Genomic DNA, 48,842 nt, shown 5'->3' with positions numbered 1-48,842 from the left:
GACGCCCTCGGCCTCGGTGCTGCAAAGGTTGACACTGCCTACACCGCCATGGACAGCGCTATCGACGTCGTCGGCGAAATCAAGGCCAAGATCGTTGCCGCTACCGAAAACGGCGTCGACAAGAAGAAGGTTCAGGAAGAAATCGACCAGCTGCAGGACCAGCTGGTAAGCATCGCTCAGTCGGCTTCCTTCTCCGGTGAAAACTGGGTTGCTGGCGCCAGCGGCACGAAGAGCGTTGTTTCTTCCTTCGTTCGCGATGGCTCGAACGGCGTATCCGTCAAGATGACCGATTACGTCCTGGACAACAGCTCGGTCGGCAACGTCATGTTCGGCATGACCAACGGTCAGGTCGAAACCTCCACGGGTATCCTCGGCACCTCCTACGGCCCGACCGGCTCGGTCTACGGCCTCGACATCACCAGCATGACCCTCGGCGACCTCGGCACGGCTCTGACGACCGTTGAAAACGCTCTGAAGGCCATGACCTCTGCCGGTGCAAAGCTCGGTTCGATCTCCACCCGCATCACCATGCAGGACGATTTCGTCAACTCGCTCTCCGACTCGATCGACTCCGGTGTTGGCCGCCTCGTCGACGCCAACATGGAAGAAGAGTCCTCCAAGCTCTCTGCTCTCCAGACGCAGCAGCAGCTCGCGATCCAGTCTCTCTCGATCGCCAACTCTTCTTCGCAGAACATCCTGTCGCTCTTCCGCGGCTAATAGGATCGCGAAATATAACCCGCCGGGTAACCGGCGGGTCCTATCGAAATCGAGCCGCGCTTCGATGGAGCGCGGCTTTTTTTAATTTCCGTTAACGATTGATTAACCATATTGCTATTTTCTGCGTCTCAACGAGACGACGAGTTAACCAAATTTAAGAACGGGTTAACAGGCATGAAGGCTGATCGTCGTTCCCGGGCGCTATTCCCGAATGTCCCTTTTATTAATGTCTGCCAACAAGGGGCAATCATTTCATGACCAGCATTTTGACCAACGTCGCGGCCATGGCCGCTCTCCAGACACTCCGCGGCATCAGCAATAATCTTCAGGATACTCAAAATCGCGTATCTTCCGGCTATCGCGTTGAAAAGGCAGCAGACAACGCAGCTTATTGGTCCATCGCAACGACCATGCGTTCGGACAACAAGGCTCTTTCCGCAGTCTCCGACGCTCTCGGTCTCGGCGCTGCAAAGGTCGACACGGCCTACACGGCAATGGACAACGCCATCGACGTCGTCAGCGAAATCAAGTCCAAGATCGTCGCGGCAACTGAAAAAGGCGTCGACAAGACCAAGATCCAGGAAGAAATCAGCCAGCTCCAGGCTCAGCTCATGAGCATCTCCCAGTCGGCTTCCTTCTCCGGTGAAAACTGGGTTGCCGGCAACACGACCAAGAGCGTCGTTTCCACCTTCGTCCGCGACGGCAACGGCAATGTCTCGGTCAAGACGACCGATTATGTCCTGGACTCGTCTTCCAACGGTAACGTCCTGTTCGGCATGACCACGACGGGCACAATCGACTCGAGCACCGGCATTATCGGTACCTCCAACGGTACGATCGGCTCGATCTACACCATGAACATCACCTCCTTCGGTCAGCCGGAAATCGCCATGGCGCTGACGGCAATCGAAGCAGGCCTGGAGGCAATGACGAAGGCAGCCTCTCAGCTTGGCTCCATCTCCAACCGTATCGAGCTGCAGGAGAACTTCGTCGCGGCCCTCGGCGACTCGATCGACTCGGGTGTCGGTCGCCTCGTCGACGCCGACATGGAAGAGGAATCGAGCAGGCTGACGGCGCTGCAGACGCAACAACAGCTGGCGATCCAGTCACTTTCGATCGCAAATTCCAGCGCTCAGAACGTCCTCACGCTCTTCCGCAGCTAAGGCGGCGGCTGAAGCTGGACCAAACCTTGTGCCGTCATTTCGAGGCAGCCTGGAAACCGCGCCAAAACGGCGCGGTTTTCGTTCTATTTCAATGGTTTGTGGGATCTTTGGCGACGCTGCTTTATTCCCGTTTCCGCTCTTGCGGAAGTGGTTGATATCAGGTTAACGTTGCCGGGAGTTGATTTGTTTTGCGACACACCGGCGTGGGGGACCCGCCGGCGGCATGATGCCATTTCAGTCGCTGCCGGCAAACCGGCCTGATCCCTTCACCTTTCCGAGACCATGTCGATGACCGTCAAGATTACCAACGCGGCCGCGGTGAGTGCGCTTGCAGTGCTGCGCAGCATCAACAAAGAATCAAGCGACGTACAGCAGCAGATTTCCACGGCAAAACGGGTCGCGACCGCGTCCGACGATGCGACCTATTGGTCGATCGCGAGCGTCATGCGCGGCGACAGCACCAATCTCGGCACCATCGGCGATGCGCTCGGCCTCGGCGCGGCGAAGGTCGATTCGACCTATACGGCGATGAACTCCGCCATCGATCTTCTCGGCGATCTCAGAGCCAAGCTGGTTGCCGCGCGTGAGCCAGGCGCCGACAAGGACAAGATCAATGCGGAAATCACGGAATACAAGAACCAGCTTCAGACGATGGTGGAGGGAACGGCCTTCGCCGGCGAAAACTGGCTGTTGAACGGCGAGCCTGCGGCGCCCCCGCAATGGAAGATCATCGGCAGCTTCGTACGCGCCCCGACCGGCGAGTATCAGGCCCAGACCGTCGACTTTCCGTCATCCCAGACCATCCTGATCGACAAGACTAATGCCAGTGGCGGCCTGTTTACCAAGGATGTCAACGGCAATGTCGATGGCACGCCGGTGCGCAACTACTATCTCCTGAATGCGAACTCCGGGACGCCGGCGACGGGCACGGCAATCTCGATCAGCAAGTCGACCACCGACTCGCAGCTCATGGATATGCTGACGGCTACGGACTCCATGCTCAAGCAGCTCACGAATTCGGCGGCAGGGATTGGTATCATGAAGGCCCGCATCGACGACCAGATCGACTACACCGCCGACCTGTCCGACGCTATCGACAAGAGTGTCGGTGCCCTCGTCGACACCGATATGGACGAGGCTTCGACCCGCCAGAAGGCGATTGAAACTCAGAAGCAGATGGCAGTTGAAGCGATCTCCATCCTCAATACGTCCGCCAGCAAAATTCTGATCCTGCTCGAATAACGATCGGCGCGAGGGCGGTACCATTCATCCTCGCGCAAGTTTGGGTTTCTAGTTTCCGGCATGAAGGCAGCGTCCGAATCCATGCCGGCAACAGGCCCCAGGCCTCTTCCGAACCGGAACGGCATGCCGGCAAGGACATGGTCATTTTTCAAGCGGGGGCATGCCGCGTGCATCCCGAATACTGGACGGTTTTTTATGAGCATTATGCTTTCCCGGTATTTGAAGGATTTCGGTGAGCCGAGTCCCTCGGCACCGATCATCGATGTAGATGATTTCGCGACCGAAACCGCCTCCGCGTTTGCGGAATTGCCGCAGGAGCCCGAGGTCGACGTCGAGGCAGAGCGGCGCGAGGCCTTTTCCGAGGGCTTCGCGGCAGCCACTGCGGACCTGACCGAAAAATACGAAAGCGAGGCCCGGGCCGCCGCCGAGGCGCATGCCGGTGAGATCGAGGAACTGAGGCTTCGCTACGAAATCGAAGCGGCTGCGGTGATCGCTTCCCGCATCCGCGACATGGCCGAAGAGATTGCGACGCTCGTCAGCGAAGTGACCGCGGCGGCAATCGCACCTGTGATGACCGAGGCGCTCGCGAAGAAGGCTGCCGAAAATCTTGCCGCTCTGCTGCGCGAGGCGATCCTCGACGGTGCGGCGGTGCCGGTCGTCGTGCGCGGTCCGGCCAAGCTTTTCGATATCCTCAAGGGTGAACTCGGAGAACATGCCGCCTTGGTCCGCCATCATGAGGCTGATGACATCGACCTTGCTGCCGAGATCGGCGAGACCGTACTCGTGACCCGTATTTCCGCCTGGGCGGCTAGCTTGAAGAAAGTTTCCGAATGAGCGACGGCGAAAACCATCACCACGGAAAGAACGAGATCATCATCGTCAAGAAACATGGCGGTGGAGATCATGACGGCGCTCACGGCGGTGCGTGGAAAATCGCCTATGCCGACTTCATGACCGCAATGATGGCCTTCTTCCTGGTGATGTGGCTCGTCAACGCCGCCAACGAGGAAACTAAGGCCTCGATCGCGACCTATTTCAATCCGATCAAACTGTCGGATGAAAAGCCGACGGAAAAGGGTCTGAAGAAGCCGGTCGACCAGGCTGAAGGCGAGCAGAACCAGGAAAAGTCGAAGGAAAAGGAAGAGAATCCGAACCAGGGCAAGTCTGCCGCCGACGGCGACGATCAGACCTCGACCTCCGGCGACAAGACCAATTACTCGGAAGCCGATTTCTTCGAGAACCCCTATTCGGTTCTTGCCGAGATTGCCCAGGAAGTTGGCCAGCAGGCAAACGTCAGCGCCAAGGGCGATGGCGGTGCGGCGGATTCGGGTCCGGCGACCGGCGCCGATGGCGGCGAGGCCTACCGCGACCCCTTCGATCCGGATTTCTGGACCAAGCAGGTCGAAGTTACGACCGCCGGCAAGCCACAGCAGCCTTCGCCGCTCAATTCTAAGGCCGAACCGAATGAGCTCGCCAAGGCCGAAAATGCCCAGCCTTCCACCCTGCTGAGCAAAGATCCCAACAGCGCTGCCGTCGCCGCTTCGACAGAGAAGCAGGCCGACAAGAAGGCGGATAAGACCAAGGACAAGCAGGCGGACAAGACCAAGGACGCCGACAAGAAGGAAGAGGCTAAGCAAGCCGAAGAAAAGCAGCAGGCCGAGGAACTGCAGCAGGAGATTGCCCAGCAGATCTCCGGTGTCGCCGGCAAGCTCGCCGAGGGCCTGACGGTGACGGCGTCCGAGGGCGGCCTGCTGGTGAGCATTTCCGACCAGAACGACGATTCCATGTTTAACATCGGCTCTGCTGTGCCGCGCCAGGAGATGGTCCTCGCCATGCAGAAGATCGGTGCGATCCTGAAGCAGAGGGGCGGAGCGGTTGCCATCCGCGGCCATACGGACGGGCGGCCGTTCAAGGGCGATCTCAACGAGAACTGGCGCCTTTCGATGGACCGTGCCCAGAGCGCTTATTACATGCTCGTTCGCGGCGGCCTCGACGAGAAGCGTATTTCCCAGGTTTCCGGCTTCGCCGACCGCCGCCTGAAGCTGCCTGATGACCCCTACAACGCGTCAAACCGCCGGATCGAGATTCTCGTGCAGGCAGATCAAGGATAGTCGCATGACGCGCAGGCAGCATCGCTATTTCAGATATGCGGTCTTCGGCCTGGCGATGATGTCGCCAGCCATCGGTCATGCCGCAGATGCGGACGATCTCGCGCCGTACAAGATGCTGCGCTCGCTGCAGTTCGTTCAGGACTCGGTTGTAACGGGCGATCATTCCGCCGGCGAAATGCAGCGCTTCATGCTTGGCAAGATCGATCAGCGCCTGCGCAATGTCGATCCGTCCGTCTATGATGACGATCGCAACGTCGATGCCGCGCTGATCTATGTAATGAGCGGCGGCAATCCTCAGACGCTGGAATATCTCGTTGCCCATGACGTCAACGGTTACTTCGACAATCGCGTTACCGATGTGTTGCGGAAATATCTGAGCGGCAAGGGCCTTCTTGTCTCCAAGACGCTGGAAGAAACAGCCAAGGAATATGAAGGCAAGAAGATTGGCCCCTATCTGGCGTTGATCGGCGGCAATGTGATGATCGCCACGAAGCCGACGGATGCCCTTGCATTATATGACAAGGCGCGCCTCAACGCACCCGGCACGATCGTGGAAGAGGCGGCGCTGCGCCGCTCGGTCGCCATCTGCGTCGAAACCGGGCAGGTCGACAGGGGGCTTGCCTATTCGCAGCGCTATATCCGCCGCTTCCTCCATTCGCCCTATGCCAGCCAGTTCGCCGATCTCTTCGTGAAGCTGATTGTCAGCCACGATCACGATGTGAAGCCACAGACGGTTGTCGATATCCTCTCCTTCATGGATGCCCCACGCCAGCGCGAGGTCTATCTGCGCGTCGCGCGCGCTGCCGCGATTGCTGGAAAGCCTGATCTCGCCCGTATGGCCGCTCAGCGCGTTCAGTCGCTGGGTGAGGGGACCGACAATCCATTCGGACCGCTCGCCGATTTCTACAACGGCATGGCAAACGTCCCGACCGACGATATTGACCAGGCGGCCAAATATATCGCCAATATCTCTGGCGCATCTCTCTCGCCGCAGGATCAGGCACTGCAAGCAGCTGCTCGCTCCGTTGCCGAGCAGATATTGAGGGCTCCGGATCCGGCAAGCCTGACGCAAGGCTCCACCCCTAATAATACTAATCAAGAAATTACTTCTGAACAGGCTGCAGCCGCCACGGCTGCGCAACCGGAAGGAGCGCATAGCGTCTCCCCGGAACCTGTTGTCGAAGGCGAGGCTTCTGCTGGCACGGGGGGCCAGGATGTCGACCCTTCATTTACCTCTTTCGTGACGACCAATCGATCCAAGCTCGACGAAATCGACGGTCTCCTGGCCCAAGAAGGCAAGTAAGATGATGATGGATATCAGCGTCTCGGGCGGAGCGCCCGGCACGGATGCGTCTGCGTCCGTAAGATCCGGTCGGGGGGCCGGCAGAGGCGACGCCGCGGATCAGAACGGCGGCTTCTCCGATGTCCTCTCCAAGGCCGGCAACAGCGATCAGGATGCGGATGGCGTCGATAAGTCCGGCCAGCAGGACGCCAGCGATAGCGCCGAGGCCGCGGCGCGGAACTTGCGCGGACGCAATCCGAAGCCGCTGATCGATCTGAATGACGCCTCGCTCCAGGGACAGGTGGACGTGCAGTCCGAAACCATCGCAAACGCCGGCAAGATGCCTGCGAAGTCTGTAAGGGAGAAGGACGCAGCTGTCTTTGGACTGGGCAAGCCGGGCGCCAAGGATGAGGCAGCCGAGATCGTTGCTCAGGCGGGGGGCAAGCCTGCCAAGCAGGTCAAGATCGGTGCGCTCGGCGGCGACACCGCTGTCGATACAGGCGCGGACGTAGAGCCCGGCGATGGCGATATCACCGACGTTCTCGGCCTGCTGAAGAAGGAGCCCGGGGACGCCGCGGCTGTCCTGCAGGCTTCGGCTCATCATGCGGCCGCGAAGGCGGACGACGCAATGGCCGGCAAGAAGGACGCCAACGCCGAAGGCGTAAACGGTGCGAAGGCTGGTGCGCACGTGTCGGATGCATTGGCAGCCGTCGCCCCGCATGGCAATGACGCGCGTGTGCCGGGAACGGAGAATGCCGAAGGCACCGAAGGCAAGACGTTCAGGATCAGCCGTGCCGATGGCCGTGGCCAGTCGATGGACATGCATATCGGTACCGAGCAACCCGGCGAGAAGTCGGGAAAGTCGAGCGTCGAAAATGTTTCCGTCCTGGAATCGCGCCGTTATCTCGGCCTGGTTCAGAACCCGAATTCCGCAAACGTGACAGCGGCACTTTCAGGTGACAAGGAATGGGCACAGGCTATGCAGCCGAGCTCTGCTCTGTCGAACGCCGCTGAATGGACAAGCACCGGCAAGGTGGTGAACACCCTCAAGATCCAGATGAGCCCGATCGATCTTGGCCTCGTCACGGCGACGATGCGKCTGTCAGGCGATACGCTGAATGTCGACCTCAAGGTCGAGACCGGCGCGGCCTATCGCCAGCTCAAGGAAGACCACGGCAAGATTCTCGAGGCGCTGCGCAGCCAGGGCTATGCGGTCGATAACGTGACCATCAGCATGGCGCCAGTGGATCGGTCCGATGCCGGCAACCAGGCAAACAGCCAGGGACAGACTTCCCAGCAGCAGCAACAGTCGCTCGCCCAGCAAGGCCAGGGCGGCGAGGCGCGCGAGCGCCAGAACCAGACAGCGCGGCAGACGGATGGAGGCTTCAATGGTGCGGGCGGCAACGGTGTTGAGAACGCTTCTGCTATCGACGCTGGCGGCAGCCGCCCTGGTAGCGTTTACCTCTAGCGCATCCGCCTCCACAGGCGCCTGCGAGCGCGAGATCCAGTCTGCGGCAGCCAAATACGGGATCCCCGAGGGGATTCTCTATTCGGTCGGCTTGACGGAAACCGGGCGCAAGGGTTCGCTCTATCCCTATGCGATGAACGTCGAAGGCAAGGCGCTGTTTCCTGCCTCCGAGCAAGCCGCGTTGCGTCAATTCGACACTGCCAGCAGGGACGGCGCGAAGCTCATCGATATCGGATGTATGCAAATCAATCACTATTTCCACGGTGAAAACTTCAGCTCCGTGGAGGATATGTTCGATCCCCACCGCAACGTGGAGTATGCGGCGAAGTTCCTGCGCAATCTTCACGATCGTCATGAGACCTGGACGATGGCGGTAGCCAGATACCACGCGGGGCCGAACAATAATCCGGCGCAGAAGCAATATGTCTGCCGCGTCATCGCAAATCTGGTTGCCACCGGCTATGGCAAGTGGACTCCCAATGCGAGCAATTTCTGCGGAAATTAATTCAATTAATAATTGAATTCACCAATTATGACCGAACTGTGTCACAGTGTGGCAAGAATTCGGCACAAAACCCGCTTGCAAGGCGTAATTAAGCGGACGTTAACTTTTCCACGAAATTTTTGTGTGCATAACCTCGTCGACCTACTATATGTAGATCAAATCGGTACCCAAATCTTAATCAATTATTAATTTCCGCCATTAACTTTCACGAGTTGCTGCAGATTCGCGCGATTCGTACCCATAGATCATCGATGTGCCACACTGATTCGGAGGCGGACGAATGATCGTAGTGGTTGATGAGCGTGAGCTCGTGAAGGATGGATACACTTCTCTCTTTGGTCGTGAGGGCATTCCCTCAACCGGCTTTGATCCCGGTGAATTCGGCGAATGGGTGCAAACGGCGGCTGATTCTGACATCGCCGCGGTCGAGGCATTTCTGATCGGCCAGGGGCAGCGGGCCATGGAATTGCCGCGTGCGATCAGGGATCGCTCGATGGCGCCGGTGATTGCGGTCAGCGATCAACCGTCACTCGAAAACACGCTGGCCCTTTTTGACTGCGGCGTGGACGACGTTGTACGCAAGCCGGTACATCCGCGTGAGATTCTCGCGCGCGCCGCTGCAATCCGTCGTCGCCTGAAGGCGATCGCAAACCACACCGACATCGGCGCCATCCGCGTCTTCTCCGACGGGCGCGATCCGGAAATCAACGGCGAAACCTTCGCCTTGCCGCGCCGCGAGCGCCGCATCCTCGAATACTTGATTGCCAATCGCGGCCGTCGCGTCACCAAGACCCAGATCTTCAATGCGATTTACGGCATTTTCGATGAGGAAGTCGAAGAAAACGTCGTCGAAAGCCACATCTCCAAGCTGCGCAAGAAGCTGCGCAAGAAGCTCGGCGTCGACCCGGTCGATTCCAAGCGCTTCCTTGGCTACTGCATTGATTGGAATTGATTTTTCGGCGCGGGTCGTGCCGCGCGGGAAAGCCGGAATATTTCGGTCGGCGACCCGGCACAACAGACAGCTTCACGCAAGGCCCGCCAAATACTGTTGCACTTAACAGGTAAAACGAGGTTTTCAGATGAGCATTTTCGGCAGCATGAAGACGGCAGTATCGGGGATGAACGCTCAGGCAAACCGCCTCAGCACCGTCTCCGATAACATCGCGAACGTGAACACCAGCGGCTACAAGGCAGTTTCGACCGCGTTTTCGTCGCTGGTCCTGCCGTCGGGCTCCGGTAACTACAACTCCGGTGGCGTGACGACGACGGTTCGCCAGGCTGTCTCCGACCAGGGCGACATTTCCTACACGACCTCCGGTTACGACCTCGCAATTTCCGGCGACGGCTTCTTCATCGTCCAGGGTGGCGATGGTGTTCCCGTCCTGACACGTGCTGGCGACTTTACGAAGGACGACAGCGGCAACCTCGTCAACTCGGCCGGCTTCACGCTCATGGGCTATCCGTGGGGTTCCTCTGCTCCGGCAGTCGTCGTCAACGGCTTTGACGGTCTCGTTCCGATCAACGTCCTCGGCGACCAGAAGTTGGCGGCCGTTCCGACTTCGACGGGTACCTGGACAGGGAACTTGAAGCCCGGCGCGACCGTAGTCACCGACCCCAATGCGCTGCCAAGCGCTAACGGCAGCCTCCCGGCAGCGACTCCCACGGCCGCAACTAGCAACACCCAGAAATACTCGATGGTCACCTATGACAAGCTGGGTAGCAAGGTGATGTATGACATCTACTACACCAAGGTTCCGGTAGCGACGACTCCGACGCCGCCGACCGGCACGCAGTACCAGTGGGAAATGGCCGTATTCCGCAATGCTGACAAAGCCCCGACCGGCACGAGCTCTTTCCCTTACAGCTCGGCGGCAGTCTCGGTAAAGACGATCTCGTTTGATGATAAGGGTCAGATGCTGTCGCCGCCTGGCGCGACGATCACTGATCCGGTTACCGGCCTCACCATCAATATGAACCTCGACCTCTCCCAGGTCGGCGACAATTTCTCGGGCACAGGTAACGTCGACGGTCAGGGCGCGAATTCGCCGGTCGATATCACCATCGACGCCGACGGCATCGTCTACTCGAAGTACGATGACGGCAGTACCAAGCCGGTCTTCCAGATCCCGCTCGCCAACGTGCCGAGCCCGGACCTGCTGACTCTGATGTCCGGCAACGTCTATTCGGCCAACGGCAAGTCGGGCGTGACCGTCACCGGTTTCCCGCAGACCAGCGGCTTCGGCAAGATCCAGTCGGGCGCCCTCGAAGGCTCGAACGTCGACCTCGCCGGCGAACTGACCGAAATGATCGAATCCCAGCGCAGCTACACCGCCAACTCAAAGGTGTTCCAGACGGGTTCCGATCTCATGGACGTCCTCGTCAACCTCAAGCGTTAATTCAGGGTAACGGGTAAGCCATGTCGCTCACTTCAGCACTTAACACCGCGCAGAGCATATTCAACAATACGGGCGCGCAGAGCAGCATCGTATCGAACAATATCTCGAACGCCGGCAACAAGGACTATGTGCGCCGGCAGGCGATGCTCACCACCTCGCTGAACGGCGCCCAAGTGGTCAAGATCAGCCGCGCACAGGAAGATGCGCTGCTGAAACAATATCTCAAGGCGTCCTCGCAGGACAGCGCTCAACAGACCCTGTTGAGCGGCCTTGAAGATCTGAAATCGATCATGGGCGGCAACGATAACGAAACGTCGCCCGAAACGGCCCTGCGCACCTTCCGTGACAAGCTCGGCACGTTCCGCGCCACCCCCGGTGACCTTATTGCTGCCCAGGGTGCGATTACGGCGGCGCAGGACGTCGTAACCTCGCTGAACAATGCCTCCAAGGCAGTGCAGCAGCAGCGTTCCGATGCCGACAAGCAGATCAAGAACCAGGTCGACTCGCTGAACAGCCTGCTGAAGCAGTTCGAAACGGCCAACAATGCCGTCAAGAAGGCGACATCATCCAACGAAGATCCGTCGAGCGCTCTCGATGAGCGCGAAAAGGTCCTCAAGCAGATCAACCAGATCGTTGGCGTGTCTACGGCGACACGCGCCAACAACGACATGGTGCTCTACACAGCCGACGGCACGACGCTGTTCGAGACGATCCCGCGCGCAGTCAGCTTCGAGCCGACGCAGTCCTATGCGGCCGACACAGTCGGCAACAAGGTCTATGTCGATGGCGTGGCCGTCAATATGGGCTCGGGCTCGACGACGAATGCCAAGGGTAGCCTCGCCTCGCTTCTGCAGATCCGCGACGATATCGCACCGACGTTCCAGAGCCAGCTCGACGAAGTCGCTCGCGGCCTCGTGAACCTTTACCAGGAAGACGGCAATCCTGGCCTCTTCGTCTGGACAAACCCGACGACCGGCACCGCAGGCGGGGTTCCGCCGGCTGGCACCGTCATCAAGGGCATCGCCGGGACGATCGCGATCAATGACCGTGTCGTCACCTCCAAGGGCGGCGATCCGATGCGGTTGCGTGACGGCAACATCAATGCAAGCAGCACGGCTGCGAACCCGACGGGTTCGAGCGGTTATACCGCAGAACTCGACCGTCTCTATACGTCGATGGATTCAGGGATTGCATTCGATCCGAGTACCGGTCTGGACACCAATGTCAGCATCCTGACCTTTGCCACCAATTCGATCGGCTGGCTCGAGCAGAACCGCAGCAACGCGACGACGGCGGCGGAAAATACTCAAGCTGCCGCAGCACGAACCGATGAAGCTTATTCCAATGAAACCGGCGTCAACCTCGACGAGGAACTGACGCTCCTTCTCGACATAGAGCAGTCCTACAAGGCGGCGACCAAGATTTTGAACGCCGTTGATGAAATGTTGAAAGCATTGCTGGATATTGCGAGTTAAGCCATGAAGAGCTCATTTATTTCAAGTTCGGCCATTCAGAACGCCATGCGGTTGACGATCCGCCAGGCGCAGAACCAGATGACGAAGGCGACGATGGAGGCGACCACCGGCACCTACGCCGATATTGGTGTGTCGCTCGGCGGTTACGCAGCCAAGAGCATCGACTTCACCCGCGAAGTCGATCGTATCAAGTCGATCAAGCTGAGCAACGCTCTCGTCGATGCCCGTATGGAATCGGCGCAGGAAGGGCTCACCAAGATGAAGGGCGCCGGCGACGGCTTCCTGTCCAAGCTGACCGCGCTGCAGAGCAGCCACGATCCGGGCAGCGTCACGGTCGCTATCCAGTCGGCCACGAGCGCGCTTTCGACGATGATGGACACGTCCAACTCGATGGTGAACGGCGAATACCTCTTCGCCGGCATCAATACCGACATTCAGCCGCTGACGGACAAGACGGCGGCGACTTCGGCGGCGATCGTTACAGCCTTGAATGCTTACGCGGCAGGCCTGCCGACGCCGAAGCCGGTTAACGAGCTCACCGGCGACGAGATGAAGACATTCATCGAGACCCAGGTCGAGCCAATGTTCAGCGAAGCCGCCTGGACGGATCCGACAACCGGCTGGTCCAAGGCGTCCAGTCAGAACATGACGAGCCGCATCAGCAATTCGGAAGTCGTTGAATCCTCGACCAGCGCCAATTCCGAGGGCATGCGCTACTTCGCTCTGGCAACTGTGACGACGGCCGCGCTATTCGGCCAGAATCTCAGCACCGATGCGATGAGCGCAGTCTCCTCCAAGGCGATCACATACACGACGAGGGCGACCACGGGTCTCGTTACCCAGGCCAGTCAGCTCGGCCTCTCGCAGGAGCGCGTCGAAAAGGCGAATGACGCCCTCGATGCCCAGGCAAACATCATGCAGACCAAGCTCGTCGATATCCAGGGTGTTGATCCCTACGAGGCCTCGACCCTTGTCAAGACTTTGGAAACACAGCTCGAAACCGCTTACACGATCGTATCGAAGATTCAGCAGTTGAGTCTCGTGAACTACCTTTGATGATCAAAGGCGCGCAATATAAAGAAGGATGCATGAATGTATCAGTTCTCTTATGCCGAGGTCATGCAAGACTCGGTTGCCGACGCGAAGGAGCGGGAATGGCAGGTTCTCGAACGTTCGATCGAACTGCTTTCGGCGGCGCGCGATAAAGAGAAGTACAGCCGGGAGGCTATTGAAGCTCTCTTCTATACCCGCAGGGTCTGGATCAGCTTCGTTGAGGATTTGAAGCATCCAGACAACCAGCTGGAGATCGAGCTCAGGGCGAACCTTATTTCGATTGCGATCTGGATATTGAAGGAATGCGACAGAATTAGAAAACGTCAGTCGAATAACTACCAGGGCATCATCGACGTTACCACCATCATCAGGGATGGACTTAAATGAAAAGTACACTTCGCATTTCTCTGAAAGCCGGAGAAAGAATCTTCATCAACGGCGCTGTCCTGCGTGTCGACCGTAAGGTGGCACTGGAATTCCTGAACGATGTGACGTTCCTTCTCGAAAACCACGTGCTACAGCCGGAAGGCGCGACCACGCCGCTTCGCCAGCTCTACTTCATTGCCCAGATGATCCTCATCAATCCCGAGGGCAAGGAACATTCGACGGCGATGTTCCGCAAATCGATCACGATGCTTCTCACATGCTTCAAGAACGAGGAAATCCTCGCCGAACTGAAGCGGATCGACGCACTCGTTTCGACCGGCCGCGCCTTTGACGCGCTGAAGGCGATCCGCGGTCTCTACGCGATCGAAGACGGCATTCTCAACAATCACGAGCTGCCCCCGACAATGGTCGAGCAGATTCGCAGGGAGATCGCACCATGGCGGTAGACGGAACCCAGAGCGTAGGCGGCGGCAGCAGCACATATGGCTCGTCCAATGCCGCGCAGCAGAAGGCCACGCTGAACTACGATAACTTCCTTCAGCTTCTGGTCGCGCAGATGAAGAACCAGGATCCGACCGATCCGATGGATGCCAGCGAGCAGATGTCTCAGCTTGCAAGCTTCTCGCAGGTCGAGCAGACGATCCAGACGAACACGAAGCTCGATACGCTTCTGACGAGCTCCAGCCTGACCCAGGCAAGCAGCTATGTCGGCAAGTACATGGAAAGCGCCGACGGCAAAACCAAGGGTACGGTTGAATCCGTCAAGGTTTATTCCGACGGCCTCATTGCAACGCTGGACAATGGCGGTAAAATCCTCATTCAGGCTGGCATCTCCATTTCTGATTCGGCGCCGACCAATCCTTCGGGCGACGATAGCGGTTCGGATAATACCTGAAGTGACGACGGCGGCGCCGAAAGGGCCTGACGCTCGTTCGTTTGGATGACGCCAAAAATACCAGTCCGGTTAAAGCCGGGCTGGCTGCTTTCAAGGCGATATGAGGTTGCCTGACGATGAATGAAGCTGATGCACTCGACCTGTTCCAGGCTGCTATCTGGACCGTCCTCATTGCCGCTGGTCCTGCGGTCATTGCGGCAATGGTCGTCGGTCTCGTCATCGCGCTGATCCAGGCGCTCACGCAGGTGCAGGAAGCGACACTCACCTTCGTTCCGAAGATCGTAGCCGTTCTGGTCACGGTCGGCATTTCGGCCCCCTTCGTGGGCTCCCAGATTTCCATTTTCACCAATCTGGTCTTCTCGCGCATCCAGTCAGGCTTCTGAGCCAACTTCGCGCAAGCTTCGCCATTTAACTGTCGATCCGAATTGGGCGGACTCTGAGGTTCGCCTCCTCTCATGAAGAGACGGAATCGCCATGGCGCAACCACCTGCACTACCCCTTCCGAAAGCCGCCCCAAGTCTGCGTGATATCGGTTTTGCCTTGGGCATCATCGGTATTATCTGCATCCTCTTCCTGCCGATCCCGCCGTTTTTGATCGACATGGGCCTGGCCTTCTCGATCGCCTTCTCGGTGCTGATCCTCATGGTCGCGCTGTGGATCCAGAAACCTCTCGAATTCTCGTCCTTCCCGACCATCCTTCTGATCGCGACAATGACGCGACTGGCGTTGAACATTGCCACGACGCGCGTCATCCTTTCGCACGGCAACGAGGGACATGACGCGGCGGGCGGCGTCATCGCCGGCTTTGCAAGCCTGGTCATGTCCGGCGACTTCGTCATCGGTCTGATCGTCTTCCTGATCCTCATCACCATCAACTTCATCGTCATCACCAAGGGTGCGACGCGTATCGCAGAAGTCGGCGCGCGTTTCACCCTGGACGCCATCCCCGGCAAGCAGATGTCGATCGACGCCGACCTTTCGGCCGGCATCATCGACGAGAAGGAAGCCCAGCGCCGCCGCAAGGAACTGGAAGAGGAAAGCTCTTTCTTCGGTGCGATGGACGGTGCCTCGAAATTCGTTCGCGGTGACGCTGTCGCCGGCCTTCTGATTACCGCCATCAACGTCTTCGGCGGCATCATCATCGGCTATTTCCGCCATGGCATGCCGATCGGCGAAGCAGCTGACGTTTTCGTCAAGTTGTCGGTCGGTGACGGCCTCGTCTCGCAGATGCCGGCCCTCATCGTCTCGCTCGCCGCCGGCCTGCTCGTCTCGCGCGGCGGCACCACCGGCTCCACCGACCAGGCGGTAGTCAATCAGCTGAGTGGCTATCCCCGCGCACTCTCCGTCTCGGCCGTGCTGATGTTCGTCCTCGCTCTGATGCCGGGCCTGCCGTTTGTACCCTTCGTGATCCTCGGCAGTCTTCTCGCCTTCGGCGCCTGGTTCATTCCGCGTCAGGCCGAAGCCGAAAATCTGCTTCGCCGTGAAGCCGAGGAAAAGAAGGTCGTCCAGACCAAGGAGCTCGAAAAGGACTCGGTCAAGGCGGTTCTGCGCACCTCCGAAATCGAGCTTGCTCTCGGCAAGATGGTTTCGACCCGCCTGCTCGGCGCCCATCAGGAACTCGCCTTCCGCGTCGGCAAGATGCGCAAGAAGTTCGCCACCCAATACGGTTTCGTCGTGCCGGAAATCAAGGTCACCGACGATATCGGCATCCCCGAGAAGTCGTATCAGATCCGCATCCACGGCACGACTGTCGCCTCGAACCTGCTGCGTGTCGGCGAAGTTCTCGTCGTCACCGGCGCCGGTCGCAAGCCGAGCATTCCCGGCGACGAAATCCGCGAACCCGCTTTCGGCATGCCGGCGGTTTCGATCCTCGAAAACTTCGCCGAAGATCTGAAACGTGAAGGCTTCCAGCCGATTGACAACGTCTCGGTTGTGCTGACGCATATGAGCGAGGTGATCAGAAACAACCTGCCGCAGCTTCTGTCCTATAAGGACGTGAAGATCCTGATCGATCGTCTCGACCCTGAATACAAGAAGCTCGCTGATGAGATCTGCTCGTCCCACATGTCCTATTCGGGCCTGCAGGCGGTGCTGAAGCTGCTTCTTGCCGAACGTGTCTCGATCCGCAACTTGCACCTCATTCTGGAAGCGGTCGCAGAACTTGCCCCGCATGTCAGGAAGACGGAGCAGATCGTCGAGCACGTCCGCATCCGCATGGCCCAGCAGCTTTGCGGCGACCTTGCCGACAACGGCGTGCTGCGCGTGCTGCGGCTCGGCAGCAAATGGGACCTCGCCTTCCACCAGGCGCTCAAGCGCGATGCCAAGGGCGAAGTCGTCGAATTCGACATTGATCCGCGCACGCTCGAAGAATTCAGCGAACAGGCGACGAAAGTTATCCGTGAATTCATGGACAGAGGCCTGCCTTTCGCCCTTGTCACCTCACCGGAAACACGCTCCTATGTCCGCATGATCATCGAGCGACTCTTCGCAACGCTTCCCGTTCTTTCGCATGTGGAACTGGCCAAGGGCATCGAAATCAAGATTCTGGGCTCGATTTCATGATTTCAGACCCGCAAGGGACAGTTCTGGCGCTGTTTCTGGTTTTCTGCCGGATCGGCGGCTGTGTGCTGACCCTTCCGGGTTTTTCGTCGGGCCGCGTGCCGGAGCAATTGCGCGTCTTCATTGCCGGCGCGCTTTCGCTTGCCGTTCTGCCGGTGCTCTGGGACACGGTCTATCCGTCGGTCCACACCAGTTCCGGTACCTATATTGGTCTGATTTTCAGCGAATCACTGATCGGTGTGATGTATGGCATGCTCGCCCGGCTCTATACGCTCGGTCTGCAGTTCGCGGCCACGATCGTCTCGATGATGGTCGGCTACACGCAGCCGAGCACGTCTGACATCGTCGAAGATTCGCCCGAAATCAGTCTGACGGCCTTTATCACGATGACCGGCCTGATGGTTCTCTTCATCATGGATTTCCATCACATCGTCTTCCGCGCGCTGATCGATTCCTACACGACCATGCCCTTCGGCGGGTTGATGCAGATGCGCTCCACGCTCATCACCTTCACGGATACGCTGGAGCAGACCACCTACATCATGCTGCGGCTTTCGAGCCCCTATTTGATTTACGGACTGATCTTCAATATCTCGATCGGCTTCATCAACAAGCTCGCGCCGCAGATCCCGGTCTACTTCATCTCCACGCCCTATCTGCTCATGGGCGGCCTCTTCCTGCTCTATTTCTCGATCGCTGCATTGATCAGCCAGTTCGCCCAATCCTTCGGCAGCATATTCGTGGGAAAGTGAGGGACGATGATGGAGAAGAAGCGCTCCGACAAGCTCAAGCGTCTGGTGACGGTTCAGCGGCATCTCGAAAAAATGGCGGAGTACGATCTGGCGGAAACCAGCCGCCAGCGCGCCGAAGTCAATGCAGCCATGGATGTCGCCATTCTAGCGCTCGGTTCGCTGGACCCTGTCCATCGTGCTTTCTCGCAGAGTTATGCAGATCGTTTCGGCAGGCTGAGCATCAAGGATCAACAATTGACCGGCATGCAGCAGGTCCATGAAATGCGCCTGACGCGTGAGCGCGCCAAGGGCGACCGGCTGGAGGAAAGCATGCTCGATGCCCTTCAGGCCGAGCGTCGTGAGGCGGATGACAATGCCGTCTACGATGTAATCGATCAGCAGTTCGCAACGCCAGCCTCCAGCAAGCTTCAAAAATAATAATCGCCACGATCTTACATTAGAGGATTGTAACGTGGCTATTTCACCCCCCAGCGATCTGGTGATGGACGTCGTCAAGGCGGCCGACCCCATGGAGGTTCAGGCTGCCCAGGAAAAGCTGAAAGCCAGCCGCGCCGCTTTTGCTGCGACAAGCCTGGCCGACAGCGGTAACGGTTTTTCTTCCGCAGTCGACATTCTCGACAACGTCAAGCAGAAGACCGGCCTGCACAATATCCAGAACCGCGAAAAGACCGAGGACGTGCCGGAAACCTACCGGAAGTTCGAGGCTATGGTTCTGCAGAATTTCGTGAAGTCCATGCTGCCGAGCGATGCCGAGAATGTCTTCGGCAAGGGCGCAACAGGCGACATCTGGAAGGGCATGATGGCCGAACAGCTCGGCAACGTCATGGCCAAGGGCGACGGCATCGGCATCGCCAAGCAGATGTATTCCGAGCAGTTGCGCCGCCAGGAAGGCAAGATCGTCAACGCCTCCACGGATGAAGACGACCGCAAGACTGCAATGAGCATGATCGACGACTTTCAACGCAAGACCTTCGGCACTCCGACTGCCGACAATAAGTCCGCAACTAGCGACGCATAATCGAGGATAAAATGGAAATAGTTTCGAACGAATACAGGATCAAATCCGTTCTCGGGCGCCTCGAAATGATAATCGACAATGAGAACACTCGGATCGGCAGCGATCCGCAGTTCGATCTCAAGGTCTCCAATGCGCACAAGAGCCGGTGCCTGTACGAGCTCTCGATGCTCTTCCGCGACACCGATCCGGCCGAGCTTGCCGCTTCGCATCTGGACCAGCTTCATGGCCTCAAGAAGAAGCTTACGCTAAACGCCCGCCGCGTCGAAGCGCATCTGGAGGCGGTTCGCGCCGTTGCCGATCTCTTGAAGAACGCCGTGCAGGATGCCGATGCTGACGGCACCTATTCCCAGGAACAGTTCGCCGCGCGGGATGCCTGATGATCAAGCTCGTCCTCACAGGCGTCTGGGTCTGCGCCGTCACGTTGGCATCGGTCTATTTCTCGGTGAACATGGCGACTGCGCCGGCGCCGGTTGAAGCGGATACCAAGCAAAGCGCGCTCGAGCTGGTGAAGGGCGAGACAATCACCGTGCCCGTTATCGGCAACGGTGCGGTCAACGGTTATTTCCTCGGCCGCATCTCCTTCATGATGCACAAGGATATGATCGCAGGCCTCAACCTGCCGATCACGGAAATGACGACCGACGAACTCTTCAGTCTGCTCGTCGGTAACAAGATGATCGACGTCTCCAATATCAAGGCCTTCGATCCCGGGGCTTTCCGCGAACAGATCAAGAAGGGCATGAACGAGCGTCTCGGCGGCGAATATGTGGCCGATGTCATGCTGGAGCAGCTCGACTATCTGTCGAAGGAAGACGTAAAGGAAACCTCCGGCGGCAAGCCGCAGAAGGTTGGAGCGCCAGTCAAGATCGTCGAGACCGCGCCCGCGTCCGAAACGCCGGCTCCCTCGGCCAGTCACTGATCACCATTGATCCGTCAATTCAAAACGGCGCCGAAAGGCGCCGTTTTTTGCGTTCTCGTCTTGGTTAATGAACTACTTATGCGCGCATGAAAATCCAAAGGTTTTTCCTAAGGGTTGTTTGAAGCAGAGTTGATATAAACGCGGCACAAGCTTGGGATGATGCCGCCACGGGTTGGGGGAAATCGCTTCAGGCGGGACGCCGCTGGTCCTCACAAGACCTCCGCTGCGGAAATGTGGGCTTGTTTTCCAGGATGTCGGGCGCATGACGCACCCTCGGCAGGAGGTTGGAATGAATTTGATTGCAAACTTCGCGGTGCTTGCATCGCGGCGGACGATTTTCGATCTGCCGGTCTGCGATCTCGGCTGGGACGACGCGCTGGTTTTCATCAACGAACTGGCTTCCATCCCTGTCGGGCAGACCGTGGTTTGCTTCGTCAATGCCCACAACATGCTGACCGCCCTGGGCGACGACGAATACTATCAGATCATGTCGCATAATCTGGTCCTGCCCGATGGTATCGGCCTCAACATCGCATCCCAGGTCACGCATGGTTCGCCATTTCCCGCCAATCTGAACGGTACCGATTTCGTGCCGGCATTCCTGACCTTCATGGAAACGCCGCGCCGTATCGGTCTGATCGGCGGCGCGCGTGCGGTTGTCGAGAAGGCGGCCGAGAACTTTTCCAGGCATACGCCCTGGCACGAATTCTTCGTCATCTCCGACGGCTTTTTCGACAAGGCAAATCCGGAAGCTGTTACCGCCGAAGTGGAGCGTCAGAAGCTCGATATCCTGATTGTCGGCATGGGCACGCCGCTGCAGGAAAAATGGGTTCACCAGAATATCCGCGCCGATCACGCGCGTCTCGTCCTGACGGTCGGTGCACTTTTCGATTTCGTTTCCGGCACCGTCCCCCGCGCGCCGAAGACCGTGCGCATGATGCGTCTCGAATGGGCCTATCGCCTGGTGCAGGAGCCGGCGCGCCTCTGGCGCCGTTATATTATCGGTATCCCGATTTTCCTCTTCCGGGTCTTCCAGTATCGCTTCAGCCGGCGCGCGCGTATTCTCAGCCAGCCGGTTGAACCGACGCACGCTGCGGGCGAACAGAAGAGAATCGAGCAGATGAAGAAAGCCGGCTGATTACAGATTTCTGCAGGCTGCGGTTAACCATTTCTTTGCCATATATATTTAGAGTAGCTTAATCATCCGCGTCGGCGCGGTTGAGCGAACTCGGCTATCATGCGCATGAGATGTGACGCCAATGCACGATTCCAGGGCGAAAAGCAGTTTCCATGATCGCGCAACCAGCTTCTCGCGCGGCCAGCGGCAAAGTCACGCAGCAGAGAGTACCAGTGCACCGGAGATCCGCCCTTCGGAAGCCGAACTGCTGCACGCCATAAGCCGGCTGCTCGATGAGCAGCGCGCGAAGGCGCGGCAGACTGAACCGCTGGTCGATCGGATCGAAACGATCCTCGGTTCGCGCCTTCAGGCTGCTAACGATATCTCTTCCGTTTCCGCTCCCGCTTTTGAGCCCTCTTCTCCCGCACCGGAGCCAGCGACGCAATACGTCCAGGTTCATCACGTCGCTCCCGTCGAAAAAGCACCCGTTTTGCCGGTTTCACGCGAAATAGGGCGCACGAAATGGGGCAGGAGCGCCCTCGTCATTGTTGCCCTCTCGTTCGTTGGTGCTGCCACCCCGGTCCTGATGCCATCCGCACCAGCGCGCTACACAGCAGAAACGACGCTTGCCGTGGATGCGGGCGCAGGCGACCGGACTGCGCTTGTCGGGGAAACTGTCAGAAGACTGTTCTCGGTACCTGTCATCACCTCAGCTGTTGCAGCAATGAAGCTGGACCGCGATCCGGAATTTGCCGGCAACAATGCCAATGCACTTGGTGTTGCCTTCGAGCTTCTCTCCGGCAGCGGCGCGGCGGCGGATCCGGCATCGCGCGCCGAGGCCGCGCTGAAATCTGCCCTCGCGATTATTCCCGATGACCGCACTGGCACGATCCGCCTGATGGTAACGACGGCCGATGGCGACAAATCGACACGAATCGCCATGCGGTTGTCCGATGCGGTGACCGGCGGCAGTGCCGCGAGCAAGGCGGCCGAGACGGCCACTGCCTTGAAAAAAGAAAATGATCAGGCTCAGGCAGAGCTCATGGCTTTTGGCCAGAAGAACGGCGAGGGCAATGTCAAGGTTGCGACGCAATTGCAGCGTCAGATCGCCGGCCTCGATGCCGATCTCAAGAATGCCGACGACAAGATCCTGACCGCCAAGGAACAGGCCGACAAGCTGAAGGCCGCCAAGCTCGCGGACGTGCTGGAAGGCTCGCTCACTTCGGATATGATCTCACCCGCCCTGCAGGATCTGCGCGACAGATATGCGATTGCCAAGACGGCGCTCGCGCAGCTTTCGGCAGACCTCGGGCCGCGCCATCCGCGCCTGCTCCAGCAGCAGTCCGAGGTCGACGGTCTGAAGGACAGCATCGGCAAGGAACTTGTGCGCCTCGCCCAGAACGCAAGTGGGACAGCCAAGGCTGCCGTCGATGCGCGCAGGCAACTGAGCGACCGTCGCAATGCGCTCATTGCCCAGAGCCGCGATACCGGCGTCGATCTCGCCAAGCTGACCGAGTTGCGGGAAAAGGCCTCTGCCGCCCGCTCGCGCCTGGACGAAGAGGTTTCCACGACAGGTGCCATCGGCGACGGCAGGGTCACGGTTCGCAAGCCCGCTCTTGTGCTGCCGGTTTCCGGTGGCAGCAGTTTCGCTTTCAATGCCTTGCTGGGCGGCCTTGCAGGTCTGGTGGCAGGCCTGGGCTTCGTTTTTCTGCCGCGTCGCTTCCGCCGACAGCCCGAACAGGTGCCGGTCCAGCCGGTTGAAATTCCTGTCCAGGATCAAATTCTCGCCCCTGTGCCCGAACTTGCCCAGGTCCCCGAACCGGAGTTGGTCCCGCAGACGGCGAACGAGGTCGATGCATTGCGCTCGCAGATCGCCAGCCTGCGCGATCGCCTACACGCCCACCAGGCTTCCCGGTAGGCGAACGCCCGACGGCAGATTGCTCTTGCATTTGCCGTTTTTAAACGGGATAGGGCGTTATCGGGAAATCATTCCCGCCGCGGGCGAATAGACTGGCGCGAAACTGGGCGGAGAAGACGCGTGACGACAGTAATCGACGGCAAGCAGGTTGCCGCATCCGTAATCGAAACCGTGAAATCGGCAAATGCTGCGCTTGAGGCTGCGAAGGGCGTACGGACGGGCCTTGCGGTCATCATCGTCGGCGACGATCCGGCGAGCCACACCTATGTCAGCTCCAAGAGCCGAATGGCCAAGGAATGCGGCTTCAAATCCGTCCAGCACACGCTGCCGGTCGAGACGAGCCAGGAGGAGCTTGCCGCCCTCGTCGCTACGCTCAATGCCGATCCGTCGATCCACGGCATTCTCGTGCAGCTGCCGCTGCCCAGACATCTCGACAGCGAGGCGATCATCCAGTCGATCCTGCCGGAGAAGGATGTCGATGGCCTGAGTGTCGTCAATGCCGGCAAGCTTGCGACCGGTGACCTGAAGACCGGCCTCGTCTCCTGCACGCCGGCCGGCGCCATGGTCTTCGTCCGTCGCACCCATGGTGAGGATCTTTCCGGCCTCAATGCCACCGTCATCGGCCGCTCCAACCTGTTCGGCAAGCCGATGGCGCAGCTTCTGCTGAATGCCAATGCGACGGTCACCATTGCCCATTCGCGCACGAAGGATCTCGCCGGCATCTGCCGCAATGCCGATATTCTGGTGGCCGCCGTCGGTCGTCCGGAAATGGTCAAAGCCGATTGGGTCAAGCCCGGTGCCACCGTCATCGATGTCGGCATCAACCGCATTGCCGCCCCCGAACGCGGCGAGGGGAAGACCCGCCTCGTCGGCGATGTCGCCTTTGCCGAGGTTTCTCCGGTTGCTGCCGTCATCACCCCGGTTCCGGGTGGCGTCGGCCCGATGACGATCGCCATGCTGATGGCCAATACGGTGATTGCCGCCCATCGTTCGGCAGGACTGACGCCGCCGGTATTCTGATCATCCCCCTTTAATCAACTCTGGGGCGCGGCGCCTGTCGAGGCCCTGACGATCAGCTCGGTCTTCCAGAGTTCCTGTTCGGGGAAGGGGCCCGCCTGCTTGACCGTACCGATGAGCCGCTGCGCGATGCGCACGCCGGCCGCCCGCAGCGACGAGCGTGTCGTCGTCAGCGGCACGGAGAAATTCTCCGGCTTCAGGAGCGGCAGAACATCGTCATGGGCGATCAGCGAAATGTCCTCGCCGAGTTTCAATCCGGCTTGATTGACGGCGCGGATTGCACCGAGCGCAAGCACCGTACTGGAGCATAAAATGGCGGTTGGCCGATCCGGAAGCTGCAGGAAGCGCTCCATGGCGATCAGTCCTTCCTCGTCCGTCATGACCGTATGGCTCGTGCAGTCTTCCTCGAGCTCCAACCCGCGTTCGGCGAGCGCGGCAATGAGCCCGTTCCTGCGGCGAATGGCGAAATCGAGATGCAGCGGCCCGTTCATCAGCGCAAAGCGCGTGTGGCCGAGCTGGAGAAGAAGCCTCGCCGCATCGTAGAAAGCCGCCTCATTGTCGATGTCGAGATAGGGATAGTCCGGTTCCGAGCCGAAGGAGCGGCCATGCACCACGAAGGGCATGGAAAGCGACTTCAACATGGCAAGCCGCGGGTCGTGGCCGCGCATATAGGCTACGAAGAGCGCGTCCACATTGCCGCTGATCGCGAGACGCCGCAGCGCTGCGACCTCGTCGTCCGGGTCGGCCGGCATGATGACGAAGTGAAAGTCATGACGCACCGCTTCCTCGCCGAGACCGGTCAGGAACTCGCCGAAATGCACGTCCGATTGATGGCCGGGCGCTGTCGGCATGACGAGGCCGATCGAGCCGGCTTTGCCGGTGGCAAGCCGCTGGGCGGCCTTGTTGGGCCGGTATCCGGTTTCTTTGACCGCCCGGAGCACGCGTTCCCGGGTTGCCTCGTTGACCTCCGGATAGCCGTTGAGTGCGCGGCTCACAGTTGTCTGCGAAAGCCCCAGCAATTCCGATAGCTGTTTGAGATTCACCTGCTATGCTTCCTCCCGGCCTGCCCTGTGGCCGTAAAATAGTGGCCGCCGCCTCCCAATGGCATCCAAAGCGCTTTCAAATATGTAGCATCTGCTGCGCTTGACTCAAGAAAAATCGCTCCATATTCCCCATTAAGCCTTGCTGCGACGCGATACAGTGGCGGTATTCCTGCCGTTTTCGCAAAATGGCTTGACTTCATTCGGCCAAAAGGGAATGAGTTGCTTTGTCAAAGCGCTTTGAGATTTCCTTTGGATGAAATTCTGCGCTATCCGATTGTGATGGGAGGTTGATCACATGAAAAAGTCATTCTTGATGGGCGTTGCACTTGCGGCGCTTTTTGCGGGCGCTGCATCGGCAGCGGATCTGAAATTCGCACCGGGTCAGGACTCCAAGTTCAACTGGAAGAGCTATGACGACTTCAAGGCTGCCCATGCCGACCTGAAGGGTCAGCAGCTGACGATCTTCGGCCCCTGGCGCGGCGAAGACGAAGCCTTTTTCCAGAGCATCCTCGCCTATTTCGTCGAAGCGACCGGCATTGACGCCAAGTATTCCTCCTCTGAAAACTACGAGCAGCAGATCGTTATCGATACGCAGGCAGGCTCCCCGCCGAATATCGCCATTCTGCCGCAGCCGGGCCTGCTGGCCGATCTCGCGAGCAAGGGTTACCTGACGCCGCTCGGCGACGATACTTCCAAGTGGGTCAAGGACAACTACGGCGCCGGCGACAGCTGGGTCGGTTACGGCACCTACAAGGGTAAGGACGGCAAGGACGCCTACTTCGCCTTCCCCTACAAGGCCGACGTGAAGTCGCTCGTCTGGTATGTTCCTGAGAACTTCGAAGAGGCAGGCTACAAGGTCCCGACGACCATGGAAGAGCTGCACGCCCTGACTGACCAGATCGTCAAGGACGGCGGCGTTCCGTGGTGCATCGGTCTCGGTTCCGGCGGCGCAACCGGCTGGCCGGCAACCGACTGGGTCGAAGACATCATGCTGCGCACCCAGAAGCCCGAGGTCTACGACAAGTGGACTACCAATGAAGTGAAGTTCACCGATCCGGCCGTCGTTGCTGCCATCGACGAATTCGGCAAGTTCGCCAAGAACGAAAAATATGTCGACGGCGGCGTTGCAGCCGTTGCATCGACCGACTTCCGCGACAGCCCGAAGGGCCTCTTCGCCGTTCCGCCGAAGTGCTACCTGCACCACCAGGCTTCGTTCATCCCGTCCTTCTTCCCCGAGGGAACGAAGCTCGGTACCGATGCCGACTTCTTCTACATGCCGACCTATGCCGCGCATGCCGATCTCGGCAAGCCGGTTCTGGGTGCTGGTACGCTCGTCTCCATCGCCAAGGACTCTCCGACCGCTCGCGCTTTCGTCGACTTCCTGAAGACGCCGGTCGCCCATGAACTCTGGATGGCGCAGTCGAGCTTCCTGACCCCGTACAAGGGCGTCAATGTCGATGCTTACGCCAACCCGCAGATGAAGAAGGAAGGCGAGATCCTGACCTCGGCCACGACCTTCCGCTTCGACGGTTCCGACCTGATGCCTGGCAAGATCGGCGCTGGCGCCTTCTGGACCGGCATGGTTGATTTCGTCGGCGGCAAGTCCGCTCAGGACTCCGCAGCCGAAATCCAGAGCGCCTGGGACGGCATCAAGTAATTTCCTGCCATTTCGTGCCGCCGGGCGACCGGCGGCATCACCGGAATGAACGGCCGGGCTCCAGAGGGGGAGCCCGGTTGTGCCGGATCCTGTGGTCAAACCCACAAGCAATATTGACGGTGTCCGGCATTAACCCTTCAAAATAAGACAGGGAAGCAGGGGAGGGACGAAATGCTGTCGCAGATAGTGTCCGCTTTGGGCGTCGTGGTCGTCGCCGTTTTCGCATGTTCGGCCTATTTCTTTTTCTCGAACAAGATCCTCGATCTCGCCTTGCCGGTGAAGGACGGTGATATCCGTCAGGCTTCACGCAACCTGAACCGGCGCGCGATGATCCGGCCCTGGCTGTTTCTCTTCCCAGCGCTTTTTCTGCTGGTCGTCTACCTCGTCTATCCTGTGGTCGCGACCTTCATCCTGTCCTTCTACGACCGGTCGGGCAACGAGTTCGTCGGTGCGCAGAACTACCTTTGGGCCCTGAACGACCGCGAATTCCGCCAGTCGATCTTCAACAACATTCTCTGGCTGGCCGTCGTGCCCGCCTGCTGCACCTTCTTCGGCCTTGTCATCGCCGTCATGACCGACCGCATCTGGTGGGGCAATATCGCCAAGAGCATCGTTTTCATGCCGATGGCGATCTCCTTCGTCGGCGCTTCCGTCATCTGGAAGTTCATCTATGAATACCGCGGCGGCAACGATGTGCAGATCGGCCTTTTGAACGCCATCGTGCAGACATTCGGCGGCACGCCTGAGGTCTGGATTTCCGTTCCCTTCTGGAACAATTTCTTCCTGATGGTGATCCTGGTCTGGATCCAGACCGGCTTTGCCATGGTGATCCTCTCGGCCGCATTGCGCGGTATCCCGGAGGAGACGATCGAGGCAGCTGTCATCGATGGCGCCAATGGCTGGCAGATCTTCTGGCGCATCATGGTGCCGCAGATCTGGGGCACGATCGCCGTCGTCTGGACGACGATCACCATCCTCGTCCTCAAGGTTTTCGACATCGTGCTCACCATGACCAACGGCCAGTGGCAGACCATGGTGCTGGCGAACCTGATGTTCAACTGGCTGTTCCGTGGCGGCGGCGATTCCGGCCGAAGCGCTGTCATCGCCATCATCATCATGCTCGCCGTCACGCCGATCATGGTGTGGAACGTGCGCCGCGCCAATGCCGAACTGAAGGGACGCTGAGATGACGAGAGCTGCAAGCTACTTCAAGATCGGCCCGGCCCGTCTTTTCGTCCACTTCTGCGTTCTCGTGATCGTCATCATCTGGCTGGTGCCGACCCTCGGCATCTTCGTCAGTGCGCTGCGCGACAAGGACCAGATCACCGTTTCCGGCTGGTGGACCGCCTTTGCCGGTTCCACGCAGACTGTGGCCGCGCGCCTCGGCACCCCAGATCAGGCAAAGCAGGAAGGCGATATCTACGTGATCACGGGCAACGTGCTGGCCGATCAGCCTGGCCGCTCGGTCAAGGCGTTCGGCGTACGTGTGCAGCAACCTTCGGCTTTTGAGGCTGGTCAGACCGCCGACCTAGGCGACGGCGAAAGCTTGGTCATCAACAGCGACGGCAGCTACCGCTACATGAAGAATGTCGCTTTTTCGCCTGATGAACGTCCGCGCCGCATCTATGTCGCGGCATCGGCTCCGCCGGAATTCACGCTCGCGAACTACAAGACCGTTCTGACGAGCGAGGGTATCGGCCAGTCCTTCATCAACTCTCTGACAGTGACCATTCCGGCGACCATCATCCCGATCCTGATCGCCGCTTTCGCCGCGTATGCGCTGAGCTGGATGGAATTCCCCGGCCGCGCGCTTCTCATTGCACTCGTCGTCGGCCTCATCGTCGTGCCGCTGCAGATGTCGCTCATCCCGCTCTTGCGTCTCTATAACGAGATCGGCACCGCGATCGGCCAGCCGTCGAAAACCTATCCCGGCATCTGGCTGGCGCACACCGCCTTCGGCATGCCGCTCGCCATCTATCTCTTGCGGGCCTATATTGCCGGCCTGCCCAAGGAGATCATCGAATCCGCCCGCGTCGATGGCGCGAGCGATTTCGAGATCTTCACCCGCATCGTTTTGCCTCTCTCCTTCCCCGCGCTCGCCTCCTTCGCGATCTTCCAGTTCCTGTGGGTGTGGAACGACCTGCTTGTCGCCATGGTCTTCCTCGGCACCGACAAGGATCACCTCGTGCTGACAGGAGCGCTGAATGCGCTGCTTGGCTCGCGCGGCGGCAATTGGGAAATCCTGACGGCGTCCGCCTTCGTCACCATCATCATACCGCTGCTCGTCTTCTTCTCGCTGCAGCGTTATCTGGTGCGCGGCCTGCTTGCGGGGTCGGTCAAGGGAGGCTGATCCATCCCAAGACTTAAGCTTAGACAGGATATTCCATGAGTGTGGCTTCCCAATCCAATCTGACCGCCGACAAGGACTGGTGGCGCGGCGCGGTGATCTATCAGATCTATCCGCGCTCCTACCAGGATTCGAACGGCGACGGCATCGGCGACCTGAAGGGCATCACCGCCCGCTTGCCGCATGTGGCAAGCCTCGGTGCCGACGCCATCTGGATTTCGCCCTTCTTTACCTCGCCGATGCGCGACTTCGGTTACGACGTCTCGGACTACGAAAACGTCGACGCCATCTTCGGTACATTGATCGATTTCGACACGCTGATAGCGGAAGCCCACCGTCTCGGCATCAAGGTGATGATCGACCTCGTCATCTCGCATTCTTCCGACCAGCATCCCTGGTTTGTCGAAAGCCGCACGAGCAAGACCAATGCCAAGGCCGACTGGTATGTCTGGGCCGATGCAAAGCCGGACGGTACGCCGCCGAACAACTGGCTGTCGATCTTCGGCGGTTCCGCATGGGCGTGGGATCCGACGCGCATGCAATATTACATGCACAACTTCCTGACCTCGCAGCCCGATATGAACCTGCATAATCCCGAGGTTCAGGACCGCCTGCTCGATGTCGTCCGTTTCTGGCTGAAGCGCGGTGTCGACGGCTTCCGCCTCGACACGATCAACTTCTATTTCCACGACAAGCTTCTGCGCGACAACCCGGCGCTTGCCCCGGAACGCCGCAACGCGTCCACCGCGCCGGCCGTGAACCCCTATAATTTCCAGGAGCATCTCTACGACAAGAACCGCCCTGAGAACCTCGAATTCCTGAAGCGCTTCCGCGCCGTGCTGGAAGAGTTTCCCGCCATTGCCGCCGTCGGCGAAGTGGGCGACAGCCAGCGTGGCCTCGAAATTGTCGGCGAATATACCTCCGGCAATGACAAGATGCACATGTGCTACGCCTTCGAATTCCTGGCGCCCGATCCGCTGACGCCAGAGCGCGTCGAGGAAGTCATGAAGGATTTCGACGCCGCCGCTCCCGATGGCTGGGCCTGCTGGGCTTTCTCGAACCATGACGTCATGCGCCATGTCAGCCGCTGGGGCGCGCTGGTTGCCGACCACGATGCCTTTGCCAAGCTCTACGCTTCGCTGTTGATGACACTGCGCGGTTCGGTCTGCCTCTATCAGGGTGAGGAACTCGCTCTCACCGAAGCTGATCTCGCCTATCAGGATCTGCAGGATCCCTACGGCATCCAGTTCTGGCCGGAGTTCAAGGGGCGTGACGGTTGCCGCACGCCCATGGTCTGGGACAGCCAGGTCGCACAGGGCGGCTTCTCGACGGTGAAACCCTGGCTGCCGGTCCCGGTCGAGCACATCCTGCGCGCCGTCAGCGTGCAGCAGGGCGACGAGAATTCCGTGCTCGAGCACTACCGCCGCTTCCTCGCCTTTCGCAAGCAGCATCCGGCTTTCGCCAAGGGCGAAATCGAGTTCGAGGATCCGCAGGGCGATGCCCTGGTCTTCACACGCGAATACGGCAATGAGACGCTGCTCTGCATCTTCAACATGGGGCCGGCAGAAACCAATGTCACCCTGCCGGCGGGCGAGTGGCAAGCTTTGACGGGGCACGGCTTTAACAGCAACAACTACGGCGACAAGATCGATATTCCGGCCTGGGGGGCGTATTTCGCCCGCCTCGCTTAAGGATCAGGAGGGGAGAGGAAAATGACTGGACTGACGCTTAAGGATATCCGCAAATCCTACGGCTCCGTGGACGTGCTCCACGGCATCGATCTGGAAATCAACCAGGGCGAATTCATCGTTTTCGTCGGCCCCTCCGGCTGCGGCAAGTCCACCTTGCTGCGCATGATCGCCGGCCTGGAAAACATCACCGGCGGGGAGATGTATATCGATGGCATGCTCGTCAATGACGTGCCGCCGTCCAAGCGCGGCATTGCCATGGTGTTCCAGTCCTACGCGCTCTACCCGCATATGACTGTCTTCGACAACATGGCTTTCGGCATGAAGATCGCCGGCGAGAGCAAGCAGGAGATCGACCGCCGCGTGCGGGCTGCCGCCGAAAGCCTGCAGTTGACGAAATATCTCGACCGCCTGCCGAAGGCACTCTCGGGCGGCCAGCGTCAGCGCGTGGCGATCGGCCGCGCCATCTGCCGCAATCCGAAGGTCTTCCTCTTCGACGAGCCGCTCTCGAACCTCGATGCGGCACTGCGCGTCGCGACCCGTATCGAGATCGCGCGGCTCAACGAGCAGATGGCCGATACGACGATGATCTATGTCACGCACGACCAGGTCGAGGCGATGACGCTGGCGGACCGAATCGTCGTCCTTTCCGCCGGCAATATCGAGCAGGTGGGCGCACCGCTGGAGCTTTACGAGCGACCGGCAAACCTGTTCGTCGCCAAATTCATCGGCTCACCGGCCATGAATATCATCCCGGCAACGATTACCGATGCCGGTGCTACGACGACGGTGACGCTGACCGGCGGCAAGTCCGTGACGCTCGATATCGCCACTGCGGCATCGGAAAAGGACAAGCAGGCAAGCTTCGGCGTTCGCCCGGAAGACCTGCGCATCGCCGATCCCAGCGAAGACTATCTGTTCGAGGGCGAAGTCTCGATCGTCGAGCAGCTCGGCGAAGTGACGCTTCTCTACATCGAAGGCTTGGTCCAGGGTGAGCCGATCATCGTCAAGCTGCCCGGAATCTTCGATGTAAAGCGCGGCCAGAAGATGCATTTCGTGGCCGACCGGCAGAAACTGCACCTCTTCGATGCGGCCGGTCACACCTACAGGAAATGATCATCCATTTTTGGTGGAATCCTTCCTCCTGATACTGCCAAGGGGAAGGATTCTCACTTTCTGTTAAACATGCGGTGCTAGCCTTTTTCTCATCAAGACTGAGGGGACTAAGGCCATGGCCGCATCGAATCCAACACCTGCGAAATCGCACTTCCTGGCGAAGGAAGAATCTTTCATGTACGACCGCGAATCGCGGTTCAAGATGGAAGACACGATGAACGCCGCGCGTATCGAATATACGGAAAAGGGCGTCATGCATGCCGCCTCGCGCCGCTGCGATATCGTCCGTATATCCATGAGCAGCGCGATCCTGGCGATCCTCACGCAGTATACGCTGCCAAAACAGTTCTACCTGGATATTCCGGATGCCCGCATCACCAAGGTTGGCTGCCTCTTGATGAAGACTTTCCCGAACAACACCATCGAGGTTCGCTTCCTGCGCCTGCTGACGCAGAAAGAACTGAACAAGATCTTCGTCTACAGCACGCACCCGGCGCACAAGGATTACGTCCTCGATATCCGCGCGTAACAGTCTCGCGTCTCGCTGGATATGAAAAACCCGCAGTTTCGGCCGCGGGTTTTTCTTTTGCATCGATGAGGGGATGTCAGTGCGCGTGGAAGAGCACGCTGGCACCCTGGTCGGACGGTCCGACCGCGTGACGGAACGGCGCGAAAAGCTCGCGGCCCATGCCAAATTCATTGTCTGAAAGATCGATCGTCACAGGTTCGCGCTCGGCCATGTCAGCAGCATCGACGAGAACTTCGAGCGTGCCCCTGATCGCATCGAGACGGATGATATCGCCGTCCTTGATGCGGGCGATCGGGCCACCATCGACAGCTTCGGGTGTGACATGGATTGCCGCCGGAACCTTGCCGGATGCACCGGACATGCGCCCGTCGGTCAGCAACGCCACGCGGAAACCGCGATCCTGCAGCACGCCGAGTGGTGGGGTCAGCTTGTGCAGTTCCGGCATGCCGTTGGCCTTCGGTCCCTGAAAGCGCACGACAGCGACGAAATCGCGGTTGAGCTTGCCCTCCTTGAAGGCGTCCTGCAGTTCCTGCTGGCTATGGAACACGATTGCTGGCGCCTCGATGATATGGCGCTCCGCCTTGACGGCGGAGATCTTGATGACCGCCTTGCCGAGATTGCCGCGCAGCATCTTCAAGCCGCCATTCGCCTGGAAAGGCGTTTCGATGCTGGCGAGCACCTTCGGATCGTGGCTCTTTTCCGGCGAGGGCTGGCGCACGACGGCGCCGTTTTCGCCGAGCTGCGCATCGACCGTATAGGCCTGCAGGCCGTGACCGAAGACGGTGCGTACATCGTCATGCACCAGGCCCTGCTTCAACAGTTCCTTGATGAGGAAGCCCATGCCGCCGGCTGCTTGGAAATGGTTCACGTCCGCAAGCCCGTTCGGATAGACGCGGGCAAGCAGCGGCACCAGTTCCGAAAGCTCGGCAATATCCTGCCAGGTCAGCACGATACCGCCGGCGCGAGCCATGGCGACAAGGTGCATCGTGTGGTTCGTCGAACCGCCCGTCGCATGCAGGCCGACGACGCCGTTGACGATCGAGCGTTCGTCGATCATCTCGCCGGCCGGCGTGAATTCGTTGCCGAGTGCTGTGATGGCGAGCGCCCGCTTGGTGGCCTCTCGGGTCAGCGCTTCGCGCAATGGAGTGCCTGGGTTGATGAAGGAGGAGCCGGGCATATGGAAGCCCATGATCTCCATAAGCATCTGGTTGGAATTGGCCGTACCGTAGAAGGTGCAGGTGCCCGGGCCGTGATAGGACTTGGATTCAGCTTCCAGCAGTTCGGCACGGCCGACCTTGCCCTCGGCGAAGAGCTGGCGCACGCGCGACTTCTCGTCGTTCGCCAGGCCCGTCGTCATCGGGCCGGCTGGAATGAAGATCGACGGCAGGTGGCCAAAGGAGAGGGCGGCGATCATCAGACCGGGGACGATCTTGTCGCAGACGCCGAGAAAGAGGGCGGCATCGAACATGTTGTGCGACAGGCCGACACCCGCTGCCATGGCGATAAGGTCACGCGAGAAGAGCGAGAGCTCCATGCCGGGCTGGCCCTGGGTGACGCCGTCACACATTGCCGGCACGCCGCCTGCGACCTGAGCGATGCCGCCGGCCTGGGCAGCGGCTTCGCGGATGATCGCCGGATAGGTCTCGAACGGCTGGTGGGCCGAGAGCATGTCATTATAGGCGGTGATGATGCCGAGATTGGGCACACGGTCGCCCGCAAGCGCATCCTTCTCGGCGGGGGAACAGATGGCAAAGCCATGGGCGAGGTTGGCGCAGCCGAGAACCGAACGGTTGACGCCCTTTGAGGCGGCAGCGCGCAGGCGTTCCAGGTAGCGCTCGCGGGTCGGCTTCGAGCGTTCGACAATGCGATTCGTGATCGCAGCAATGCGTGCGTGAGCGGACATGGAAAATCCCTGCCTTGTTTTGGTTCGTCAATGTTCTGTTCGCCGGCTTCGGCGGCTGTAAGGCCCTATCAGGGAGCCCAGTAGATCTCGACCGGGGAAGTGGCCCGGCGCAGAATGGCGCGGATCGGCATGTCTGCCTCTTCGCCTGTGCCTTCTGCCTTGGCGAGAACGTCTTTTTTGCCTTCGCCCTCAATGTGGAGAATGAGCAGTTTGGCATCTTGCAGTGCGGAAAACGTGAAGGTCAGGCGCGGTTCGCCAGCCCCTTCCGCGTCCATGGTGATGATGCAGCGCGGTGTCCTGGCATCGAGCGCAACGCTCAGATTGTTGCCACCGGGGAAGAACGAGGCCGTGTGGCCGTCGCCGCCCATGCCGAGAATGACGACATCGAAGGGGATGCCGATCTCCGCACTCTTTACCGTTGCAAGCTTCGCAGCCTCCTCGACGGAGGCGGCGGGCTGGTAAAGCGGCACGAAACGTGCAGCTTTCGCCTTGTTTTGAAGAAGATTGGCATCGACCAGCAGGTGGTTCGAACGCGGATTGTCGGCGGGAACGAAACGTTCGTCGACAAGCGTGATCGTCACCTTGGCCCAGTCGATATCGCGCGTCGAAAGCGCCTGGAAGAAGGCTTTCGGCGTGGAGCCGCCGGAAACGGCGATGCTTGCCGCTCCGCGCGCTGCGATGGCTGCCGAAAGGACGCTGGAGACCTTGTCTGCAAGGCTGGCGGCAAGTTCGGCGGCGTTAGCGAAGGAATGCAGTGTCGATGCCATATCTTCGGACCCTTGGACTTAGATGTCGTCGTGCCAGGTGCGGCCGTCACGCTCGATCAGCGCGATGGCCTGGCTTGGACCCCAGGTGCCGGCCGTATAGCCCTGCACCTGCTGGCCGGTGGATTCCCAACCCTTGAGGATCGGATCGACCCACTGCCATGCCGCTTCGACTTCGTCACGGCGCATGAACAGCGTCTGGTTGGAGCGGATGACGTCCATCAGCAGACGCTCGTAGGCATCAGGATTGCGCACGTTGAAGGCCTGGGCGAAGCTCATGTCGAGCGAGACATTCCGCAGGCGCATGCCGCCCGGGCCCGGATCCTTGATCATCAGCGACTGCTTGACGCCTTCATCCGGCTGCAGGCGGATGATCAGCTGGTTCTGGCTGATGCGGCCGGCGGCCTGGTCGAAGACCGAGTGCGGGATCGACTTGAAGGTGATGACGATTTCCGAAACGCGGCCGGCGAGGCGCTTTCCGGTGCGGATGTAGAAGGGAACGCCCGCCCAGCGCCAGTTGTTGATCTCGGCCTTGATGGCGACGAAGGTTTCCGTGTTGGAAACGCCGCCTTCCAGCTCTTCCAGATAGCCCTTGACCGGGCCACTGCCGGAAGCGCCGGCGCGGTACTGGCCGCGAACCGTCGCCTGCTCGACATTGGACGCGTTGATCGGCTTCAGCGCGCGCAGAACCTTGAGCTTCTCATCGCGAACGGCTTCCGAATCCATCGAGGAGGGGACTTCCATCGCGGTCAGGCAGAGAAGCTGCAGGATGTGGTTCTGTACCATGTCGCGCAGCGCGCCGGCGGTGTCGTAATAACCGGCGCGGCCCTCGAGGCCGACGGCTTCGGCAACGGTGATCTGCACATGGTCGATATAATTGGCGTTCCAGAGCGGCTCATAGAGCGCGTTGGCGAAGCGCAGCGCCATCAGGTTCTGCACCGTCTCCTTGCCGAGATAGTGGTCGATGCGGAAGATCTGCTCTTCCTTGAAGACGCGGCCGATATTGTCGTTGAGCTGCAGGGCCGAAGCTAGATCGCGGCCGATCGGCTTTTCGACGACGATACGGGTCGACTTGGTAATCAGCTTGTGGTCGTGGATCTTCTGCGAAATGTCGCCGAAAATGCCCGGAGCAACAGCGAGGTAGAAGGCGCGCACGCGGTCCTTGCCCTCGTCGAGCAGCTTCTTCAGCACGTCCCAGCCGGTATCGGTACGGGCATCGACGGAAACATAGAAGAGACGGGAGCAGAACTTCTCGACTTCGGCCTCGTCATATTCGCCCTTCTTCAGGTGCTCCTTGAGCGCATCCTTGGCGAACTTGCGGTATTCTTCATGCGAAAGCGGGCTGCGCGAAGCGCCGATGACACGGGTCGGCTCCGAGAATTGGCCCTCGATCTGGCGATGATAAAGCGCCGGCAGAAGCTTGCGTTCGGCAAGGTCGCCGCTGCCGCCAAAGACGACGTAATCAAAAGGCTCAACGGGAATGATCTGGCTGCTCATGAGCTTGTCTCTCAATCAGGCTTGGTTGGTGGCCGTTTTAATCTAATCGATTTAAAAAAGCCAGTGTGCGGTGCAATGAATCTGTCGGACATCGGTTTTAGAGCGAATTGTCCGGTGAGGAAATCCGCAATCGAACTAAAACTTGTCGCGGAGGGCAAACCACGACAAGGCAAGGAAAAGCAGCGGCGCCCGCATGCGCGCGCCGCCCGGAAAGGCAGGGATATCGAGCGCCTTGAACAGATCGAGATCGGCCGATTTCCCCAGCACCATTTCTGCGTAAAGCTTGCCACAGTAATTTGACAACATGACGCCGTGGCCGGAATAACCGCCGATCGAGGTGACGCCCGGCATGACTTCGCGCACGAAGGGCTGGCGCGGCATGGTGATGCCGACCGAGCCGCCCCAGGCATGGGTGATCTCGATATCCTTGAGCGCGGGGTAGATTTCGGCGATCTGCCGGCGGATATGCTGCGAAATGTCGCGCGGATTGTCGGCCGTGTAGGCCTCCCGCCCGCCAAAGAGCAGCCGTCCGTCCTTCAATTTGCGGAAATAGCGCACGACGAACCGCGAATCCGCCACCGCTTCACCGCCCGGTATCACATCAGGAAACCGGTCAAGCGGCACAGTCGCGCCGATGAAGGAGCGGATCGGCATGACATGGCTGGCCGTGATCGGCTCCAGATTGCCGATATGGCCGTTACAGGCAATCAGCGCCCTGTTGGCAGTGATCGTGCCGCGTTCGGTTTCGATAACGACCTTGCCGCTGCGCTCTTCGATCGACTTTGCCTTGGTCATTTCGAAAATATCGGCCCCAGCATTGGCCGCCACCCTGCCAAGGCCGATCAGCAGTTTCAGCGGATGGATATGGCCGGTTCCGGTATCGCGTACCCCGCAATAGAAGCGTTTGGAACCAAGCCGCTCCTGCGTCTCTTCGCGGTCCATGAAACGCAGATGCGGATAGTCGTAGCGGAAGGCCGCGATTTCCGCATTCTCGTAATAGTACCGCTTGTAGCTTTCCTTGTGGGCGACGCTGAGCTGACCGGACACATAGTCCATATCGATCTGGTGCTCGGTCGCAAAATCCATGAGGTGCCGCTTGGCGTCTTCCGCGAGATCGAAGAGCGCCTTGGAGCGCTCGTAGCCGATCTTCTCCTCCATCTCTTCCGGCCACCAGCGCTGGCCGGTGCCGAGCTGGCCGCCATTGCGCCCGGACGCGCCGTCGCCAAGTCTGCTGCCCTCGATGAGCGTCACCGAAACGCCAGCCCTGGCGAGACTATAGGCGGCCTGAAGGCCGGTATAGCCGCCGCCGATAATGGCGACGTCACACTGCCTGGAGCCATCGAGTGCCGGATAATCCGGCCGCTCGCCGACCGTTGCCTGATACCAGGAGACGCCTGGGGCAATGGGGCTTTGCCATGTCTCTTGCGTCATGGCGAAGCCTCACACGTTCAGGAGGAGGAATTCCCGCTCCCAGGGGCTGATCACCTGCATGAAGGTTTCAAACTCGCCCCGCTTCACGCCGGCATAAAGCCCGATGAACTCTGCGCCGAAGACCTCTTCGAAAGCCGGCTCGTCTTCCAGCAGTGCCACGGCTTCCAGGAGGCCGCGCGGCAGGTCGATCGAGCCTTCGTTGGCGGCATCCTCGGTCGGAGCCGTGGGCTCGATTTCCTTCATGATGCCGAGCAGACCGGAGGCAAGCGAGGCAGCTAGCGCCAGGTACGGATTGGCATCCGAGCTCGGCAGGCGGTTCTCCACGCGCCGCGCCTGCGGATCGGAGACCGGCACACGGAAGGCCGTCGTGCGGTTGTCGTAACCCCAGGCATTATTGACCGGGCAGGACATATCCGGCTGCAGGCGCCGGTAGGAATTCACGTAAGGCGCCAGCATGGCAAGCGCGCTCGGCACGTATTTCTGCATGCCGCCGATGAAGTGGAAGAATTCCTTCGAGGCTGAACCATCATTGTTCGAGAAGACGTTCTTGCCGCTCGCGATGTCGACGACAGACTGGTGGATATGCATCGCCGAACCCGGCTGGCCCTGCATCGGCTTTGCCATGAAGGTGGCATAGATATTGTGCTTCAGCGCTGCCTCGCGGATCGTGCGCTTGAAGAGAAACACCTGGTCGGCAAGTTCGATCGGATTGCCGTGACGGAGGTTGATTTCGAGCTGCGCCGGTCCCTCCTCGTGGATCAGCGTATCGATCTCGAGGCCCTGCTTCTCCGAGAAGTGGTAGATGTCGTCGATCAGTTCGTCGAACTCGTTGATGCCGGCGATCGAATAGCCCTGGCCGCCGAGAATTGAACGACCTGAACGTCCCTTGGGCGGATGCAGCGGATAGTCCGGGTCGTCATTCGTGGCGACCAGGTAGAATTCGATTTCCGGCGCTACGATCGGCTTCCAGCCGCGCTCGGCATAGAGGCTGAGAATGCGCTTCAATACGTTGCGCGGCGTGTAGGGAACTTCCTGGCCGTCGGAATTGACGATGTCGCAGATGACCTGCGCGGTCGGGTCGGTTTCCCAGGGAACCACGGACAGGGTGGAAAGGTCGGGCACGAGCTTCAGGTCGCTGTCGCGCGGCTCATAGCGGAAGCTTTCGGTCTCCTCGGGATATTCGCCCGATATCGTGTGACGGTAGATCGCCGAAGGCAGTGCGAGCGATGTGTTTGAGGTGAACTTGGAGGACGGCATCATCTTGCCGCGCGGCACGCCGGCAAGGTCCGGCGTGATGCATTCAATGTCTTCGATACCGCGTGCCCTCAGCCACTGCGCCGCTTCCTTCCAGTTCGCAACACCGCGCAGAGATCCGGGATCGGGAGGGGATTTCTTCGAGGCGGGTACGTTTCTGGCAGGCTTCAGCGTCGTCTTTTTTGGGGACATGACACACCGGTTTGCGTTGATCGTAGCGCCATCATAACCGGAGTTTGGCAATTGGCGAGGGGGGCAAAGGCGTTGACTTTCGCCCTCTGATGGAAAAAGAAGACGCGATTTCAGCAGGGAAAACGGATTGTGCGGCACAAGAGCGATGTGATCGTCATCGGGGCGGGTGCCGCGGGCATGATGTGCGCCATCCGCGCCGGACAGCGTGGTCGATCCGTCACCGTGCTGGACCACGCCCGCGCGCCGGGCGAGAAGATCCGAATTTCCGGCGGCGGCCGCTGCAACTTCACCAATATCAATGCCGGCCCGAAGAACTTCCTCTCCGCCAATCCGCATTTCTGCAAGTCGGCGCTTGCCCGTTTCACCCCGGCCGATTTCGTCGCCATGGTCGATCGTCACGGCATTGCGTGGCATGAAAAGACGCTTGGCCAGCTTTTCTGCGACAACAGCGCCAAGGACATCATCTTCATGCTTCTCGACGAGATGCGCGCAGCGGGCGCTACCTGGCATCTCGGCGTGGAAATATCGGGCGTTGAAAAGACTGAGGGCGGCTTCCGCGTCGCGACATCGGAAGGCCTGTTCGAAGCCTCCTCGCTCGTCATCGCAACCGGCGGAAAATCCATTCCGAAGATGGGAGCGACCGGCTTTTCCTATCGCATTGCCGAGCAGTTCGGCCTGGCTATTACCGAGACGCGCCCCGCCCTTGTGCCTCTGACGCTTGATTCAATGCTGCTCGAAAGCATCGCGCCGCTTTCAGGCATTTCCGCGCCAGCCGAAATCCGTCATGGCAAGACCGCCTTTCGCGAAGCCCTGCTCTTTACTCACCGTGGCCTCAGTGGTCCAGCCATCCTGCAGATTTCTTCCTACTGGCGGGAGGGCGATGCGATCACTGTCGATATCGAGCCGGATATCGATATCGCCGCGCACCTGAAAAAGGCGAAACAGGTAAACGGACGTCAGTCCGCGCAGACCGCGCTCGGCGAGATCCTGCCGAAGCGCCTCGCGCAACATATCGTCGAGCGCGAGGGCGTCACCAGCAACATGGCCGACCTCTCCGACAAGCTGCTGACCAGGCTGGCAGATGCGGCACAGAACTGGTCCTTGAAGCCTTCCGGCTCCGAAGGCTACCGCACCGCGGAAGTCACGCTCGGCGGCATCGATACGGCCGCCCTGGATTCACGCAGCCTGCAGGCGAAGGATGTTCCCGGCCTTTATTTCATTGGCGAATGTGTCGATGTGACCGGCTGGCTCGGCGGCTATAATTTCCAGTGGGCCTGGGCCTCCGGATTTGCCGCCGGTGAGACATTGTAAATGCCAATATTTGTAGGCGTGAAACCTTTTTGCCGATTCAAGACTTCTTAAGATTGCCTGCGCCATCCTGTCTCAATGGCAGGTTGGCAAAGTCGTTCCTAAATTAAGCTTTACCGACAAGCCGTTTTGTTGGATTGTTGTGTTTAGACAGAAGTGAGGTTTCGCAATGAACAGAAACACTCGACGCGCCCGCGCCATTGCAATTGCCCAGGCAAAGCCTGATACGAAGCTCGTAACTCTGCGCTATCTGATGCTCGCCGCCGGCGCAACCGCCGCCTGCATTGCAGTTCTTCTTTCCCACTTCATCTGATCTTTCCGCAGCTTGAAATGGAAATGTTCGGTGTCGCGACTGATATATCGCGATTCCGCAGCGTGCAATTTGCAACTATTGTGCGATCACGGCTAACGCGCTCTCACCGCTTATCCGAAAATTAATATCTAATCTGACACATTGTAGACGAATATTTGGGTATTTCCGGCCCCGCCGGAAATGAACTGGCAATGATTGCCGCCCGTTCCAGGGTCTTCCCAACTGTTAGTAGATCAGCTCGATATGCACCCGGCTGGCGCCAGAAGGCTGCCGGCGGGAGGAGTGGTGTATGAAAGGCACGGCGCGCCATGTTCATTGACAAGATTCTTTCTCGTTTCAAGATTCAGACAAAGGTTCTGATTTTTGTTCTGCCTTTCGTCGTCACCATATCCGCCGTCGGTCTGACCGGCCTTTATGCATCCGGTTTGCTGCAGGGCCGGATGGAGATTTCCAACAGCGTTCTCCAGTCGCTGAGTGGGTTCAAGGATCTCTACGCCTCGATGGACGACTTCCTGCAGACCACCAACGAACAAGCGCGCGACAAGCTCTATGCCGACATCAAGGCGCAGGGACAGACGCTGGACGCCACCATGGCGCAGATCGGCGACAATTCCGGCCATGATAACCTGCAGGCGGCGATCGAGGGAACCAACGGCATTTCGGATACCGTCGGCAAGCTCTGGACCCTACACGAACAGGAAATGGCTCTTCGCAAGCAGATCGATGACGCCCAGAAGGTGATGATCACCAACCGCTTCAACGTCAGCTACGATGCCAAGCAGCTGGAAGAAAATATCCGTACCGACGAAGGCAACGCGACGGCAACGCTGCGCGCTGCCGATCGTTTGCTGAAGGGCGGCGATGCGCTCGCAGCCGCCATGAATGATTTCAACAAGGCCCAGACTTCGCCTGACAAGCTGAAGGTGGTGACCGATGCGCTGCCTCAGATCATCAAGGCGCAGCGCATGATCGAAATCTCCGTCCCGCAGAACCAGAAGAGCATGACGCAGTCCATGGCGCAGACCGTTAGCGACCTGAAGGCTCAGGCGGCGGCGCCGGAGGCTGGCACGGACGACGGCGTTGCAAATCTCGGCCGTCTTGTTTCCCGCTTCCGCCAGATGTCGACTTACACTCAGCTCACCGCCACGCAGATGATGCGTGAAGCGACGACGACGTTCGTGGAGCTCGACAGCCGCATCGCCCAGACCAACTCGGTTCTGGAAGATACACGGCGCCTTGAAAGCTCCATCTATTCGCTGCAGCTCGTGCTTGCCGATTTCAATGCCAAGCCGAGCAAGGAAAATCGCGTTCGCCTGAACCAGGAAATCGCCACGCTCAACACCATGCTCAATACCCTTCAGGCCAGCGCCAAGGGCATGAATTTCGCCGGTGATATTGTCGACGCGATCACGCCCGCTCTCGCCTCGATGGATAAGGGCGCACAGAGCCTTGTCGATGTGATCAATCAGCGTACGAGCGATTACGTCGCCGCACGCCAGCAACTCGATGGTGTCTGGGGTCAGCTGACGAGCTTCGCGGAAGAGCAGAAACAGTCGGCCGGTACCGAGCGTGATCAGGCCAACAGCATCTCCGTCGGCACGACCGCACTCGGCATCCTGGTTTCCATCGTCGGCGGCATTGCGCTGGTACTGACGCTGCAGCGGCCGATCGCCCAGATCACCGCCGCCATGCGCCGCATCGCCGAAGGAGCGCTCGACACCAGCATCTCAGGTGAGAAGCGTTACGACGAAATCGGCGACATGGCCCGCGCACTCGGCATCTTCAAGGAAAATGCCATCTCCAAGATCCGCATCGAGGAGCAGAGCGACGAAGAGCGTCAGGCCGCCGAGCACGAGCGTCAGCGCAACGATGCCGAAAAGCGCGAGATGGACCGTCAGATCGAGTATGCCGTCAACGCGCTTGCCGCCGGTCTCGAGCGCATGTCGCAGGGCGATATCTCGACGACGATCGACACGCCCTTCATCGGCCGTCTCGAACAGCTCCGTCAGGATTTCAACGGCTCGATGATGCGCCTGCAGGCCACCATGAGCCAGATCCGCGACAACGTGCAGATGATCCAGGGCAACGGCAACCAGATGGCCCAGTCCTCCGAGGATCTCGCCAAGCGTACCGAGCAGCAGGCTGCATCACTGGAAGAAACCGCCGCCGCCGTCGACCAGATCACCGTCACGGTCCGCTCCTCCGCCGAACGCGCCAAGGATGCCGATCAGATCGTCCGTCAGGCCAAGCGCAGCGCCGACGACTCCGCCGTCGTCGTCAACAATGCGATCGATGCGATGGGCCGCATCGAAGACGCATCGCGCCAGATCGAGCAGATCATCGGCGTCATCGACGAGATCGCCTTCCAGACCAACCTGCTCGCACTTAATGCCGGTATCGAGGCGGCTCGCGCCGGTGAAGCCGGCAAGGGTTTTGCCGTCGTCGCCATGGAAGTGCGCGAACTTGCCCAGCGCTCTGCCGCTGCCGCGCAGGAGATCAAGGGTCTCATCAACAAATCGACGAACGAGGTCAATTCCGGTTCGCAGTTCGTACAGGAAACGGGCACGGTTCTTGCGAAGATCAGCGCCCAGATCGTCACGATCAGCCAGCACGTCGAAATGATCGCCCGCGCAAGCCACGACCAGTCGAGCGCGCTGCAGGAAGTCAACTCCACTGTCAACCAGATGGATCAGATGACCCAGCAGAACGCTGCAATGGTGGAAGAAACCACTGCAGCAAGCCGCGAGCTCGCAAACGAGGCAGACGCGTTGTTGCACCTCGTGCAGCAGTTCAAGATCGACGGCGACAGCGATATGCATATGTATCGCGCCGCCTGATCCGACATTCAGCCTGCAAGACCAACGGCCCCGGTTTCGGGGCCGTTTTTCGTTTCGAAAATCGCGCATAGATTGTGCAAAAAATCGGAAGATTGAAATTTTTCTTCCCTTCCGGCGACTTGTGTGCCCATCAAGTCATACTAAATTTGAAAAAAGCCAAGTAAAGAGCCTCCGGCACCCCTGCGTTAAGGGAAAATTTTCCCTAACGCATTCTTATGAACCCGATACCGGTTGTGTTTGTCAGGGGTTCCAGATGCCGCTCTTCTTCTCAACGTCCATCGTGCGTCAGATCGTTGCGATCACGCTGTTCCTGCTTGCGGTCAGTACTGCGGCCATTGTCGGCGTGACCTATTACAATCTCGGCACCTATGTCATGGAGAGTGCGGTCTCCGATGCGAAGGATGCGAGCCGTTCGATGGCGGTTCTTTATGGCGCAAGCGACGCTGATGTCCGCGTCGATCTGATGAACAACGCGCTGGCAGGCGTAACCGAAGACAAGATCCCGGCTTTCGGCGACTATTCACTGGTTGACCGCACGGCGCAGTCGATTGCCGGTGTCGCCACCATCTTCGAAAAACAGGGAGGCGATTACGTCCGCGTCTCCACCAATGTGAAGAAGGAAAATGGCGACCGTGCTGTCGGCACGAAGCTCGCAGCCGATCATCCGGCCCAGCCCGTGCTTGCTCAGGGCAATGCCTATTACGGGCCGGCGGACCTCTTCGGCCGCAAGTTCATGACCGGTTATTTCCCGGTCAAGAATCCCTCCGGTGCCACGATCGGCATCCTCTTCATCGGCATACCCATGGAAGTCTACTATGAGCGGATGAACCAATTGCAGATGCTGGTTCTCAGTGTCGGTGCGGTGGTGATGCTGCTCGTTGGTGTGCTCGCCTTCTATGCGATCAGTCGCTCCGTAAAGCCGATGCAGGCGCTGACATCGAGCGTGCATGCCATTTCCTCGGGCGATCTTGCCAGTGCTATTCCCTGTGTCGAAAAGAAGAACGAATTCGGTGCGATCGGCCGCGCGCTTGCTCTCTTCCGCGACAGCGCAGTCGCTCGCCAGCAACTGGAAACGCAGGCAGCCGAACAGCGGGCCCTGAACGATGCCGAACGCAGCCGCAACGATGCAGAGAAGCGCACGCTCGACGGCCAGATCGATTTTGCCGTCAATCAGCTTGCCGCGGGGCTGGGACGCCTGTCACAGGGCGATGTCTCGCAGATGATAGAAACCCCTTTCGTCGGCCGGCTCGAACAGCTTCGCATGGACTTCAACACGTCGCTCGAGCGCCTTCAGGATACGCTGACACGCATTCGCGCCAGTGCCGCTTCCATCCAGCGCAACAGCGGTTCGGTTTCGGCCTCGGCGGACGAACTCTCCAAACGCACGGAATCGCAGGCCGCAAGCCTTGAAGAGACGGCCGCTGCCGTCGAAGAGATCACCGTCACGGTCCGCTCATCGGCCGAACGCGCCCATGAGGCAAACAATGTGGTTGCCGCGACCAAACGGACGGCCGACAGTTCCGGTGCTGTCGTGAGCGACGCGGTCGCTGCCATGGGCCGCATCGAAGATGCCTCGCAGCGCATCGAACAGATCATCGTCGTTATCGACGACATCGCCTTCCAGACCAACCTACTGGCCTTGAACGCCGGCGTCGAGGCAGCGCGTGCCGGTGAGGCAGGCAAGGGCTTTGCCGTCGTCGCGCAGGAAGTGCGTGAACTTGCCCAGCGCTCGGCCAATGCCGCCAAGGAGATCAAGACGCTGATCGACCAGTCGACCCGCGAGGTGAATGCAGGTTCGGAACTGGTGCAGAAGACCGGCAGCGTGCTCGCCTCGATCAGCCACGAGATCATCGCAATCAGCGGTCATGTCGAGACTATCGCCACGGCAAGCCGCGACCAGTCCGCCGCTCTTCAGGACGTCAACAGTTCCGTCAATGCGATGGACCAGATGACGCAGAAGAATGCCTCGATGGTTGCCGAAGCCACGCAGGCGAGCCGCCAGCTGGCGGAAGAGGCCGACATGCTGATGGCGCTGATCGAGCAGTTCCGGCTGGCCGAGGGCGCTGCCGCTCATGGCCGTGTGAGACAGGCGGCCTGACGCCCACATTCGGCTTTGCCGGGCCGCACCTTCGTGCGACCGGCGGCCTCCGCCGGCAGCGTCAGCCAGGCTGCAAATCGCACCAGGGTTTGTGGACATCAACTGATCTACACATCAAAATTCGCTTCTTAAACAGGCGAAATCCCATTATGTTTTTCACTCATGAAAAACAGTAACTGGGATTCCTATCAGCTCTTCCTGCACGTCGCCCGTACTGGCGGCCTGACGGGCGCAAGCGTCGCCACTGCTTTGAGCCCGGCAACGATCGGCCGGCGTATGCTCGATCTGGAGCAGGAGCTCGGGCGCGCACTCTTTCACCGCAGCCAGACAGGCTACCGCCTGACATCAGATGGCCAGATCCTGGTCGATCATCTGCAGGAGATGGAGGCCGCCGCTCGCAAGGTCGACGCATGGCGGCAATCGTCTGAGGGCGGGGGCACCGTCAGGATCACGGCCGGTACATGGATCTCCTGGCTGCTGACGGAGAATTTTTCGGCAATCCGCATGCCGGCGGACGCGTTCGGCATCTCGCTGACCATCGGCGAAGCGAGGGCGAACCTGAATTACCGGGAAAGCGATATCGGCATCCGCGCCTTCGAGCCCGACGAAAGCAATCTCGCTGCCCGCCTGCTCGGGGAAGTCGCCTATGCGGTCTATGTGAGGCGCAATGCCAGCCGGGACGATGCCAGATGGATTGCAGTCGGCGCGGAGGATGCAATCTCCTCCTACCTGCGCTGGCCCTATCAGAATGCAGGATCGGCCATCGTCGCGACCGTCAACCGTCCGCGTTCCCTGCCGGATCTGGTGCGTGCGGGGGCGGGCAAGGCGGTATTGCCCTGTTTCGTCGGCGATCTCGATCCCGAACTGGAACGGTGCGGCGGTGAACTGCCGGAACTGCGTCATCGCCAATGGATCGTCATGAATGCCGAGGATCGTCACCGCCCGGAAATCCGGACGGTCGCCGACCGTATGACGAAGCTTTTGAAAAGCTACACCGACCTCTTCGCCGGCAAGCGCGCCAGCCGCAGCTAGCCGGAATTGCGCTACGGCATCAGCCTCCGCACGAGCCCCACCTGGCTGTTCACCCCGAGCTTCGAATAGATGTTCTTGAGATGCGAGCGCGCCGTCTCGTAGCTGACATCGTTCGTCCGTGCGACCTCGCGCAGCGACAGGCCCGCCGCGATGCCGGCTGCGATCCGCATTTCGGCTGCCGTCAGCTGATCGATGCGCGGCAGGGCGTCGTTGAGATCGGGCCGCAGTGGCACGCTCATCCGCTCGATGATCATTGCCACCGTCGGTCCTTCGAGAAATTGGGTGATGAAATCCGATTGCATCTTCACCAGCGTGCATTTGAAGCTGGAATTCTTCATCCTGATCAGCGTGCTCGCCGGCGAAGCTGCCTGCAAGCGGTGGCGCAGCAGCACCGACAGACGGGAAGCGAGCTCGCCGTCATTGATCATGATCCGCCCGGTCGAGGTGACGCCGATCGCCTCGCCCTCTGCGATCATCCTCTCAGCCGCACTGTTGATGGAGCGGATATTCTGATCCTCGCCGATATAGACGATGCCGACGCCGATCGCATCGAAGAGCGCCAATCCGTTTTCATTATTATGAGGGTCGCGGTGCTCACGGCGAATGAAATCGAAGGTTCGGCGCAGATGCGGCGCCAGGTCGCTGAGCAGTTCGGCATTGCTGCGATTGAAATCCGGATCGGAAGACGAGGTCAGCGTCGAAAGATTGAAGGAGCGTCCGCGTTCACGCATGATCGTCACGCCGACACTGCTTTCGCAGCCGATCCAGCGAAGGTAATCGCTGTAGAATTCCGTCTTGAGGAGCTGCTCGCGCGGCAGCATCTGGTCGGCGATCACGCCAAGGCCGATCGGCCGGGTGGCGGCGCGCGGCATCCAGGGATTGATGGCAGCGTAGTAGCGGTTATAGGCCTCGCTTTCCTTTTCCGCGAGACCGGAGGAAAGCGAGAGGCCGCCGGTGCGCGCGATGGCATCGTGGAAAAACAACGTCGACTTGGCATCCGGCATCGTCGCGGCCAAGGCATCGAGAAAGGCTTGCCACGACGTCTCGCCGAAGAGCGCGCCATAGATCAGATCGGTCAGAACTTCGAGTTTTGCGTGCGGCGAACCGGGCATATGCAGTTCCGTTCGAAGATATGCTCAATTATGCCGCGACTCCGTTCTGCTGACAATTGCGTCAAATAGCGTAGGTCCGGTGGTCTGTGTCACCGGACCTTAAGCCTAATTTCTGTTGGCGACGATGACGGGGATCAGCAGATCTCCCCAGTTTCCGTCACCGCCATGATGCCGGGCGGAGCGCACCAGCTCCACCGAAACACCGGACTCGACCGCCTTCATCACCGATAGATTCAGCCTGTGCAGATCGTTGGCGAGCATACGGATCACCGTTTGCTGATCGTCCGTCATGCTGCTTGCCTGCTCTTCCGTCCGTTCGCGGACGCGCGCAATGGATGCCATGTCGTTTCCTCCTCTACTCGGCAGCCGGTTTGAACTGGGCGTGTTCGGTTGATTCTCCCATGGCCGTCGTCGAGGCGCGGCCACCGGATATCGCCAGCGACACGGCGTCGAAATAGCCGGTGCCGACTTCACGCTGATGTTTGGTGGCGGTATAGCCGCGTGGCTCCGCTGCGAATTCCGCCTGCTGCAGTTCGCAATAGGCCTCCATCTGCCGCTCGCGATAGCCGCTGGCGAGCTCATACATGCCGTAGTTCAGCTGGTGGAACCCGGCGAGCGTGATGAACTGGAACTTGTAGCCCATGGCCCCGAGTTCGCGCTGGAACCTGGCGATCGTCGCATCGTCGAGATTTTTCTTCCAGTTGAAGGACGGCGAGCAATTGTAGGC

At 59.6% G+C, this 48,842-nt stretch carries 44 protein-coding genes and 1 pseudogene (1 of these 45 only partly in view); 36 read left to right on the top strand and 9 right to left on the bottom strand.

The window, feature by feature from the left end; translation table 11 throughout:
• From AC1DF8_RS29365 to folD, 25 genes are all read left to right on the top strand, one after another.
• A partial coding sequence (locus AC1DF8_RS29365; RefSeq protein WP_478156060.1) for a flagellin occupies positions 1–717 on the top strand: 717 nt, incomplete at its 5' end.
• A gap of 254 nt (positions 718–971) precedes the next feature.
• Positions 972–1,880, top strand: a complete 909-nt coding sequence (locus AC1DF8_RS29360) for a flagellin N-terminal helical domain-containing protein (protein WP_112541515.1) — start codon at positions 972–974, stop codon at positions 1,878–1,880.
• A 288-nt stretch (positions 1,881–2,168) separates the two neighbouring features.
• A complete protein-coding gene (locus AC1DF8_RS29355; protein WP_112541972.1) occupies positions 2,169–3,122 on the top strand; it encodes a flagellin N-terminal helical domain-containing protein in 954 nt (317 codons plus the stop codon).
• Between the two features lie 195 nt (positions 3,123–3,317).
• Entirely contained in the window at positions 3,318–3,956 is a 639-nt protein-coding gene (locus AC1DF8_RS29350) for a hypothetical protein (protein ID WP_113116603.1), read from the top strand.
• Positions 3,953–5,233 carry a MotB family protein gene (locus AC1DF8_RS29345; protein WP_478156057.1) on the top strand — a complete coding sequence of 427 codons (1,281 nt, stop codon included), beginning with the start codon at positions 3,953–3,955 and terminating at the stop codon, positions 5,231–5,233. The genes AC1DF8_RS29350 and AC1DF8_RS29345 overlap by 4 nt, the downstream gene beginning before the upstream one ends.
• A gap of 4 nt (positions 5,234–5,237) precedes the next feature.
• Positions 5,238–6,536, top strand: a complete 1,299-nt coding sequence (gene motC / locus AC1DF8_RS29340) for a chemotaxis protein MotC (RefSeq protein WP_112969844.1) — start codon at positions 5,238–5,240, stop codon at positions 6,534–6,536.
• Positions 6,537–6,540: 4 nt separating this feature from the next.
• A complete protein-coding gene (gene fliK, locus AC1DF8_RS29335) occupies positions 6,541–7,983 on the top strand; it encodes a flagellar hook-length control protein FliK (RefSeq protein WP_478156064.1) in 1,443 nt (480 codons plus the stop codon).
• Complete coding sequence (locus tag AC1DF8_RS29330; protein WP_112541970.1) at positions 7,925–8,488, top strand: lytic transglycosylase domain-containing protein; 564 nt, start codon at positions 7,925–7,927, stop codon at positions 8,486–8,488. The genes fliK and AC1DF8_RS29330 overlap by 59 nt, the downstream gene beginning before the upstream one ends.
• Positions 8,489–8,768: 280 nt before the next feature.
• On the top strand, positions 8,769–9,440 hold the full coding sequence (gene rem / locus AC1DF8_RS29325) for a transcriptional activator Rem (RefSeq protein ID WP_112541511.1): 672 nt from the start codon (positions 8,769–8,771) through the stop codon (positions 9,438–9,440).
• 127 nt (positions 9,441–9,567) lie between these two features.
• Positions 9,568–10,884 carry a flagellar hook protein FlgE gene (locus AC1DF8_RS29320; RefSeq protein WP_113146992.1) on the top strand — a complete coding sequence of 439 codons (1,317 nt, stop codon included), beginning with the start codon at positions 9,568–9,570 and terminating at the stop codon, positions 10,882–10,884.
• Between the two features lie 20 nt (positions 10,885–10,904).
• Positions 10,905–12,359 carry a flagellar hook-associated protein FlgK gene (flgK, locus tag AC1DF8_RS29315; RefSeq protein ID WP_112541509.1) on the top strand — a complete coding sequence of 485 codons (1,455 nt, stop codon included), beginning with the start codon at positions 10,905–10,907 and terminating at the stop codon, positions 12,357–12,359.
• Between the two features lie 3 nt (positions 12,360–12,362).
• On the top strand, positions 12,363–13,415 hold the full coding sequence (locus AC1DF8_RS29310) for a flagellar hook-associated family protein (RefSeq protein ID WP_478156055.1): 1,053 nt from the start codon (positions 12,363–12,365) through the stop codon (positions 13,413–13,415).
• 36 nt (positions 13,416–13,451) lie between these two features.
• Positions 13,452–13,799 carry a flagellar biosynthesis regulator FlaF gene (gene flaF, locus AC1DF8_RS29305; RefSeq protein ID WP_112541507.1) on the top strand — a complete coding sequence of 116 codons (348 nt, stop codon included), beginning with the start codon at positions 13,452–13,454 and terminating at the stop codon, positions 13,797–13,799.
• Positions 13,796–14,245, top strand: a complete 450-nt coding sequence (gene flbT, locus AC1DF8_RS29300) for a flagellar biosynthesis repressor FlbT (RefSeq protein ID WP_112541506.1) — start codon at positions 13,796–13,798, stop codon at positions 14,243–14,245. The genes flaF and flbT overlap by 4 nt, the downstream gene beginning before the upstream one ends.
• A complete protein-coding gene (gene flgD / locus AC1DF8_RS29295; RefSeq protein ID WP_112541505.1) occupies positions 14,236–14,694 on the top strand; it encodes a flagellar hook assembly protein FlgD in 459 nt (152 codons plus the stop codon). Before flbT ends, flgD begins: the two co-directional genes overlap by 10 nt.
• 116 nt (positions 14,695–14,810) lie before the next feature.
• Positions 14,811–15,077 carry a flagellar biosynthesis protein FliQ gene (gene fliQ, locus AC1DF8_RS29290; RefSeq protein ID WP_112541504.1) on the top strand — a complete coding sequence of 89 codons (267 nt, stop codon included), beginning with the start codon at positions 14,811–14,813 and terminating at the stop codon, positions 15,075–15,077.
• Positions 15,078–15,168: 91 nt separating this feature from the next.
• The gene (gene flhA, locus AC1DF8_RS29285) at positions 15,169–17,256 is read left to right on the top strand and encodes a flagellar biosynthesis protein FlhA (protein WP_112541503.1); all 2,088 of its coding nucleotides are present in this window, start codon (positions 15,169–15,171) and stop codon (positions 17,254–17,256) included.
• Positions 17,253–18,005: a flagellar biosynthetic protein FliR gene (fliR, locus tag AC1DF8_RS29280; protein ID WP_018115120.1), complete on the top strand. Its 753-nt coding sequence runs from the start codon at positions 17,253–17,255 to the stop codon at positions 18,003–18,005. Before flhA ends, fliR begins: the two co-directional genes overlap by 4 nt.
• A gap of 6 nt (positions 18,006–18,011) precedes the next feature.
• Positions 18,012–18,422 (top strand): hypothetical protein, encoded by a 411-nt coding sequence (locus AC1DF8_RS29275; RefSeq protein ID WP_018115118.1) that lies wholly within the window; start codon positions 18,012–18,014, stop codon positions 18,420–18,422.
• 34 nt (positions 18,423–18,456) lie between these two features.
• Positions 18,457–19,023, top strand: coding sequence for a rod-binding protein (locus AC1DF8_RS29270; RefSeq protein ID WP_478156051.1), 567 nt, complete (start codon positions 18,457–18,459; stop codon positions 19,021–19,023).
• Positions 19,024–19,034: 11 nt separating this feature from the next.
• Positions 19,035–19,400 carry a hypothetical protein gene (locus AC1DF8_RS29265; RefSeq protein ID WP_018115116.1) on the top strand — a complete coding sequence of 122 codons (366 nt, stop codon included), beginning with the start codon at positions 19,035–19,037 and terminating at the stop codon, positions 19,398–19,400.
• Entirely contained in the window at positions 19,400–19,942 is a 543-nt protein-coding gene (locus AC1DF8_RS29260; RefSeq protein ID WP_018115115.1) for a hypothetical protein, read from the top strand. The genes AC1DF8_RS29265 and AC1DF8_RS29260 overlap by 1 nt, the downstream gene beginning before the upstream one ends.
• A gap of 289 nt (positions 19,943–20,231) precedes the next feature.
• Positions 20,232–21,080, top strand: coding sequence for a WecB/TagA/CpsF family glycosyltransferase (locus tag AC1DF8_RS29255; protein WP_018115114.1), 849 nt, complete (start codon positions 20,232–20,234; stop codon positions 21,078–21,080).
• A gap of 121 nt (positions 21,081–21,201) precedes the next feature.
• Positions 21,202–22,977 (top strand): GumC domain-containing protein, encoded by a 1,776-nt coding sequence (locus AC1DF8_RS29250; RefSeq protein WP_478156049.1) that lies wholly within the window; start codon positions 21,202–21,204, stop codon positions 22,975–22,977.
• A gap of 120 nt (positions 22,978–23,097) precedes the next feature.
• Positions 23,098–23,997 (top strand): bifunctional methylenetetrahydrofolate dehydrogenase/methenyltetrahydrofolate cyclohydrolase FolD, encoded by a 900-nt coding sequence (gene folD / locus AC1DF8_RS29245; protein ID WP_113209217.1) that lies wholly within the window; start codon positions 23,098–23,100, stop codon positions 23,995–23,997.
• A gap of 14 nt (positions 23,998–24,011) precedes the next feature.
• On the opposite strand, the gene AC1DF8_RS29240 is transcribed toward folD, so the two are convergent.
• Positions 24,012–25,037 carry a substrate-binding domain-containing protein gene (locus AC1DF8_RS29240; RefSeq protein ID WP_018115111.1) on the bottom strand — a complete coding sequence of 342 codons (1,026 nt, stop codon included), beginning with the start codon at positions 25,035–25,037 and terminating at the stop codon, positions 24,012–24,014.
• A 295-nt stretch (positions 25,038–25,332) separates the two neighbouring features.
• Between AC1DF8_RS29240 and AC1DF8_RS29235 the strand changes: the two genes are divergently transcribed.
• From AC1DF8_RS29235 to AC1DF8_RS29210, 6 genes are all read left to right on the top strand, one after another.
• The gene (locus AC1DF8_RS29235; protein WP_112541500.1) at positions 25,333–26,694 is read left to right on the top strand and encodes an ABC transporter substrate-binding protein; all 1,362 of its coding nucleotides are present in this window, start codon (positions 25,333–25,335) and stop codon (positions 26,692–26,694) included.
• A 171-nt stretch (positions 26,695–26,865) separates the two neighbouring features.
• On the top strand, positions 26,866–27,879 hold the full coding sequence (locus AC1DF8_RS29230; protein WP_113116597.1) for a carbohydrate ABC transporter permease: 1,014 nt from the start codon (positions 26,866–26,868) through the stop codon (positions 27,877–27,879).
• Position 27,880: 1 nt separating this feature from the next.
• Positions 27,881–29,044 carry a carbohydrate ABC transporter permease gene (locus AC1DF8_RS29225; protein WP_113204963.1) on the top strand — a complete coding sequence of 388 codons (1,164 nt, stop codon included), beginning with the start codon at positions 27,881–27,883 and terminating at the stop codon, positions 29,042–29,044.
• A 35-nt stretch (positions 29,045–29,079) separates the two neighbouring features.
• Entirely contained in the window at positions 29,080–30,732 is a 1,653-nt protein-coding gene (gene bglA, locus AC1DF8_RS29220; RefSeq protein WP_018115107.1) for a beta-galactosidase BglA, read from the top strand.
• A 21-nt stretch (positions 30,733–30,753) separates the two neighbouring features.
• Positions 30,754–31,845 (top strand): ABC transporter ATP-binding protein, encoded by a 1,092-nt coding sequence (locus tag AC1DF8_RS29215; RefSeq protein ID WP_478156045.1) that lies wholly within the window; start codon positions 30,754–30,756, stop codon positions 31,843–31,845.
• 115 nt (positions 31,846–31,960) lie between these two features.
• Positions 31,961–32,374, top strand: a complete 414-nt coding sequence (locus AC1DF8_RS29210) for a hypothetical protein (protein WP_029616458.1) — start codon at positions 31,961–31,963, stop codon at positions 32,372–32,374.
• A gap of 76 nt (positions 32,375–32,450) precedes the next feature.
• On the opposite strand, the gene edd is transcribed toward AC1DF8_RS29210, so the two are convergent.
• From edd to AC1DF8_RS29185, 5 genes are all read right to left on the bottom strand, one after another.
• The gene (gene edd, locus AC1DF8_RS29205; protein WP_018115105.1) at positions 32,451–34,277 is read right to left on the bottom strand and encodes a phosphogluconate dehydratase; all 1,827 of its coding nucleotides are present in this window, start codon (positions 34,275–34,277) and stop codon (positions 32,451–32,453) included.
• A gap of 68 nt (positions 34,278–34,345) precedes the next feature.
• A complete protein-coding gene (pgl, locus tag AC1DF8_RS29200; protein WP_478156042.1) occupies positions 34,346–35,044 on the bottom strand; it encodes a 6-phosphogluconolactonase in 699 nt (232 codons plus the stop codon).
• 18 nt (positions 35,045–35,062) lie between these two features.
• Positions 35,063–36,538: a glucose-6-phosphate dehydrogenase gene (zwf, locus tag AC1DF8_RS29195; protein WP_018115103.1), complete on the bottom strand. Its 1,476-nt coding sequence runs from the start codon at positions 36,536–36,538 to the stop codon at positions 35,063–35,065.
• Between the two features lie 135 nt (positions 36,539–36,673).
• A complete protein-coding gene (locus AC1DF8_RS29190; RefSeq protein WP_478156040.1) occupies positions 36,674–37,969 on the bottom strand; it encodes an NAD(P)/FAD-dependent oxidoreductase in 1,296 nt (431 codons plus the stop codon).
• A 9-nt stretch (positions 37,970–37,978) separates the two neighbouring features.
• The gene (locus AC1DF8_RS29185; RefSeq protein ID WP_112541494.1) at positions 37,979–39,415 is read right to left on the bottom strand and encodes a glutamine synthetase family protein; all 1,437 of its coding nucleotides are present in this window, start codon (positions 39,413–39,415) and stop codon (positions 37,979–37,981) included.
• An 89-nt stretch (positions 39,416–39,504) separates the two neighbouring features.
• On the opposite strand from AC1DF8_RS29185, the pseudogene AC1DF8_RS29180 reads away from it, so the two are divergent.
• From AC1DF8_RS29180 to AC1DF8_RS29160, 5 genes and pseudogenes are all read left to right on the top strand, one after another.
• Positions 39,505–40,726 (top strand): annotated as a pseudogene (locus AC1DF8_RS29180) (BaiN/RdsA family NAD(P)/FAD-dependent oxidoreductase).
• A 166-nt stretch (positions 40,727–40,892) separates the two neighbouring features.
• Positions 40,893–41,036: a hypothetical protein gene (locus AC1DF8_RS29175; RefSeq protein ID WP_018115099.1), complete on the top strand. Its 144-nt coding sequence runs from the start codon at positions 40,893–40,895 to the stop codon at positions 41,034–41,036.
• A 308-nt stretch (positions 41,037–41,344) separates the two neighbouring features.
• Positions 41,345–43,873 carry a methyl-accepting chemotaxis protein gene (locus AC1DF8_RS29170; protein ID WP_018115098.1) on the top strand — a complete coding sequence of 843 codons (2,529 nt, stop codon included), beginning with the start codon at positions 41,345–41,347 and terminating at the stop codon, positions 43,871–43,873.
• Positions 43,874–44,126: 253 nt separating this feature from the next.
• Positions 44,127–45,971 (top strand): methyl-accepting chemotaxis protein, encoded by a 1,845-nt coding sequence (locus AC1DF8_RS29165; protein ID WP_478156037.1) that lies wholly within the window; start codon positions 44,127–44,129, stop codon positions 45,969–45,971.
• 162 nt (positions 45,972–46,133) lie between these two features.
• Complete coding sequence (locus AC1DF8_RS29160; RefSeq protein ID WP_018115095.1) at positions 46,134–47,003, top strand: LysR family transcriptional regulator; 870 nt, start codon at positions 46,134–46,136, stop codon at positions 47,001–47,003.
• An 11-nt stretch (positions 47,004–47,014) separates the two neighbouring features.
• On the opposite strand, the gene AC1DF8_RS29155 is transcribed toward AC1DF8_RS29160, so the two are convergent.
• From AC1DF8_RS29155 to aceA, 3 genes are all read right to left on the bottom strand, one after another.
• Complete coding sequence (locus AC1DF8_RS29155; RefSeq protein WP_478156034.1) at positions 47,015–48,115, bottom strand: helix-turn-helix transcriptional regulator; 1,101 nt, start codon at positions 48,113–48,115, stop codon at positions 47,015–47,017.
• A 105-nt stretch (positions 48,116–48,220) separates the two neighbouring features.
• Entirely contained in the window at positions 48,221–48,457 is a 237-nt protein-coding gene (locus tag AC1DF8_RS29150; RefSeq protein WP_478156032.1) for an SMc00767 family acetate metabolism repressor, read from the bottom strand.
• A gap of 13 nt (positions 48,458–48,470) precedes the next feature.
• Positions 48,471–48,842, bottom strand: partial view of an isocitrate lyase gene (aceA, locus tag AC1DF8_RS29145; protein WP_113211406.1) — the end only. It continues 918 nt past the right edge of the window; 372 of the gene's 1,290 nt are visible here — the last part of the coding sequence; its start codon lies beyond the right edge, outside the window — the gene reads right to left on this strand; its stop codon occupies positions 48,471–48,473.

The sequence above is a fragment of the Rhizobium sp. 05N49 genome, from assembly GCF_056396805.1.
The sequence above is the reverse complement of the archived record's forward strand: the minus strand, read 5'-3'. Positions and strand labels throughout refer to the sequence as shown.

Bases quoted from the DNA above. Each gene is read 5' to 3' on its own strand.
- AC1DF8_RS29360 (WP_112541515.1), top strand. From the start codon at position 972: ATGACCAGCATTTTGACCAACGTCGCGGCCATGGCCGCTCTCCAGACA.
- AC1DF8_RS29355 (WP_112541972.1), top strand. From the start codon at position 2,169: ATGACCGTCAAGATTACCAACGCGGCCGCGGTGAGTGCGCTTGCAGTG.
- AC1DF8_RS29350 (WP_113116603.1), top strand. From the start codon at position 3,318: ATGAGCATTATGCTTTCCCGGTATTTGAAGGATTTCGGTGAGCCGAGT.
- AC1DF8_RS29345 (WP_478156057.1), top strand. From the start codon at position 3,953: ATGAGCGACGGCGAAAACCATCACCACGGAAAGAACGAGATCATCATC.
- motC (WP_112969844.1), top strand. From the start codon at position 5,238: ATGACGCGCAGGCAGCATCGCTATTTCAGATATGCGGTCTTCGGCCTG.
- rem (WP_112541511.1), top strand. From the start codon at position 8,769: ATGATCGTAGTGGTTGATGAGCGTGAGCTCGTGAAGGATGGATACACT.
- AC1DF8_RS29320 (WP_113146992.1), top strand. From the start codon at position 9,568: ATGAGCATTTTCGGCAGCATGAAGACGGCAGTATCGGGGATGAACGCT.
- flgK (WP_112541509.1), top strand. From the start codon at position 10,905: ATGTCGCTCACTTCAGCACTTAACACCGCGCAGAGCATATTCAACAAT.
- AC1DF8_RS29310 (WP_478156055.1), top strand. From the start codon at position 12,363: ATGAAGAGCTCATTTATTTCAAGTTCGGCCATTCAGAACGCCATGCGG.
- flaF (WP_112541507.1), top strand. From the start codon at position 13,452: ATGTATCAGTTCTCTTATGCCGAGGTCATGCAAGACTCGGTTGCCGAC.
- flbT (WP_112541506.1), top strand. From the start codon at position 13,796: ATGAAAAGTACACTTCGCATTTCTCTGAAAGCCGGAGAAAGAATCTTC.
- flgD (WP_112541505.1), top strand. From the start codon at position 14,236: ATGGCGGTAGACGGAACCCAGAGCGTAGGCGGCGGCAGCAGCACATAT.
- fliQ (WP_112541504.1), top strand. From the start codon at position 14,811: ATGAATGAAGCTGATGCACTCGACCTGTTCCAGGCTGCTATCTGGACC.
- flhA (WP_112541503.1), top strand. From the start codon at position 15,169: ATGGCGCAACCACCTGCACTACCCCTTCCGAAAGCCGCCCCAAGTCTG.
- fliR (WP_018115120.1), top strand. From the start codon at position 17,253: ATGATTTCAGACCCGCAAGGGACAGTTCTGGCGCTGTTTCTGGTTTTC.
- AC1DF8_RS29275 (WP_018115118.1), top strand. From the start codon at position 18,012: ATGATGGAGAAGAAGCGCTCCGACAAGCTCAAGCGTCTGGTGACGGTT.
- AC1DF8_RS29265 (WP_018115116.1), top strand. From the start codon at position 19,035: ATGGAAATAGTTTCGAACGAATACAGGATCAAATCCGTTCTCGGGCGC.
- AC1DF8_RS29260 (WP_018115115.1), top strand. From the start codon at position 19,400: ATGATCAAGCTCGTCCTCACAGGCGTCTGGGTCTGCGCCGTCACGTTG.
- AC1DF8_RS29255 (WP_018115114.1), top strand. From the start codon at position 20,232: ATGAATTTGATTGCAAACTTCGCGGTGCTTGCATCGCGGCGGACGATT.
- AC1DF8_RS29250 (WP_478156049.1), top strand. From the start codon at position 21,202: ATGCACGATTCCAGGGCGAAAAGCAGTTTCCATGATCGCGCAACCAGC.
- AC1DF8_RS29235 (WP_112541500.1), top strand. From the start codon at position 25,333: ATGAAAAAGTCATTCTTGATGGGCGTTGCACTTGCGGCGCTTTTTGCG.
- AC1DF8_RS29230 (WP_113116597.1), top strand. From the start codon at position 26,866: ATGCTGTCGCAGATAGTGTCCGCTTTGGGCGTCGTGGTCGTCGCCGTT.
- AC1DF8_RS29225 (WP_113204963.1), top strand. From the start codon at position 27,881: ATGACGAGAGCTGCAAGCTACTTCAAGATCGGCCCGGCCCGTCTTTTC.
- bglA (WP_018115107.1), top strand. From the start codon at position 29,080: ATGAGTGTGGCTTCCCAATCCAATCTGACCGCCGACAAGGACTGGTGG.
- AC1DF8_RS29215 (WP_478156045.1), top strand. From the start codon at position 30,754: ATGACTGGACTGACGCTTAAGGATATCCGCAAATCCTACGGCTCCGTG.
- AC1DF8_RS29210 (WP_029616458.1), top strand. From the start codon at position 31,961: ATGGCCGCATCGAATCCAACACCTGCGAAATCGCACTTCCTGGCGAAG.
- edd (WP_018115105.1), bottom strand. From the start codon at position 34,277: ATGTCCGCTCACGCACGCATTGCTGCGATCACGAATCGCATTGTCGAA.
- pgl (WP_478156042.1), bottom strand. From the start codon at position 35,044: ATGGCATCGACACTGCATTCCTTCGCTAACGCCGCCGAACTTGCCGCC.
- zwf (WP_018115103.1), bottom strand. From the start codon at position 36,538: ATGAGCAGCCAGATCATTCCCGTTGAGCCTTTTGATTACGTCGTCTTT.
- AC1DF8_RS29190 (WP_478156040.1), bottom strand. From the start codon at position 37,969: ATGACGCAAGAGACATGGCAAAGCCCCATTGCCCCAGGCGTCTCCTGG.
- AC1DF8_RS29185 (WP_112541494.1), bottom strand. From the start codon at position 39,415: ATGTCCCCAAAAAAGACGACGCTGAAGCCTGCCAGAAACGTACCCGCC.
- AC1DF8_RS29175 (WP_018115099.1), top strand. From the start codon at position 40,893: ATGAACAGAAACACTCGACGCGCCCGCGCCATTGCAATTGCCCAGGCA.
- AC1DF8_RS29170 (WP_018115098.1), top strand. From the start codon at position 41,345: ATGTTCATTGACAAGATTCTTTCTCGTTTCAAGATTCAGACAAAGGTT.
- AC1DF8_RS29165 (WP_478156037.1), top strand. From the start codon at position 44,127: ATGCCGCTCTTCTTCTCAACGTCCATCGTGCGTCAGATCGTTGCGATC.
- AC1DF8_RS29160 (WP_018115095.1), top strand. From the start codon at position 46,134: ATGAAAAACAGTAACTGGGATTCCTATCAGCTCTTCCTGCACGTCGCC.
- AC1DF8_RS29155 (WP_478156034.1), bottom strand. From the start codon at position 48,115: ATGCCCGGTTCGCCGCACGCAAAACTCGAAGTTCTGACCGATCTGATC.
- AC1DF8_RS29150 (WP_478156032.1), bottom strand. From the start codon at position 48,457: ATGGCATCCATTGCGCGCGTCCGCGAACGGACGGAAGAGCAGGCAAGC.